The 42313-nt window shown below is 65.4% G+C and carries 35 protein-coding genes, 1 tRNA gene, 1 pseudogene and 1 riboswitch; of the genes and pseudogenes, 21 read left to right on the forward strand and 16 right to left on the reverse strand.

What is annotated here, in order from left to right:
- Nucleotides 1-1727, forward strand: a 1727-nt coding sequence (dnaG, locus tag IC50_RS31665; RefSeq protein WP_035714555.1) for a DNA primase, incomplete at its 5' end; no start/stop codon positions are given.
- Nucleotides 1728-2102: 375 nt separating this feature from the next.
- A complete protein-coding gene (gene rpoD, locus IC50_RS31670; RefSeq protein WP_035714558.1) occupies nucleotides 2103-4247 on the forward strand; it encodes an RNA polymerase sigma factor RpoD in 2145 nt (714 codons plus the stop codon).
- Nucleotides 4248-4324: 77 nt separating this feature from the next.
- Here rpoD and IC50_RS31675 read toward each other — a convergent pair whose 3' ends face one another.
- From IC50_RS31675 to IC50_RS31685, 3 genes are all read right to left on the reverse strand, one after another.
- Nucleotides 4325-4561, reverse strand: a complete 237-nt coding sequence (locus IC50_RS31675) for a hypothetical protein (protein WP_035714560.1) — start codon at nucleotides 4559-4561, stop codon at nucleotides 4325-4327.
- Nucleotides 4562-5077: 516 nt separating this feature from the next.
- Nucleotides 5078-5422 carry a hypothetical protein gene (locus IC50_RS31680; protein ID WP_035714562.1) on the reverse strand — a complete coding sequence of 115 codons (345 nt, stop codon included), beginning with the start codon at nucleotides 5420-5422 and terminating at the stop codon, nucleotides 5078-5080.
- 134 nt (nucleotides 5423-5556) lie between these two features.
- A complete protein-coding gene (locus tag IC50_RS31685; protein WP_035714567.1) occupies nucleotides 5557-6084 on the reverse strand; it encodes a hypothetical protein in 528 nt (175 codons plus the stop codon).
- Nucleotides 6085-6286: 202 nt separating this feature from the next.
- Between IC50_RS31685 and IC50_RS31690 the strand changes: the two genes are divergently transcribed.
- On the forward strand, nucleotides 6287-7093 hold the full coding sequence (locus IC50_RS31690; protein WP_035714570.1) for a lytic murein transglycosylase: 807 nt from the start codon (nucleotides 6287-6289) through the stop codon (nucleotides 7091-7093).
- A 248-nt stretch (nucleotides 7094-7341) separates the two neighbouring features.
- Here the strand turns inward: IC50_RS31690 and IC50_RS43395 are convergent.
- Nucleotides 7342-7502, reverse strand: a pseudogene (locus IC50_RS43395) (acetoin dehydrogenase); the annotation flags it as partial.
- A 118-nt stretch (nucleotides 7503-7620) separates the two neighbouring features.
- Between IC50_RS43395 and IC50_RS31695 the strand changes: the two are divergent.
- The 4 genes from IC50_RS31695 (at nucleotide 7621) to IC50_RS31710 (ending at nucleotide 11166) form a co-directional block, all read left to right on the forward strand.
- The gene (locus IC50_RS31695) at nucleotides 7621-7995 is read left to right on the forward strand and encodes a response regulator (RefSeq protein ID WP_035714575.1); all 375 of its coding nucleotides are present in this window, start codon (nucleotides 7621-7623) and stop codon (nucleotides 7993-7995) included.
- Between the two features lie 55 nt (nucleotides 7996-8050).
- Nucleotides 8051-8662 (forward strand): LysE family translocator, encoded by a 612-nt coding sequence (locus IC50_RS31700; RefSeq protein WP_035714579.1) that lies wholly within the window; start codon nucleotides 8051-8053, stop codon nucleotides 8660-8662.
- A 621-nt stretch (nucleotides 8663-9283) separates the two neighbouring features.
- Nucleotides 9284-10495, forward strand: coding sequence for a GGDEF domain-containing protein (locus IC50_RS31705; protein WP_035714583.1), 1212 nt, complete (start codon nucleotides 9284-9286; stop codon nucleotides 10493-10495).
- Between the two features lie 35 nt (nucleotides 10496-10530).
- Nucleotides 10531-11166, forward strand: a complete 636-nt coding sequence (locus tag IC50_RS31710; RefSeq protein ID WP_035714585.1) for a peptidoglycan recognition protein family protein — start codon at nucleotides 10531-10533, stop codon at nucleotides 11164-11166.
- A gap of 189 nt (nucleotides 11167-11355) precedes the next feature.
- Here the strand turns inward: IC50_RS31710 and rpoH are convergent, their stop codons facing one another.
- Nucleotides 11356-12255 carry an RNA polymerase sigma factor RpoH gene (rpoH, locus tag IC50_RS31715; RefSeq protein ID WP_035714587.1) on the reverse strand — a complete coding sequence of 300 codons (900 nt, stop codon included), beginning with the start codon at nucleotides 12253-12255 and terminating at the stop codon, nucleotides 11356-11358.
- A gap of 218 nt (nucleotides 12256-12473) precedes the next feature.
- The gene (locus tag IC50_RS31720; protein ID WP_063826483.1) at nucleotides 12474-13496 is read right to left on the reverse strand and encodes an RluA family pseudouridine synthase; all 1023 of its coding nucleotides are present in this window, start codon (nucleotides 13494-13496) and stop codon (nucleotides 12474-12476) included.
- Here IC50_RS31720 and IC50_RS31725 point away from each other — a divergent pair.
- The 3 genes from IC50_RS31725 to IC50_RS31735 all read left to right on the forward strand — a co-directional run bounded on the left by IC50_RS31725 (nucleotide 13495) and on the right by IC50_RS31735 (nucleotide 15907).
- Nucleotides 13495-13839, forward strand: a complete 345-nt coding sequence (locus tag IC50_RS31725) for a hypothetical protein (protein ID WP_035714594.1) — start codon at nucleotides 13495-13497, stop codon at nucleotides 13837-13839. The genes IC50_RS31720 and IC50_RS31725 overlap by 2 nt on opposite strands.
- Nucleotides 13840-13896: 57 nt before the next feature.
- A tRNA-Glu gene (locus IC50_RS31730) sits at nucleotides 13897-13971 on the forward strand.
- 118 nt (nucleotides 13972-14089) lie between these two features.
- Nucleotides 14090-15907, forward strand: coding sequence for a DEAD/DEAH box helicase (locus IC50_RS31735; protein ID WP_050991159.1), 1818 nt, complete (start codon nucleotides 14090-14092; stop codon nucleotides 15905-15907).
- Between the two features lie 24 nt (nucleotides 15908-15931).
- Here the strand turns inward: IC50_RS31735 and IC50_RS31740 are convergent, their stop codons facing one another.
- The 3 genes from IC50_RS31740 to IC50_RS31750 all read right to left on the reverse strand — a co-directional run bounded on the left by IC50_RS31740 (nucleotide 15932) and on the right by IC50_RS31750 (nucleotide 20873).
- Nucleotides 15932-16957 (reverse strand): alpha/beta fold hydrolase, encoded by a 1026-nt coding sequence (locus IC50_RS31740; protein WP_085974071.1) that lies wholly within the window; start codon nucleotides 16955-16957, stop codon nucleotides 15932-15934.
- A gap of 194 nt (nucleotides 16958-17151) precedes the next feature.
- A complete protein-coding gene (locus IC50_RS31745) occupies nucleotides 17152-18597 on the reverse strand; it encodes a PepSY domain-containing protein (protein ID WP_035714601.1) in 1446 nt (481 codons plus the stop codon).
- Between the two features lie 2 nt (nucleotides 18598-18599).
- On the reverse strand, nucleotides 18600-20873 hold the full coding sequence (locus tag IC50_RS31750; RefSeq protein ID WP_035714604.1) for a TonB-dependent receptor: 2274 nt from the start codon (nucleotides 20871-20873) through the stop codon (nucleotides 18600-18602).
- Nucleotides 20874-20980: 107 nt separating this feature from the next.
- Nucleotides 20981-21176, reverse strand: a riboswitch (cobalamin riboswitch).
- Nucleotides 21177-21449: 273 nt separating this feature from the next.
- Here IC50_RS31750 and IC50_RS31755 point away from each other — a divergent pair.
- Together IC50_RS31755 and IC50_RS31760 are read left to right on the forward strand one after the other, a co-directional pair.
- Nucleotides 21450-22940 carry an amidohydrolase family protein gene (locus IC50_RS31755; protein WP_035714608.1) on the forward strand — a complete coding sequence of 497 codons (1491 nt, stop codon included), beginning with the start codon at nucleotides 21450-21452 and terminating at the stop codon, nucleotides 22938-22940.
- Between the two features lie 3 nt (nucleotides 22941-22943).
- A complete protein-coding gene (locus IC50_RS31760) occupies nucleotides 22944-23873 on the forward strand; it encodes a CobW family GTP-binding protein (protein WP_035714610.1) in 930 nt (309 codons plus the stop codon).
- Between the two features lie 80 nt (nucleotides 23874-23953).
- Here the strand turns inward: IC50_RS31760 and IC50_RS31765 are convergent, their stop codons facing one another.
- A complete protein-coding gene (locus IC50_RS31765) occupies nucleotides 23954-24427 on the reverse strand; it encodes a hypothetical protein (protein ID WP_035714612.1) in 474 nt (157 codons plus the stop codon).
- Nucleotides 24428-24438: 11 nt separating this feature from the next.
- Complete coding sequence (locus IC50_RS31770) at nucleotides 24439-24939, reverse strand: hypothetical protein (RefSeq protein ID WP_035714615.1); 501 nt, start codon at nucleotides 24937-24939, stop codon at nucleotides 24439-24441.
- Nucleotides 24940-25145: 206 nt separating this feature from the next.
- Here IC50_RS31770 and IC50_RS31775 point away from each other — a divergent pair, with 206 nt between their 5' ends.
- The 4 genes from IC50_RS31775 to IC50_RS31790 all read left to right on the forward strand — a co-directional run bounded on the left by IC50_RS31775 (nucleotide 25146) and on the right by IC50_RS31790 (nucleotide 32528).
- The gene (locus IC50_RS31775; RefSeq protein ID WP_035714618.1) at nucleotides 25146-25337 is read left to right on the forward strand and encodes a hypothetical protein; all 192 of its coding nucleotides are present in this window, start codon (nucleotides 25146-25148) and stop codon (nucleotides 25335-25337) included.
- Nucleotides 25338-25420: 83 nt separating this feature from the next.
- The gene (locus IC50_RS31780; protein ID WP_035714620.1) at nucleotides 25421-27142 is read left to right on the forward strand and encodes an AMP-binding protein; all 1722 of its coding nucleotides are present in this window, start codon (nucleotides 25421-25423) and stop codon (nucleotides 27140-27142) included.
- A 12-nt stretch (nucleotides 27143-27154) separates the two neighbouring features.
- Nucleotides 27155-30460, forward strand: coding sequence for an acetyl-CoA carboxylase family protein (locus tag IC50_RS31785; RefSeq protein WP_035714622.1), 3306 nt, complete (start codon nucleotides 27155-27157; stop codon nucleotides 30458-30460).
- 208 nt (nucleotides 30461-30668) lie between these two features.
- Nucleotides 30669-32528: a sigma-54-dependent Fis family transcriptional regulator gene (locus tag IC50_RS31790; protein WP_035714625.1), complete on the forward strand. Its 1860-nt coding sequence runs from the start codon at nucleotides 30669-30671 to the stop codon at nucleotides 32526-32528.
- Nucleotides 32529-32592: 64 nt separating this feature from the next.
- Here IC50_RS31790 and IC50_RS31795 read toward each other — a convergent pair whose 3' ends face one another.
- The gene (locus IC50_RS31795; RefSeq protein WP_035714629.1) at nucleotides 32593-33162 is read right to left on the reverse strand and encodes a flavin reductase family protein; all 570 of its coding nucleotides are present in this window, start codon (nucleotides 33160-33162) and stop codon (nucleotides 32593-32595) included.
- 57 nt (nucleotides 33163-33219) lie between these two features.
- Nucleotides 33220-34317 (reverse strand): LLM class flavin-dependent oxidoreductase, encoded by a 1098-nt coding sequence (locus IC50_RS31800; protein ID WP_035714632.1) that lies wholly within the window; start codon nucleotides 34315-34317, stop codon nucleotides 33220-33222.
- Between the two features lie 217 nt (nucleotides 34318-34534).
- Here IC50_RS31800 and IC50_RS31805 point away from each other — a divergent pair, with 217 nt between their 5' ends.
- The 3 genes from IC50_RS31805 to poxB all read left to right on the forward strand — a co-directional run bounded on the left by IC50_RS31805 (nucleotide 34535) and on the right by poxB (nucleotide 37939).
- Nucleotides 34535-35449, forward strand: a complete 915-nt coding sequence (locus tag IC50_RS31805) for a 2-dehydro-3-deoxygalactonokinase (protein WP_035714635.1) — start codon at nucleotides 34535-34537, stop codon at nucleotides 35447-35449.
- Nucleotides 35450-35462: 13 nt separating this feature from the next.
- Nucleotides 35463-36095 carry a 2-dehydro-3-deoxy-6-phosphogalactonate aldolase gene (locus IC50_RS31810; RefSeq protein ID WP_035714639.1) on the forward strand — a complete coding sequence of 211 codons (633 nt, stop codon included), beginning with the start codon at nucleotides 35463-35465 and terminating at the stop codon, nucleotides 36093-36095.
- A 107-nt stretch (nucleotides 36096-36202) separates the two neighbouring features.
- Complete coding sequence (gene poxB, locus IC50_RS31815) at nucleotides 36203-37939, forward strand: ubiquinone-dependent pyruvate dehydrogenase (RefSeq protein WP_035714642.1); 1737 nt, start codon at nucleotides 36203-36205, stop codon at nucleotides 37937-37939.
- Nucleotides 37940-38001: 62 nt separating this feature from the next.
- Here poxB and IC50_RS31820 read toward each other — a convergent pair whose 3' ends face one another.
- Nucleotides 38002-38367 (reverse strand): hypothetical protein, encoded by a 366-nt coding sequence (locus IC50_RS31820; RefSeq protein WP_035714644.1) that lies wholly within the window; start codon nucleotides 38365-38367, stop codon nucleotides 38002-38004.
- 69 nt (nucleotides 38368-38436) lie between these two features.
- Nucleotides 38437-39345 carry a PaaI family thioesterase gene (locus tag IC50_RS31825; protein ID WP_035714647.1) on the reverse strand — a complete coding sequence of 303 codons (909 nt, stop codon included), beginning with the start codon at nucleotides 39343-39345 and terminating at the stop codon, nucleotides 38437-38439.
- A 135-nt stretch (nucleotides 39346-39480) separates the two neighbouring features.
- On the opposite strand from IC50_RS31825, the gene IC50_RS42115 reads away from it, so the two are divergent.
- Both IC50_RS42115 and IC50_RS31835 read left to right on the forward strand, forming a co-directional pair.
- Entirely contained in the window at nucleotides 39481-39801 is a 321-nt protein-coding gene (locus tag IC50_RS42115) for a hypothetical protein (protein ID WP_035714659.1), read from the forward strand.
- A 183-nt stretch (nucleotides 39802-39984) separates the two neighbouring features.
- A complete protein-coding gene (locus IC50_RS31835; RefSeq protein WP_035714651.1) occupies nucleotides 39985-41211 on the forward strand; it encodes an LON peptidase substrate-binding domain-containing protein in 1227 nt (408 codons plus the stop codon).
- A 19-nt stretch (nucleotides 41212-41230) separates the two neighbouring features.
- On the opposite strand, the gene IC50_RS31840 is transcribed toward IC50_RS31835, so the two are convergent.
- The coding region (locus IC50_RS31840; protein WP_035714654.1) for an amidase at nucleotides 41231-42313 on the reverse strand (1083 nt) is incomplete at its 5' end.

The raw sequence follows: 42313 nt of genomic DNA on the forward strand, positions 1-42313 counted from the left end.
ATGCGGCGCGGCAGGAGCAGCGGCGCCGCTCACTGCACGACGTCATGGATCTCGCCGCAAAGTATTTCGCGGAGACATTGGCCTCGCGCGTCGGCGCCAAGGCGCGCGGCTATCTCGCCGACCGCGCCATCTCGCCGGCAACGCAATTGCAGTTCCGCCTCGGCTATGCTCCGCCCGACCGCTTCACGCTGAAGGAGCATCTCGGCAAGCTCGGCGTCTCCGTCGACGACATGGTCGAGACCGGGCTGTTGATTGGCGGCGACGATATCCCCGTGCCGTATGACCGCTTCCGCGATCGCGTGATGTTTCCGATCACTGATTTGCGCGGCCGCGTCATCGCCTTCGGCGGGCGCGCGCTCGAGAAGGACGTTCCGGCAAAATACCTGAACTCGCCGGAGACGCCGCTCTTTCACAAGGGCGACAATCTCTACAACCACCAGACCGCGCGCAAGGCGACCCATGACGGCAGCACGCTGATCGTGGTCGAAGGCTATGTCGACGTCATCGCCATGGTCACCGCGGGCTTTGCAGGCAGCGTCGCGCCGCTTGGCACCGCACTCACCGAAAGCCAGCTCGCGCTGCTCTGGAAGATGGCGGACGAGCCGATCCTCTGCTTCGACGGCGACCGCGCCGGACAGAAGGCGGCTTATCGTGCGGCCGACCTCGCGCTGCCGTTTCTCGCGCCGGGCAAGAGCCTGCGCTTCGCGCTGCTGCCGGAAGGGCAGGACCCCGATGATCTCGTGCGCTCCGGCGGGCGCGGCGCGATCGAGGAGGTGATCGCGGCGGCGCGGCCGCTCGCCGACATGATCTGGTCGCGCGAGCTCGAAGGCGGCAATTTCGCCACCCCCGAGCGCCGCGCCGCGCTTGAAGCGCGCATCAAGGAGCTTACGAACGGCATCCGCGACGAGGTGGTGCGGCGCTATTATCGCGACGAATTCGTCGAACGGCTGCAGCGCACCTTCGCGCCCGAAGGTGGGCGCGGCTTTGGCGGCCGGGGCAGTTTCCGCCCCGGCGGCGGCCGGCCATTCCAGCCGAGGGCAGGTGCGAATCGATTCGGCGGCCAAGGGGGCGGCCAAGGGTTTGGCGGCCAAGGCTTTGGCGGCGGCCGCCGCGGCGCACCCGGTCCGACCCCGCTCCCCTCCGGTCCCTACCAGGCGGCGAGCCCCCAGCTGGCGGCAAGTCCGATCATGAAGGGCCAGCGCAGCGCCATCTCCCGCCGGGAGGCCTTGATCCTGCAATGCCTGATCAACCACCCCTGGCTGCTGCATGAGCATCTCGAGGAGGTCGCCGCCCTGGAGCTGGCCCATCCCGAGGCTCACAAGCTCAGGGCGGGCATCATTGCTGCCTTCGCCAACGACCACCACCATTCTCCGGACCCGGAGGAGCAGGCGGAGAAGATGCGCTCCGACCTCGAGAAGGGTGGATTTGCCCAGCTACTTCAAAGAGTTGAACGCTCTATCACCACCGCGGCGGTGTGGGGTGCCCGCGAAGGCGCCGCACGGGACGACGTTCTTGCCACCTGGCATCAGCTGGTTGCCTTGCATCGGCAATGGCATTCACTACTTAGAGAGCTGAAGGACGCCGAGCTGGCCTTGGGGGAGGACCCCAGCGAGGCCAATTTGGCGTGGCTGCGTGACGTCAAGGCTCGGATAGGCGAAGTCGACGGCACCGAAGCCCTGATCGAGGGTTTTGGCGAGCTGTCGGGTCGGTTCCAGAAGAGCATGTGATGAAAGAATCATGCGGACGGCCGGGGCCGGAACCGCTAAAAGACTCGCCAAATCCAAGGTTTGGCGGCAAAAACAGGGTTAATCGAGGCTTAACGGTCTTGTAGCACTTTGGCCCAGAGGCGGCCGCAGGCAGAACAGACGCGTCAGGAATAAATCCGCGCAATCGCTGTTGGCACTACACCTGCATCCGCTGCGACAAAGAGGCTGACGAAGCGTTAGGCAATTCCGGCGAGAGAAAGTTGGGGGTGGCGAGAGATATGTGCGCCGCCCTTTCCGTGTCGAGAGCTGCCGAAGCGAGAGCGTCGAGCAACAGGTTCATGTGAATTCAGGCAGGCGCGGCGAGCGTCTCGCATGAAGCGCGTTTAGGAGCAATGGATGGCCACCAAGGCAAAGACGCTGCAGGCGAAGGACAAGGAAAAAGACGACAAGGCAGCGGACGCGCCGGAGAAGGATTCCCAGGACGCGCCCTCGCCCTTGCTCGACCTGTCCGACGCCGCCGTGAAGAAGATGATCAAGCAGGCCAAGAAGCGCGGCTTCGTGACCTTCGATCAGCTCAACGAAGTCCTGCCGTCCGACCAGACCTCGCCCGAACAGATCGAGGACATCATGTCGATGCTCTCGGACATGGGCATCAACGTCACCGAAGCCGACGACACCGAAGGCGAGGAGGAGAAGGACGAGGGCGACGACGAGACCGATAACGAGCTCGTCGAGGTCACCCAGAAGGCCGTCACCGAGGTCAAGAAGAGCGAGCCGGGCGAGCGCACCGACGATCCCGTGCGCATGTATCTGCGCGAGATGGGCACGGTCGAGCTGCTGTCCCGCGAAGGTGAAATCGCGATCGCCAAGCGCATCGAGGCCGGCCGCGAGGCGATGATCGCGGGCCTCTGCGAAAGCCCGCTGACCTTCCAGGCCATCATCATCTGGCGCGACGAGCTCAACGAAGGCAAGATCTTCCTTCGCGACATCATCGATCTCGAAGCGACCTATGCCGGGCCCGACGCCAAGGGCGGCATGAACACCGCGATGATCGCAGGTCCCGGCGGCGAGACCGGTGAAGCTTCGGCCGAGGGCGGCGAGGCCGCCGCCTCCTCCGCCGCTGCGCCCGCGCATGTCGCCCCGCCCGCCGCGCCCCCGTCGCCAACCCCGTTCCGCGCCGCGCCTGCCGGCGGCGGTGCCGAGGCGGGCGAGGAGAAGGATCCGGGCGAGGCTGCAGCCGAAGCCGACATGGACGACGACGAGTTCGAGAACCAGATGTCGCTCGCGGCGATCGAGGCCGAGCTCAAGCCGAAGGTGGTCGAGATCTTCGACAAGATCGCCGACAGCTACAAGAAGCTGCGCAAGCTTCAGGAGCAGGACATCCAGAACCAGCTCCAGAACGAGTCGCTCTCGCCGCACCAGGAGCGCAAATACAAGAAGCTGAAGGACGAGATCATCGTCGAGGTGAAGTCGCTGCGCCTCAACCAGGCGCGCATCGACAGTCTCGTCGAGCAGCTCTACGACATCAACAAGCGCCTCGTCTCGCATGAAGGCCGCCTGATGCGCCTTGCCGACAGCCACGGCGTCGCGCGCGAGGACTTCCTGCGCAACTACACCGGCTCGGAGCTCGACCCGCGCTGGCTCAACCGCGTCTCGAAGCTGTCGGCCAAGGGCTGGAAGAACTTCGTTCACTACGAGAAGGACCGCATCAAGGACCTCCGCCACGAGGTGCATCAACTCGCCGCGCTGACCGGCCTCGAGATCGTCGAGTTCCGCAAGATCGTGCACTCCGTGCAGAAGGGCGAGCGCGAAGCACGCCAGGCCAAGAAGGAGATGGTGGAAGCCAATCTCCGTCTCGTGATCTCGATCGCCAAGAAGTACACCAACCGCGGCCTGCAGTTCCTCGACCTGATCCAGGAAGGCAACATCGGCCTGATGAAGGCGGTCGACAAGTTCGAGTACCGCCGCGGCTACAAGTTCTCGACCTACGCCACGTGGTGGATCCGGCAGGCGATCACCCGCAGCATCGCCGACCAGGCCCGCACCATCCGCATCCCCGTGCACATGATCGAGACGATCAACAAGATCGTGCGCACCTCCCGCCAGATGCTCAACGAGATCGGCCGCGAGCCGACCCCGGAAGAGCTCGCCGAAAAGCTCGGCATGCCCCTGGAGAAGGTCCGCAAGGTCCTCAAGATCGCCAAGGAGCCGCTGTCGCTGGAGACGCCGGTCGGTGACGAAGAGGATTCGCATCTCGGCGATTTCATCGAGGACAAGAACGCGATCCTCCCCATCGACGCCGCGATCCAGTCCAATTTGCGCGAGACCACCACGCGCGTGCTGGCGTCCTTGACGCCGCGCGAAGAACGCGTCCTGCGCATGCGCTTCGGCATCGGCATGAACACCGACCACACGCTGGAAGAAGTGGGGCAACAGTTCAGCGTGACGCGCGAGCGTATCCGTCAGATCGAAGCGAAGGCGCTAAGGAAGCTGAAGCATCCGTCAAGGTCGCGGAAGCTGCGGAGCTTCTTGGATAATTGATCGTAGTCAGCGATCCAGAACAAAACGGCGGGCCTTGGCTCGCCGTTTTTCTTCTCGTCATTGCGAAGCTGAAAAGCCTACTTTTTCTTCGCCCCCACCCGTTCGATCCGCTTGATTTCCAGCGCGGGCCGGCCGCTCTTCTCGGCGATCTCGCGGTCCTGCTCCATGATGAAGGCGCGGGCGGGTTCGTCGCCGTCGAGGCCGCCGAGGAGTTCGGCGGGCACGCGGCGGTTGGAGCGCTGCGAATCGTCTTCATAGACGACGTTGAAGAAGGCGAATTCGCCTTTGGGGTTGGTTCCGGGTTTTTTGGCCATGGCGGCTTGTCGTCGATCAGGACGCCGCAGTCAAATGACTTTGGCGGTCGTCGGCCCGGAGCCGCGGCCTCGCGGAACTCCCCGCGCCGTCGGATCGACGAAACCCTTTTGCAGGAGGGAAGCGCCCGGCGCTTCGCAAGATCAGATGCGGAATCCTCGATAAACGGCGGGCCGCGAAGCCCGCCGTTTATTCTTGGTCTTCAGCGTCGCCGGGGCTGGCAGGGCGACAACCTAAAATAGAATGCTAATGCCTTCGCCATACGATGGCAAGGTAAATCGTGAGCGCGTTGATGTCGCAGCGTGCGCATCAGACATGCGTCGATCACGCGCGCCGCCGTCACGCGTTTCGAACGTAGTTAGTTGGACAGTCGAAATACTTTGTTCATTTTGCTGGCTCTCGCAGTGCAACGAGAACGCTTCGCCTTGTAGGAAAGTGCGTTGGCCTGCACGCCTTCCCGCCTGCGAGCAGCTTACGTGATAACAGATGTTACAGGCGTGCGCCGTGCGACGTGCATGTCACCTTGTCCGCGTGCGCTGCACCACTTCCCGCACGGCGAGCCGCGATCCGTGGCCGCCGTCCTTGTCGCCGTCCTCCTTGCGTCCCTGCGCCATGATCGCGCTGCCCATCGCGGCCGAGCCGAAGGTGATGAGGAAGGAGGCGAGCAGCAGGAGAAGCGCAACGCCGGGCGCGCGATCGGCGAAGATCAGCTCGCGCAGATGTCCGGGGTTGAGCCAGAGCAGGCCGCCGACCAGCAGCGCGGCGGCGCAGGCGCCGATCGCGAGGTTGATGGCGAGCAGGCGGAACAGGGGGATGCGCAGGAGAGTGGGGCGAGGTGGTTGAGCGGGCTGATGGTCGGACATGGTTGATCGCTTCGTGCTGGCTCAACACATCGCGCGACGGCGCTGCGCAAGAGGAGGGTGGCGGACCACGCGTCTCATACGGCAGCGTCGCGGCCTTTGGGACTCAATCCTCGGAAGCCCACCGCATCCCGCCGTCAGGCCGCCGGCGCCACCGGGTGGCCCGCCTCGCTCGCCTGCGCCGCCTGCTGGCGCTCCATCATGGTCTGCCACAGCGTTGCGATGCTCTCTTGCGTCTGCGGGGCGATCAGGCAATGGCCCTCATTGTCGAAGCCGCAGAACCGCACCGACGCGTCCTTCTTCACCTCGGTCAGCGCTTGGTTGATCATCTCCAGGCACGTCATGACCTGGCCGACGTCCTGCAGGCGCGTGTGATGCAGGATGTCCATCAGGCGGAACGTCATCACCGCGGGGCGGCCGAAGCTGATGCCGGGGCGGCCGAGCTCGAACAGCACGTTCACCGCAGGAAGCACGCCGCGGATGTGCTCGAGCACGCCGGCCATGTCCTCCACGTTGCAGGCGACGAGATGGGCAGCCTGCGGCGGCGCGGCCACCGGCGTTGGTGGCGCAAGGCCGAGCGCGGCGATCACCTCCTGCTCGATCCATTGCCGCACCGGGGCGGGGGCATTGCGGATCTGCTCGGCGGTCAAGGTAATTCCGGTCATGTGAGGTCTCCTGTTTGCCTCAATCTAGAAAGCACGGCGTGGGACGGTTTGATGCGGATCAAGCCTTGCGCCTCAAGCCTTGCGCCTCAAGGTCTTGCGCTTCAAGGTCTTGCGCTTCAAGGTCTTGCGCTTTGACGCTCGCAGCGTTCCCGGGCATGATCACCAGCTGCTTCGCGCCAGGATTTTGGGGGATTGCTTCCACATGCCGAGACTGCTTCTCGCCGCCGCCTTCGTCATTTGTCTGGCCGGCGGGTCGGCGCAGGCCGCGCGCTGCGGCGGTGATTTCGATAGTTTTATCGCCGGCATGGCGCAGGAAGCGCAGGCCGCCGGCGTCTCGGCGAGCGTGACCAATGCCGCGCTCAGCGGCGTGACGCAGGATGGCGCCGTGCTCGCCTTCGACCGGCGCCAGCGCTACACCTTCAAGAAGAGCTTCGAGCAGTACGTCTCGACCCGCGTCGGCCCCGGCCGCATCAATGGCGGCCGCGCGATGCTGCAGCGTCACGCGACGTTGCTGTCGCGCATCGAGCAGCAATTCGGCGTGCCCCGCTATATCCTGGTCGCGATCTGGGGGCTGGAGAGCGATTTCGGCAAGGGCGACACCGGCAAGCTGCCGGTGATCCGCACGCTGGCGACGCTCGCGCATGATTGCCGCCGCACCGATCTGTTCCAGGGCGAACTGCTCGCCGCGCTCAAGATCGTGCAGCGCGGCGACCTGCCGCTGCGCGACCTCATCGGCGCCTATGCCGGCGAGATCGGCCAGACCCAGTTCCTGCCGTCGTCCTACGTTAAATACGGCGTCGATTTCGACGGCGACGGCCATGTCGACCTCCGCCACAGTGTTCCCGACGTGCTCGCCTCGACCGCGAACCTCCTGCACACCAACGGCTTCAAGATGGGCCAGCCCTATGGCGAAGGCACCGCCAATTTCGAGGCGATGCGGGAGTGGAACAGAGCGGTGGTCTACCGCAAGACCATCGGGTATTTCGCTGACCGGCTGGCGGGGCAGTGAGGAGCCACATACTCGCTGTCATCCTCGCTGTCATCGCCCGGCTTGCCGCCTTTGCTGAAGCTTCGGCGTGCCGAGCATCCGTGTGGGCCTCGGCGTAGCCTTGGCGGAGCCGGGACCGGGCGATCCAGTACGCCGAGACAGTCGTGGTTCAATCGAGAAGCCGCGGCGCGCTGGATTCCCCGCTTTCGCGGGAAATGACAGCGGAGTGTGAACGTGTGTTGTTGCGCCCCTGACTCCTTCCCCGTCCGCTTCGCCATCTTCTCCAGCCGCCGCTGCAACGGCGCCCACGACGTCCCAAAGGCCGAAGCGCGGGCAACAGGTCCATGAAACGGGCGTCGTTGCCGATCAGGATGCGCGGTTCGTTCTTCTCGATGCCCCTGATGATGCGCAGCGCGGCGTCCTTCGGCGAATTCCCCCCGTCGAGTCCCCAATCGTGGAACCATGAATTACTTTTTTGAAATCAGACCGAACCGTTGCCGGCCTCGGCTTTTAACACCTGTTGTAGAGGCATGCATTGGGAGCCGCCGATGGGACAGGCAGAACCATTTCGCGCGACAGTGCTCATCGTTGAAGACGACGTCATGCAGCGGGAGATGCTTTGCGTTCTGCTGGAACAGAGCGGCTACCGGGTGATCCAGTGCGAAAGCGCCGAGGCGGCCGAGCGCGTCCTCGACACGAGCGCCGGCACGCTCTGTCTGATGCTGACCGACGTCCAGCTCGCCGGCCGCATGAACGGCGTCGAGCTCGCGCACGTCGCCAAGCACCGCAATCCGAAGCTCGATGTCGTCGTCACCTCCGGCCGTCCCTTGAAGCAGCCCTTGCCCGATGGCGCCAAGTTCTGGGCTAAACCCTGGGCGCCGCTCGACGTGCTGCGCGAGGCCGAGATCGCCCAGCGGTCCTGATGGCTGCCCCGCGGGCTCGCTTTCTCGCCGCGAGCCGCGGTGGTAGGGTCCGACCATGACCCTGTCCTTCCTGCTCACCTCGCTCATCGTCGTCGCTTCTCCGGGCACCGGCGTGCTCTACACCCTGGCCGCGGCGCTGACCCGCGGCTCGCGGGCCAGCATGGCCGCCGCCTTCGGCTGCACGCTCGGCATCGTGCCGCACATGGTGGCGGCGATGCTCGGCCTTGCCGCCGTGCTCCACACCAGCGCGCTCGCCTTCGCCGCGCTGAAATGGTGCGGCGTCGGCTATCTGCTCTACATGTCCTGGCAGGCGCTGCGCGAGACGGGGGCGCTGGCGGTTGACGGCGAGATCAAGCAGCGTTCGAGCGGCCGCGTCATCGTCACCGGCTTTCTGATCAACATCCTCAATCCAAAACTGTCGATCTTCTTCCTCGCCTTCCTGCCGCAGTTCATCGCAACGGACGAGGCTCACGTGCTGGCGCGCATGCTGGAATTGAGCGGCGCCTTCATGGCGATGACCTTTGCGGTGTTCGTCCTCTACGGCCTCTGCGCCGCCTCGGTGCGCGAGCGCGTCATCTCCCGTCCGCGCGTCATGGCCTGGCTGCGGCGGAGTTTTGCGGCAGGGTTTGCCGCGCTCGGTGCCAAGCTGGCGTTCGCCGAGCGGTAGGTGCCTCTTCAGGGAGTGAGAGAGCGGAGTTCGAAAAGCCAACAAATAAAAAAGCGGGCCTGTTGCCCGCCACCTTCAACCCCGATCGAGGTTACCCGACGCCCGGGCGGAGCGATACTCCACCCGGGCAAAGAAACAGAAGCCTCGTTACTTCTTCTTCGCCTTCTTGGCCTTTTTCGCCTTCTTCTTCGTCGCCTTCTTCGCTTTCTTAGCCATAGTATCCTCTTAGGGGTTAATGGTGGAACGCGACACGAGGGATGCTCGGCGGAGGGCCAGCCTCGCAACATCCTCAATGACAAACTCAGCAGATTCGGAGCCGGCTGCCCCGCGCTGTCATATCTCCGTCATCGCGTTATCCACAGCTCAGATGCATTTTCGGGTGAATTTGGTGCGCGAATCCGCATCGCCGCGCCAGCGCAGCATCGCTGGCGGCAGGCTTAGCGATCCGGCAACAACCGCGCGCCGTTCATGAATCCAAAACCAAAGGCGCGTTTTCAAGGATCGCAGTGAGACTCCGTTAAGCGCAACAGCCGCATTGTCCCCCGCAAGAAAACGGGGATGGGTGATGGACCGACGGCTGCCAGGGACGGGGGGCGCGAGGCTGCGCGTGCTGCACGTGTCATGCTGAACATACCGACATTGTGGACCGTCTTCGTCGTCAACTTCCTGGCGCTCGGCGTGATCTGGGCCTACGTGACGCGGTCCTATCCGAAATTTGCCGCTGCGCGGTTCTGGATGGCGTCGTGCTTCGTCGGTGCGATCGGGGCGACGACGGCGCTGGTCCGCCTGTTCGTCGCGTCTCCCCTGCCGCTTCTGCTCGGCGCGGCCGGCATCATCGCGGCGAGCTGCCTCGCTGCCATGGGCATTCAGCGCTTCTATGACCGGCCGGTCTCGTGGCGCCTCATGACGGTCGCGGGAAGCCTGAGCTTTGCCGGCGTTGTGGTCTTCATGGTCGGCTTCGACCACATGCAGTTGCGCATGCTCAGCTACACGTTCGGCCAGGCCCTGCCGCTGGTGCTGGCGCTGCGTCTGCTGCTGTCGCCGCCCGAGGGCCGCGTCAGCCCGGGCGCGCGGCTGTCCGGCATCGTCATCCTCGCCATCATCGCGATCCTCCTTGTCCGCACCATCGGCAATCTGCTCGGCCACGATCTGTCGGCGAAGGCCGGCGGTCAGACCCATGGCGTCATGGTGCTGGGGCTGCTGTTCCTGTCGATGACGCTCAATTTCGGCTTCCTGCTGATGGCCATGGACCGGCTGCGCAACGAGGTCGCCGACCTCGCGCTGCTCGACGATCTCACCGGCGTCGCCAACCGGCGGCATCTGTTGCAGCGCCTGACCGAGGAATGCGCCCGCTCGGAGCGCAGCGGTGGGCCGTTCTCGCTGCTGGTGATCGATCTCGACGGCTTCAAGACCATCAACGACACCCACGGCCATGCCGCCGGCGATGCCTGCCTGAAGCACTTCACCCTGATGGCGCAGACGCGCCTCCGGCCCGGCGACATGCTCGCCCGCACCGGCGGCGACGAGTTCTGCGTCGTGCTGCCGTCCTCGTCCTTGCGCGAGGCCGCCGCGATCGCCCGCCGCGTGCTCGAGGTCTGCCGTCGGGATGCCGAGGCCTGTACCGGCAGTGAGATCCCGATCGCGATCTCGATCGGCGTCGCGGAGTGGGATCGCGGCATCGGCCAATTCCCGGACCGCCTGATGGCCAATGCCGACCACGCGCTCTATGCCGCCAAGAAGAACGGCAAGAACGACTTTGCCGTCTACGATCCGGCTCCGCCGCTCTCGCCCGAGCCGATCGGCGCGGACCAAAGCCGGCGCACATTCGCGTAGAGCCGTGCTACATCGGGGACCGTGATGGATCCCGCATGATGATTGCTCGCCTGCTCGCGGCCGTTCTGGCCGCTCTTTTTCTGATTGCCGCCGCTGCTGCTGCCGCTGCCCAGGACGCCGAGCTCGCAAAGCTCGCGCGCGCCTCCGGCACGCCCGACATCCCCGGCTTGAGGATCGTCTGGCTGGCCCCGTGGGGCGACGTCCGCAACGCAAGACCCTGGCGCAACATCGTCGTGCACCAGACCGAGGGACCTGCGGGCTCGGCGCGCGGCGGCGCGCAAGCGCAGGCGAAGAACCCGACCCGACGCGGCGTCACGGTCTGGGTCGAGACCGACGGCACGGTCTATTGGGCCGTCGCCGAGAATTTGGTGCCGACCCACGGCGACGGCGCCAACCGCAACGACAACAAATACATCGACAACAGGCCGACCTATCGCCAGGTGGTGCGTGACAACTCGATCGGCGTCGAGTTCGCCGGCAACTATCCCGACGTGACGACCGGCCCGACCGAAGCACAGGTCGCGGCGTGGCAGATCCTCGTGAAGGTGCTGCGCGCGCGCTACCACATCCCGCCTGACCGCGTCTATGCGCACAACTGGATCGACTACAAGGACGCCCGCTATTGCGAAGGCTGCACGCTTGCGACGCTGGCAAGGGAGTGGGGGGAGTAGGCCTCAGTTGTCATTGACGGGAGCAGCGGCACCGCTCCGGTCAAGCTTGGGGCACGACGCCGAAGCTTGGCGTTGCGCTTTGAGGTCCATCACTCGAGCTGGCCTCAAGCACGCAACAAAAAAGCCGGCGTTGCCGCCGGCTTTTCGTCTCGATCGATCCGCCAATTTCTCTCCGCGGCGAAGCCCCGCTTAGTGCGCGGCTTCCAGCGCGGCCTGTTCCTGCCTTGCGATCGTGCCCTTGACCGCGGACTGCACCTTCTCGAAGGCGCGGACCTCGATCTGGCGGACGCGCTCGCGCGACACGCCGAACTCGGCAGCGAGGTCTTCCAGCGTCATCGGCTCATCGGCGAGGCGGCGGGCCTCGAAGATGCGGCGTTCGCGCGGGTTGAGCACGCCCATCGCGCCGTTCAGCGCTTCACGGCGTTCGTCATATTCCTCGTGCTCGGCCAGCATGGCCTCCTGGTTGGGCGTATTGTCGACCAGCCAGTCCTGCCATTCGCCGGCTTCGCCGTCGTCGCGGATCGGCGCGTTGAGCGACGCATCGCCGCCGAGGCGGCGGTTCATGTCGATCACGTCCTGATCGGTGACGCCGAGGCGCTTGGCAATCAACTTCACCTGGTCGGGGCGCAGATCGCCCTCGTCCAGCGCGTTGATCTTGCTCTTCGCCTTGCGCAGGTTGAAGAACAGCTTCTTCTGGTTCGCGGTGGTGCCCATCTTCACGAGCGACCAGGAACGCAGGATGTACTCTTGAATCGACGCCTTGATCCACCACATGGCGTAGGTGGCGAGACGGAACCCCTTCTCGGGTTCGAAACGCTTCACCGCCTGCATCAGGCCGACATTGCCTTCCGAGACGACCTCGGAGATCGGCAGGCCGTAGCCGCGATAGCCCATGGCGATCTTGGCCACGAGGCGGAGGTGGCTGGTGACGAGTTGGTGCGCCGCGTCGCGATCGTCATGCTCGCGCCAACGCTTGGCGAGCATGTATTCCTGCTGGGGTTCCAGCATCGGGAATTTGCGGATCTCGGCGAGGTAGCGAGAAAGGCCGGATTCTCCATTGAGGACCGGCAAAGCAGCGGTACGGGCCATAGTGCGCCCTCCAAAAGGTTCAGGCCCCCGATAGCGGCGGGCCAGGCAGACGACCGCTGTGTTAAAGCCGGCCGTAGCTGCGATGTTCCGCGTTGGTCATTTCAACGCACGCGCAATATACCCCATCGGGGGTCGAAAAGGGAAGGATTGCTGACGTCACGTCCCCGTGTGGCAGCTATAACTTTTTGTAATGTAAAGCGTTTCTGAAGGGGCCTGCGTCATAGCGCCGCTTTGAGCGCTCGTTCCAGGAGGAGCAAATCCTCCGGCAGAGGCGCCTCCCAGTGCAGAAGTTCTCCTGTCCTCGGGTGCTCCAATACCAGCAGGTAGGCATGCAAGGCCTGCCGCCCCAGCGCCGCCAAAGCGGCCTGCGCCTCGGGGCCGAGCTGGTTCGCCTTGGTCTTGAAATGCGGGCCATAGACAGGGTCGCCCAGCAGCGGGTGGCCGATATGGGCGAGGTGGACGCGGATCTGATGGGTGCGGCCGGTCTCGAGCTCGCAGGCGAGCAGGGCGGCCACCGGATTGCCGTCGCGCCCGGCAAAGCTCTCCAGGATCTCCCAATGCGTCACCGCCGCGCGGCCGCCCTGGCGCACCGCCATCTTCTCCCGCGCATGCGGGTGGCGGTCGATCGGCGCATCGACGGTGCCGCGGTGCCGGCCGGGCAGGCCCCAGGCGAACGCCATGTAGCCGCGCCGCATCGCGCCGGTGCGGCCGTGGTCGGCGAATTGCGCCGTCAACGAGGCATGGGCGAGGTCGTTCTTGGCGACCACCATCAGCCCCGTCGTGTCCTTGTCGAGCCGGTGCACGATCCCGGGCCGGCGCACCCCGCCGATGCCCGACAGCGAGGCGCCGCAATGGGCGATCAGCGCGTTGACCAGCGTGCCGGTCTCGTGCCCGGCCGCGGGGTGCACGACCAGGCCCTTCGGCTTGTTGATGACGACGATGTCGTCGTCCTCGAACACGATATCGAGGGCGATATCCTCCCCCTTGGGCTCCGGCGGAGCCGCCTCCGGCACGTCGATTATGATCGTATCGCCGGATGCGACGTGATAAGCGGGGTCGCGGACCGCGGAGGCCTTCAGGTGCACCGCGCCCGCCAGGATCAGGGCTTTCAGCCTCGATCGCGACAGCTCCGGCAGGCGCGCCGCCAGCACGCGGTCGAGCCGGGTCGAGCCCTCGTCGCCGGCGACCACGACCTCCAACCTTTGCGCAGAGCCGACACTCTTAGGGCCAAGACTTTCCATGACGACGTCTGATACCGCTGTTCCCGAACCGACCCCCGAGCAGGCCGCGCTGTTCGCGCGGGTGCGGCGGATGATGCTGATCGCGGGGTTGACCACGGCGCTGGCGATCTGCGCCGTATTGATCGCGGTGGGCTACCGCCTTTTCAAGTCGGAGGGAAGGGCGCCCGAGGCGGTGGGCGACGTCACCGCCACCCTGCCGAAGGGTGCCAGGATCGTCTCGATCGGGGTTGCCGGCGACCGCCTCGTGGTCACGCTGGACGTCGGCGGGGTCACCGAGATCCGCACCTTCGACGCGCGCACGTTGAGGCCGGCCGGAAAGCTGAAATTTGCCAATGAGCCGTAAAAGGCCGGTCGGGGTCCTTGCGGCGGACAAATTTCGAGGCTATTGGCTTGCCCTTACGCTCCCTTCGTCTAGCGGTTAGGACGCGGCCCTCTCAAGGCTGAAACAGGGGTTCGATTCCCCTAGGGAGCGCCAGAAAAATCCTAAGCCATTGAAAACCTGCACACTCTAGGCAACCATGTGTGCCTGGAAAGACCCCCTGCTACGCAACTGGCCTCACAGGGTGGTCCGCAATGGCGCTCGCGGTCGCAACATGGCAATCCTGATCCCGAGTCTCGGCTTCGCGCGCTTCGACAGCCGTGGGGAGCTACGACTGGCGGAACGACTCAAGGACTTCCTCGAAGACAACGCTGTCGTCTGGCACAACCTCCCTGTTGGCCCCCTCAACCGGCATCCGGATTTCATTGTCGTTCATCCCGTGAACGGTCTGCTCGTGCTCGAGGTGAAGGACTGGCGCCTGGAGACGATTGTTTCGGCGGACAAGACGAAGGTCGAGTTGCTGACAAATCGTGGTGTCGTACGGCAGAGCAATCCCCTCGAGCAGGCGCGCAAGTATACGTTCGAGGTCGTGCGCACGCTGGAGCGCGACGGACAATTGTTGTTTCCGCCCGGTCATCGCTTCGCGGGCCGGGCCATTTTTCCGTTCGGCTTCGGGGCCGTATTCACGAACATCACGCGCAAGCAGTTCGATCAGACCAATCTCAAGGAGGTGCTGGCCGAGCATCTATGTCTGTTCAAGGACGAGATGACGGAGGGCGCGGATCCCGAAGAATTCCGGACCGGATTGTGGCGCATGGTTCATCCGCGTCTCGGAGAGCCGCTGTCCATGCCGCAGTTCGACCGCCTGCGGGCGCTGCTCTTCCCGGAGATCCGCATACGACAGATTGCCCTGCCTCTGGACGAGGCGCCCCGGGCCGATCCTTCGGACCGGACGCTTGCAGTCATGGATCTGCATCAGGAGCAGTTCGCGCGCAGTCTGGGAGAAGGGCATCGAATCATTCGCGGCGTCGCCGGATCGGGCAAGACGCTGATCCTGGCCTTTCGAGCCGAGTATCTGGCGCGTGCGGCGGCGAAGCCGGTGCTCATCCTGTGTTACGCCAATGGCATCGCGGGGCGACTTGAGGATGCCATGCAGAGCAGGGGCGTGGAGGACCGCGTTCAGGTTCTCACCTTCCATTCATGGTGTTACCGGATGCTGCGGACTTACGGGATTTCCGCTCCATCCGAACGAGACTATCCGGATTACGCAGAGCGACTGGCTGCGAGCGTTTCAGAGGTCGTGAAGGCGGTAGATCAAGGCCATATCCCGGCGGAGCAGTACGACGCTGTCCTGATCGACGAGGCTCACGACTTCGAGCCGCAATGGCTCGCGCTTGCGGCCAGGATGGTGAACCCGCGCACCAAGGCGCTGATGGTCGTCTACGACGACATCCAGGCCATCTACAAGGGACGTGAGCGCCCGGTGTGGAGTCAGCTCGGGATCGAGGCCAAGGGCAGAACGACCGTGTTGAAGGTCAACTACCGCAACACGGCGCAAATCGTTGCCTTCGCCAGACGCTTCGCTGCCGACGTCATTGGCGCGCCGGGCATCACGGCCGACGACGAGCACGCCATTCTGTTGCCCGAAGATGCGGGCCGGCAGGGACTGGAGCCGGCCGTGCGGCGGTGTGTGAGCATCGACGCGGAAGCTCACTGCGTCGCCGAGTGGTTTCTCGACCGGAAAAGAGCCGGCTACGAGTGGTCGCAGATGGCGTGTCTCTACCCGGAGCACTGGATCGGCGGACGGGTCGCGCAGATCCTCGCCCGGCACGACGCGCCGATCGACATGGCCAAGGACAATCGCAACAGAGTCTCGGTCAAGCGGGTGGCCGTGCGGTTCCTGAGCATGCACAGTGCGAAAGGCCTGGAGTTTCCCTGCGTCGCCATTGCCGGATTGGGCCTGCTCGGCCGCCACGGCGAGACCGTCGAGGAATGTGTCCGGCTGACCTATGTCGGGGTGACCCGGGCGACCCACGAGGCACTCCTGACGTATTCGAGCGAGTCGGCCTTGGTGCAGCGTCTGATCGCGTAGAATGGCCCCCGTGCGGGGATTCTCTCACGCCGTTGTGCCGTCGATCGAGCGGCGGATCACCTGCTGCACGTCCGCGTTCGACAGGAACAGGTCGTGGTTGATGATGCCCCAGCCTTCCGCTGACGCATCGACGACGCGCACACCGAGCCGCGCGATGGCGGCCTTCTCGGCGGCGCCGACCCGCGTCATTCCACCTGCGATCTGTCCCGACAGCGCCAGTGCGCGATCGTTCGTCGCCGCGATCACGGTGATCTTGCCGGCGAGCGGGCCGATGCGCTGGATCGCCGACGAGAACACGTCCATGTCGATGTCGGGCGCGGCAAACACCACCGCGCCGATCTTGCTGGTGACCGTGTCGCCGTATCGCGCATGGAGCTGGCGCAGGCCTTCGAGCGTCAGCATGGTTCCCATGCTGTGCGCAACGATGTGCACGCGGCCGCTGCCCGGAGCCGACACCAGCGCCGACAGCACGCGTTCGAAATCGTCGCGAGACCACATCGCGCTGTCGCGGTCATAGGCGTAGTCGAACAATCCTGCCCTGGAGGGCCAGGAAAACGCGATGGTCCGGCCGCGGAACTTGATTCCGTCGGAGAGATGGGCGGCATCCAGCACCGCCGTCTCGAATGTCTGCTTGAAGCCGTGCACATAGATCAGCACGTCCCCTCCGTCGGCCAGCGCGGCGAGATCGCCGGCGTCGGCCGACACCGGTTCGACGCGATCCAGACGCCAATCCCCGAGTCCAACTGAGGCGAGAGAAAGACGGCTCTCGTCCGGGGCCACCAGCCTGGCCCGCGCGATCGTCATGCTCGTTGCGCGCTCGGGCCCGAACCAGGGTTTCGTGCGACCGCCGTTCACGCGCTTGCGCGTGGTCGCGACCAGCAACGTGGGATCGACGGAGAGGGACGATGCGTCATAGCGTGCGCCGGTCGCGCCGAGGCCGGCGCATCCGCCGAGCGCAAGGGCACTCCCTGCCGACACAAGTCCGCCGAGGAGGGCGCGGCGCGAAACAGAATGACGGGAGTCGCGTTGCAGAAAACGTCGGACGATCACACGGAACCCTCGGGAACTTTGCCCACTATAACGCTGCCCCGCCCAGCTCCCTGAATGACAATGGGGGCGAGAAGACGGCGGAACAGCTTTGCGGTTCGTCGCATGATCGCTGCGCTCGCGCTCGCCGTCCGGAACCTGCGGCGACCGGCCAATCGGACCGCGTCGCTATCATACTCGTTCGAAGTGGGTTTGCTTCAGCGGCGCAGATAACGCCAGCCGACGACGACACCGCTCACCGAGACGATGGTGCCAAGGATCGACAGCAGCCATACAACGATGTCCCAGGCCGGGCGATGCATCAGCAGCAGGCGGAAATCGAAGCTGTGCAGCGCGTTGAACAGCCAGCGATATGTGCGACGGCTGCTGTCCGCGCGGCCAACGATGTCGCCGGTGACGGGGCTGATGTGAAACCATGTTCTAGCATCATCATCAAACACGGCGCGCAGCACCGGCAACTCGCGGTCGTGATGATGCGCATACCAGTGAGAGTCGTATTCTTCGAGGACCATCCGTTCCGCCAAGCGGGCTTGCGGCAGCAGTTTCGCTGCGGCAGTCCAAAGGCGATCCTGCGGGATCGCCGTCGTCTGGCCCGAGGTCACATCCAGCGGCCGCTGCGTGCCATCGCGCGCTGCGGCGACGATCATCGGGCTGCCATCGAGCCAGACAAAACGCGCTTCGACCGCGGCGGATTGCGGCGTTGGCAGCTTCGTCGCAATCGTCGGCGCATCGTGGCCGGCATAGCGCTGCAGCACCTCGCCCGTCGTGTTGCGACTTGCGAAATATTCGCCGGGGTTGAGCGAAAGCCAACCGGAGAACGTCCAGGTCAGCACGAAGATGCCCGCGACCAGGCCGGTGACGTGGTGCCACGCCATCCAGCCACGATAGGGCGTGATCCTGCCGCTCGCATAGCGCCGCTTCAGCCGCACGCGAAGGATGCCGATCCAGATGCCGGTGACGCCGATGATCAGGCAAATGCCGGATATCCAAAGCACGACCAGCCGCCACAACGGCCCGTCCTTGCGCAATACTGTCGGGTAGATCCAGTGCGGGATCGAGCCGAGCCAGTTCCAGACGCGTTCGGTGTGATTGGTGTCGAGCGCGATCTCGCCGGAGCGCGAGGAGACGTAGAGCTTGGTGCCGGCATTGTCGCCGAGCCCGATGAGGTAGAGCGGTCGCAGCGGATCGTACCGGGCCGTTACGCTCCATTGGTCGCGATCGATGATGTCTTCGAGTTGCGGTGATCTGCTCGCGGGATGATGTTGCGCGACCGCGAGCGCCTGCCGTTCGGAAACGTCCGTGATGACGCGGCCGTCGGCTGCGGAAATCGCCTGCCGCTTGCCGTCCCAGCCGGTGATCCGATACACCGGCTCGTCGGCCAGCATGGAAAGCCGGAGATCGCGCGGATAGCGCGTGGCGCCCGCCGCCTTCATCGCGTCGTCCGGCGACAGCGCCACCTTCTCCCATTGAATGTCGGGAAGCGCTGCCAGCCTTTCCTTGTCGGAAAGGCCGGGAAAGGCGACGTACATCATCACCACGCCGGACATGAACCACATGGCGAACAACAGGCAGGTGATGATGCCGACCCAGCGATGGCTGATATAGAGCCACCGCCGGAGTGTGCGTTTCAGGGCGCGTGCCACGCTCAGAACTTCACGTTGACTGCGACTTGCGCCGTGCGCGGCATGCCGAGCAGCCACTGGGTGGTACCGCCCGACGTGGTGTAGACCTCATCGAACAGATTGTAGACGCGGAACGACACGGTGGTATTGAGATCGGGCTTCCACTGCACACCGGCATTGACGACGGTGTAGGCTGGGCGCGTCACGGTGTTGGCATTGTCCGCGTAGGTCTTGCCGACGATCTGCACGCCCGCATTGGCCGACCAGTTCGGTGCAAAGGCCCAGGTCGCCCAGATGTTGGAGACGGTCTGCGGCACGTTGACCGGCACGTTGCCGGCATAGTTCACGGCTACGCCGCCGACCGACTGCACGAAATCGTCGTATCTCGCGCGGAGGAAGGCGGTATTGGCATCGATCCGCCAGCCATAATCGAGCAGGAATCCGACCGATGCTTCGACACCGCGCGATGATTGCTGGCCGACCTGGACGGTCAGCGAAGGAATGTTCGGATCGCGTGCCAGCAGGTTGTTCTTCATGATCTCGTAGCCGGCCAGGGTCCATTCACCGCGGCCGCCCCAGAACGATTGCTTGACGCCGATCTCGATTTGTCTGCCGGTGGCGAGGTCGAACTGCTTGTTTGCGGACGACAGCGAGATGATCCCCCCGACCGGATCGACCGCGGTGGCATACTGGCCATAGAAAGCGAGATCCTTGACGGGCGTATAGACCGCGCCGGCGCGCCAAGTCGTCGAGGAGAACGACTTTTCGAAGCTGTTGGCGGGCGTGACATAGTCGGTGCGCGTGACCGTCGGCTCATCCTGGCGGATGCCGGCAATCAGGGACAATTGCTCGGTGACCGACAGCCGGTTCTCGGCGAACAGCGCGTATTGGTTGGTCACGCTGCCGAAACCGGGGACCGTGGGGTTCGGACTACTGAATACGCCTGGAACGAAGCTGTACGGATTGACGGGCGACGAGCCGCCATAGGGCGAGTTGTTGGTGTGGGTAAAATTGATGCTGTTGACGTCAAAGCCTGCCAGGAACTCGTTGGCCATGCCGAAGACATGTCCGCGGAATTTCGCATCCATGCGATTGCCGACCTGCTGCTGGTCGTGAAAGATCTCGATGTAGCTGCTTCGATTGATCAGGCCGGTGGCGGGATTGTAGGCGTAGCTCTCGACGTCCTTCCAGTGCCTCCTGGAGTTCAGGTAGTAGAGCGTGTTCTGGATCGAGATTCCTTCGGCGACCTGCCATTCGGTCTTCACCTGGTTCCAGCTGTCCTGGTATCGGATGTGACTGTCGCCGACATTGTAGTTCTTGAAGCGTAGCGATTCGTCGAACCTGCCGTTGATCAGCGGCGTGCCGAAGTAGCGCGACGGGTTGCGGTCACCGTAATCCGTGGACAGCGTCCAGGTGACGTCTTCGTTCTGCCTGATCTGGACCACGGCATGAAGCGCGACATTCGAGGTGTTGTCGCGATCGACCCATCCGTCCGACATATTGCCGGTGGCGGTGATCCGGTAGGCGACGTCCTTGCTGACCGGACCGCCGCTATCCACGGCAATTCGCCGCGTCATGTTGCTGTCCAGCGAGACCTCCGCCTGGTTGCGCGGGACCCACGACGGCAGTTTCGAAACGATGTTGATGGCGCCGCCTACCGCGCCCGCGCCATACATCACCGACGCAGGGCCGCGCAGCACTTCGATGCGCTCGGTCGACCACGTGTCGAACGGAAAGGTCACCGTCCCGGCACCGATATAGAGCTGGGTGCCGTCGTACAGCGTCATGACGGATCCAAGGCCCGTGAAGCCGCGGGTGTTGAACGAGACGCCGCCATTGCCCGGTGCCGGGCTCGCCGTGAAGCCGGTGGCGTTTTGCGTCACCGCGTCGAGGATGTTCTGCTGGCCGCGTTCAGAAATGGTTTCAGCCGAGATCACCTCGACGCTGGCCGGCGTCTGCAGTCGCGTCAAGCCCAGTCGGCTACCGGCGGTGCTAGCGCCGGTGAGGTTGAGCGTCGGTGCGGCGAACACGGGACCCGTCGGGTTGGCAGTCGGAGCACGCGTGTCGGTAGCTACCCTTCGCTGCTGACGTGAGCGCGCGAGGAGCGCGGCATCGCTGCGTCGGGTGCTGCGGCCATTCTGTGGCCTCGCGCGCGGCTGCACCACCACAGGATCGAGCGTCTGGGCCGGCCTTTCGGACTGTGCCCAGCCATCGGTCGATAGCACGAGGCAGGAGAATGCAGCTGAACGGAGAAACGCGCGGCGACGCCGTGGCGTGAAGATGGTACGGGAGGTCATCAATAGGCTCGCGATAACGTGGCACGTCACCGCGAACGTAGTTTGGCTGCTGCCTCAAGAAGACGGCAACCCAACACCCACCAGGACACCCCGCCCAATGTGCTCGCGTGTGACCACGACTGACGGCAGGTCTCCTGGCTCGCGGGTCGTTGCCTTTCGCCGCCTTCCCAGGCCCGCAGGCCCAGTGGCGTTTGGCGAAGGCTCACCGCTTACAGTTGCGGGGGCAGCCACGGCGTTGGGGGATCTCCCGCACCGTATTCCCTATTGATCTCCCGAAGGAGAACCGTCGCAGGCACCCTAGTTTTATTTGCAAAGGGCTGTCAACTGGCCGTTCCGAACTCGGCGCATCGCGCCGTCATCGACAACCTGCAGCTCGCACGTCAGCTGTCGGGCAAAACGGCGAAGACGGACGGAGCTCAGGTCCGGCAAAGCAAATCATGCCGCGAGGCTGCAAGCGCATGTCTGCGATCCCCGCCAAATAGCCTTCCGCGGAAGCATGATGCGTCGGCTTCGGTGGAGGTGGTCGTTGCTCCCGGAATCTGCCTTGATGCGATCTCAACTTGGTGGAGTGACGGTATGAGCGGTCTGGTGATCTCTGGCGGCCGGGTGGTGGATCCCGCGAGCGGGATGGACGCCGTCGGCGACGTGGCGGTGGTGGACGGCAGGATCGCCGCCGTCGGCACGGGCCTCGGCGGCGCCGAGCGGGTGATCGACGCGACCGGCCTTGTGGTCGCGCCCGGCTTCATCGATCTGCATGCGCATGGCCAGTCGATCCCGGCCGACCGCATGCAGGCGTTCGACGGCGTCACGACGACGCTCGATCTCGAGGCCGGCGTGCTGCCGGTCGCGTCCTGGTACGAGCGCCAGGCGCGGAAAGGCCGCGTGCTGAACTACGGCGCCGCGACCAACTGGGCCTTTGCCCGCATCGGCGCGATGACGGGCTCCAATGCGGAGAGCTCGCTGGAGGCGTTCGGCAATGCCATGCGCGACCGCCGCTGGATCGACAACGTCGCGACCGAAGCGGAGGTATCAGGCATTCTCGATCGCCTCACGCGCGGCCTGAACGAGGGCGGCATCGGCATCGGCATCCTGAACGCCTATGCGCCGGGCGCCGGCGTGCAGGAACTGACCGCGGTGTGCCAGTTGGCTGCGGCCAAGGACGTGCCGACCTTCACCCACGTCGCCTTCATGTCGCGCATCGACCCCGAGAGCGCGGCGGAAGCCTATATCCGGCTGATCGGCTATGCCGGCGCCACCGGCGCGCACATGCACATCTGCCATTTCAATTCGTCGAGCAAGACCGACGTCGAGCGCTGCCGCGTGCTGATCGCGAAGGCGCAGGCGCAGGGCCTTCCCATCACCGTCGAGGCCTATCCTTACGGCACCGGCTCGACCGTGCTGGCGGCCGCCTTCTTCAGCGATCCCGAGTTCGTCGAGCGCAACGGCACCGGTTATGATTCCGTGCAGCGCGTGACCGACGGTTATCGCTTCCACGATCGCGAGGAGCTCTTGAAGGCGCAGGCCGAGGAGCCGTCCTCCCTGGTGCTCTGGCACATCCTCGATACCGAGAACAACGCGCACCACCGCGACCTGCTCGACATGTCGGTGCTATATCCCGGCGGCGCGATCGCGTCCGATGCGATGCCGTGGACGCTGTCCGACGGCAGCACCTATATCGGCGATGCCTGGCCGCTGCCGGATGATGCGACCTCGCATCCGCGCTCGGCCGGCTGCTTCACGAAATTCATCCGCGAATGGGTGCGCGAGCGCAAGGCCGTGTCGCTGCTGGAAGGCGTGCGCAAATGCGCGCTGATCCCGGCGGAGATCCTCTCCCAGAGCACGCCCGCGATGCGGGCCAAGGGCCGGCTTGCGAAAGACGCCGATGCCGACATCGTCGTGTTCGACTACGAGAAGCTCTCGGACCGCGCGACATTCACCGCGATGAACCGTCCCTCCGAAGGCGTGCGGCATCTCGTCGTCAGCGGTCAGCCGCTGATCTCCGACGGCGTGCTGGACGTGGCCGCGAGGCCCGGCAAGCCGGTGCGCCGCCCCGTCGTCGAGGGCTGACCCATGCCGGTCCCCATTCTCCTGGTGACGGGCTTTCTGGGGGCGGGCAAGACCACGGTCGTGAACCATCTGCTGGCGCACGCCGAGGGCCGGCAGATCGCCGCCGTCGTCAACGATTTCGGCGCGATCAACATCGATGCGGAGCTGATCGCAGGTGCGAGCGACGGCGTGGTCAGCCTCGCCAATGGCTGTATCTGCTGCTCGCTCGAAGGCGATCTGCTCCGCACGCTCTCGACGCTGCTGCGGCGCGATCCCAGGCCGGACTATATCGTCATCGAGACCAGCGGCATCGCAGATCCCGCCGACATCGTGCGCAATCTGATGGATCCGGTGATCCTGCGCGAGGCGCCGCTGGAGACCGTGCTTTGCGTGATGGACGCGACGGCGCCGCCCGCCGCCCTCGACGACGCGCTCCAGCGTTCGCAGTTGCGCGTCGCCGATATCGTGGCGCTCAGCAAGCTGGATCTGGCGGACGCGGGCGCGGGCGCGCGGATGCGCGCGGCCATCCGCGCGCTGCGCATTCCCGCCGTCGTGGTCGATGCGCGGCATGGCGGGATTCCTGCGCCGCTGCTGTTTCCCTCGGACGGCGATCGCCCGCCAGCGTCGCGCGAAGTGGGCCCGCGGCGGCCGGCAGAGGAGCGCTTCGAGACGCTGAGCTGGACCTCGGATAAGCCGGTCTCGCTGCCGCGCCTGCAGCAGGCCATCAACCGGCTGGCGCCGAAGCTGGCGCGCGCCAAAGGCCTCTTCGAGAGCATCGAGCAGCCCGGACGCCCGATGGTGCTTCAGTTCGCCGGTGGCCGCGCCACGCTCGCTCCGGGCGATGCGCCGGCAGCGGGCGTGCCGCGGACGCGGATCGTCTTCATCGCCGAGCTCGGGGTGCTGTCGAAGGCCGAGCTCGACGGCATCATGGAGGCGTGCGTTGCGGCGCTGTGATGCCCGCGTAGCCGGCTTCTCGGCCGCCTCGCCGTGATAGCGCAGGGCCGCTCCCGATGCGACTGGAACCCGTCAAAGCATCAGCAGAAGGCCAGCGCGTTGACCGCCCGCGTGGTCGCCATCTCGTTCTCGTTGCCGACGAACTGGCAGACGATGGACTCGAGCTCACCCGGCTGCTTGCGGCGCGCAACCGCCAGCAGGCGCATCAACTCGGTTTCGTCCTTCGACAGGCGCCGGCAGGACGGCGGCATGAAGCACAGCTCGCATGGCCGGCCGCCGCGCAGGATCCTGACGAGGGCCGCGGCCCGCGCCACCAGCAGCGGACTATCGGCGATGCCGGGCGCCTCGTCGGCAAAGCGATAGGCCGCTTCCCAGCAATCGGAGGCGCCGGTCGCGTAGGCAGCTCCGATGAAGCGGAACAGCAACAGCGCGACGCGGCAGAAATCATCGTAGCTCTCGACGCTTCGTGGCGCCGCAAGCGCAGCCTGGAGCGGACAGAGCTGCGACTGGCCCGCGTCCGGGACCGCCACGGAATCGCATGCATCCTGCATCATGAATGTTCTCGTCAGTGCAGCGTGGGGCTTCCGACCAGCCAGCTCTTCATCGCCATCGTCCGATGATGGTCGTAAGACCGCACGTGCCGGTCGGGCAGGACGAGACCGGCCATGCGGAAGATCGTTGCAAGCCCCTGGACCGGCGCGAGCGCCCAATCGGCGCCGACCGGCGGCAGCCAGCGTTCGAACTGCTCGCGGGCGACGTCGATGCGGTCCTGCTGTGCTGCGGCGATGGCACGCAGAATTCCGCGCTCGCTGTCCGACATGCGCGGGCAAGTCGGGCAGTGCACCTCGATGGCGGTGTGGGCCGTGCAGGCGAAGATCTCGATGATCGACTCCAGCGAGGGCACGGCGTCGCCTACGCGGAAATGGTCGTACACCTCCTTGATATCGGCCGCGGTGGGAACGGCGCCTCCGCTGCGTGCCTTCGCCCTGAATCCCCAGATGAAGAGCCGCTCCGCTGCGCTCAGCGCAGGAAGGTCGAGGCGCCCGGTATATGTCGATTGATGCATTGAGCCTGTGGCCTTTGCTGCACTCGCGCCAGAGCTGGCGCGGATGATCTGCGCCGATCGTTCCGCCAGAGACCTCTCCAAGTCAACGCTCGGAGAGGCGATGTCGAGGTGTTCCAGATTGGAAGAATTCGTATCTCGGACTCACATCACGGCAGCTCTCGCGCGGAATTGCGGGGATTTTCGATAACCCGAATGATAAGGAGTCCATGCGCGCGCGGATGGTCGCCGGTCACCAGGCCAAGACGCTGCGGATGGTCGATGTCGGCTACGCCAGGGTGCTCGCCATGTTCGACGACAATGCGTCGGCCCGAGCGACGAGCTATTTCCGCGCTGCGGCATCGGCCGTGCTGCGGAAAACTGTTTTCCTTGACATGAACTCTGCCGTGCTCGACGTGTAACGAAGTCGCGTGACGACACGTTGCGTTCCTCGCGATAAGAGTTGCGTTCCTCGCGATAAGAAAAGCAGCACGGGAAAGACGCCATGAGTGCAGGCCTCGACGAAAAGGACTACCTCGCCGCCTTGCGCGGGTTGTGGAACGAGGCCTGGCCGAAGGGCATGCCGCGCTCGCCGAACTATCTGCACGGCGAAGTGCCCCTGACGGAATATCTGCGCGCCTGGGCGAAGCGGAATCCGGAGCATCCTGCGGTGATCTTCTACGGTCACGTCATGACCTACGCGGACCTCGACCGGCAGAGCGACCGCTTTGCGGCGTTGTTGCAGGCCAAAGGCGTGCGCAAGGGCGACCGCGTCGCCGTGTTTCTGCCGAACTGCCCGCAATTCCACATCGTGTTTTTCGGCATCCTGAAGCTCGGCGCGATCCACGTTCCCGTCAGCCCGCTGTCGCGCGCGTTCGAGCTGTCCTACGAGCTTAACGACACCCAGGCCGAAGTGATCGTCGCGCTGGACCAGCTCATGCCGGTCGTCGAGCAGGTGAAGGGCGAGGTGCGGCTGCGCGAGATCATCGTCACCAGCTTTGCCGACGTCGTGCCGGCAACGCCGGCGTTTCCGGCGCCGGACTCGATCCGCGGTCCGCGCGTCACAATACCGGGCACGACCGATCTGCTGCCGGCGCTCACCGCGCTAACTGCGCCGACGCCGCTGCCGCCCCCCGGGCTCGATGATGTCGCTGCTCTCAACTACACTGGCGGCACGACCGGCATGCCGAAGGGCTGCGTCCACACCCATCGCGACATGGTCTACACGGCCGCCGCCAATTACGGCATCTCGGTCCTGTCCGACGAGAGCAGCGTGTTCCTGTCGTTCTTTCCGGAGTTCTGGATCGCGGGCGAGAATTTCGGGCTGATCTTCCCGCTGTTCTCCGGCGCGACGCTGGTGCTGCTCGCACGCTGGGACGCCGTCGGCGCGATGGCCGCGATCGACAAGTACAAGGTCACGATCATCGCGATGCCGGTCGACGGCGCCGTCGAGCTGATGGATCATCCGCGCTGGAGTGAGTTCGACCTGTCGTCCTTGAAGCAGGTGCGGGTGGTCTCGTTCGTCAAGAAGCTCAATGCCGACTATCGTAAGCGCTGGAAGGATCTCACCGGCACGATCCTGATGGAGGCGGCCTGGGGCATGACGGAGACCCATACCTCCAACACCTTCACGGCCGGCTTCCAGGACAATGATTTCGACCTCAACAACCAGCCGATCTTCGTCGGGCTGCCGGTCCCCGGTGCCGAGTTCAAGATCACCGATTTCGAGACCGGTGCGCTGTTGCCTCTGGGGGCGGAAGGTGAGATCCGCGTACGCACGCCGTCGCTGCTCAAGAGCTACTGGAACAAGCCGGAGGCGACCGCGGAGTCTCTGATCGACGGCTGGTTGCGCACCGGCGACATCGGTACCATCGACAAGGCTGGTTTCCTGCACTTCCTCGGCCGCCGCAAGGAGATGCTGAAGGTCAAGGGCATGAGCGTGTTTCCGCCGGAGATCGAGGCACTGCTCGGGCAGCATCCGAAGGTGCTGGGCTCGGGCGTGGTCGGCCGCGACGATCCCGACAAGGGGCAGGTGCCGGTTGCCTTTGTCCAGCTCAAGCCTGAGGCGGTCGGCACCCTCTCTGCGGAAGACCTGCGCAGCTGGTGCGCCGAGCGCATGGCCGTCTACAAGGTCCCGGAGATCCGCATCATCGAAGCCCTGCCGCTGACGGCTACGGGTAAAGTGAAGAAGCAGGACCTTAATCCAAGCCTGCCTGCTGCTGTCTGAGTGAGAGAGATCATGTCGTTCAAGAAGCTCCTGATCGCCAATCGCGGCGAGATCGCCATTCGCATCGCGCGCGCGGCAGCCGATGCCGGCATCGCGACGGTCGCGATTCATCCTGCGGACGATGCGCTGTCGCTGCATGTGCGCGTTGCGGACGAGGCGATCGAGATCCCCGGCCGGGGCGCGCGGGCCTATCTCGACATCGACGCCGTGGTGAAGGCGGCCAAGGCGGTGGGCTGTGACGCCGTGCATCCCGGCTATGGCTTTCTCAGCGAGAACGCGGCCTTCGCAAAGGCCTGCTCCGACGCAGGGATCACCTTCGTCGGCCCCAAGGCGACCGCGCTCGAACTGTTCGGCGACAAGGTCGCGGCGCGGCAACTGGCCAAGCGCTGCGGCGTGCCGATCATCGCCGGCACCAGCGGGCCGTCGAGTCTCGAGGAGATCACGGCCTTTTTCGCATCGCTCGGCAGCAACGCGGCGATCGTGATCAAGGCGATGGCCGGCGGCGGCGGTCGCGGCATGCGCGTGGTGGAGAACGCGCCCGATCTCGCGGAAGCCTATGCGCGCTGCCAGTCGGAGGCCAAGGCTGCCTTCGGCTTCAACGGCGTCTATGCCGAGCGGCTGATCCGGCAGGCGCGCCACATCGAGGTGCAGATCATCGGCGACCGCCATGGCGCAATCTCTCATCTCTGGGAGCGTGAATGCACCATCCAGCGCCGCCATCAGAAGCTGATCGAGGTGGCGCCGAGCCCGTCGCTGAGCGATACCTTGCGCGGCCGCATCATCGAGGCGGCCAAGCAGCTTGCGACGGCTGCGGCTTACGACAATCTCGGCACGTTCGAGTTCCTGGTCGACGGCACCGCCGAGGACAGCTTCGCCTTCATCGAGGCCAACCCGCGGCTCCAGGTCGAGCACACCGTGACGGAAGAGGTGCTCGGGCTCGATCTCGTCCGCGCCCAGCTCGCAGTCGCTGCGGGCGCTTCGCTAGCCTCGCTCGGCCTTGCGCAAGGATCGATCCCGAAGCCGCGCGGCCATGCCGTGCAGCTGCGCGTCAACATGGAAACTTTGGACGAGACGGGCGCGACCCATCCGACCGGCGGCGTGCTTGCCGTGTTCGAACCGCCGTCGGGCCCCGGCGTGCGTGTCGATAGCTTTGGCTATGCCGGCTACAAGACCAGTGCCGCCTTCGACTCGCTGCTCGCCAAGGTCATCGTCCACACATCGGGCGAAGCCTGGCATGACGTGGTCGCAAAGGCCTCGCGCGCCTTGCGCGAGTTCCGGATCGACGGCGTCGTCACCAACATCGCCTTCCTCCAGGCGGTGCTGGCGCACCCCGATTTCAGGACCAACCGCATCGCGACCGACTTCATTGATCGCAATATCGCAAAGCTCGTCGATGCCGCCGATGGCGCGGCCAAGCCGCTCTACTTTGCCGCTCCGGAGCGAGGCGGAGCGCACGGCACCGAGACGCACGTTGCGCAAGCGGTGCCCGAAGGCGCGGCGATGGTTGCAGCGCCCCTGCAAGGAACCATCGTCACCATCCAGGTGAGGGAAGGCGAGATCGTCCGCCCCGGCCAGCAGCTCGCGGTGATCGAGTCCATGAAGATGGAGCACCTCGTCATGGCCGAGCAGGGCGGCCGGGTGATGAAGCTCCTTGCCGGCGACGGGGTCACGCTGCTGCATGGCGAGCCGATCCTGTATCTCGAGCCGCTCGACGTCGCGGCAGACAGCACGGCCGTGGAAGCCGATGTCGATCTCGACCACATCCGCCCCGATCTTGCCGAGCTGATCGCGCGTCAGGCCAACACGCTCGACGAGAACCGTCCGGCCTCGGTCGAGCGCCGCCGCAACACCAACCAGCGCACCGCGCGCGAGAACGTCGCCCAGCTCGTCGACGACGGCTCGTTCATGGAGTACGGCAGCCTTGCAATCGCGGCGCAGCGCCGCCGGCGCAAGCTCGACGATCTCATCAAGAATACGCCGGCCGACGGCCTCGTCATGGGCGTCGCCACCGTGAATGCCGAGAAGTTCGGCCCGGAGGGCGCGCGCTGCATCGTCGTGGCCTACGACTACACCGTGCTCGCGGGCACGCAGGGCCACATGAACCACAAGAAGATCGACCGCATGCTGACGCTGGCGGAGGATTGGCGCGTGCCGATGGTGTTTTACGCCGAGGGCGGCGGCGGGCGGCCCGGCGACACCGACCGGCTCGGCATGACCGGCCTCGACGGTCCGTCCTTCGTGCAGTTCGCAAGGCTCTCCGGCCTCGTGCCCGTCGTCGGTGTCGTGTCGGGCTATTGCTTCGCCGGCAACGCGGCGATGCTCGGCTGCTGCGACGTGATCATCGCCACCAAGAACGCCTCGATCGGCATGGGCGGCCCGGCAATGATCGAGGGCGGCGGGCTCGGCGTCTATCATCCGGCCGAGGTCGGCCCGGTCTCGTTCCAGGCGCCGAACGGTGTCGTCGACATCCTGGTCGAGGACGAGGAGGAAGCGACGCGCGTCGCGCAAAAATACCTGTCCTATTTCCAGGGGGCGGTGACGAATTGGGAAGCCGCCGACCAGCGCCTGCTCCGCCGCGCCATCCCCGAGAACCGGCTGCGCGTCTACGACATCCGCAGCGTCATTGATCTGGTCGCCGACAACGACAGCGTGCTGGAGCTGCGCCGCGATTACGGCGTCGGCATGATCACCGCGCTGATCCGCATCGAGGGCAAGCCGTTCGGCCTGATCGCCAACAATCCCCGTCATCTCGGCGGCGCGATCGATGCGGATGCCGGAGACAAGGCCGCGCGCTTCCTCCAGCTCTGCGATGCCTTCGATCTGCCGATCGTCTCGCTGTGCGACACGCCCGGCTTCATGGTCGGTCCGGAAGCGGAGAAGACCGCGATCGTGCGCCACGTCTCGCGCATGTTCGTCACGGGCGCGAGCCTCACCGTGCCGCTGTTCGGCATCGTGCTGCGCAAGGGCTATGGGTTAGGGGCGCAGTCGATGATCGGCGGCGGCTTCCACGCCTCGTTCTTCACCGCGGCCTGGCCGACCGGCGAGTTCGGCGGCATGGGGCTCGAGGGCTATGTCCGCCTCGGCTTCCGCAAGGAGATGGAGGCGATCGCCGATCCCGAGGAGCGCGAGACCTACTACCGCAACAAGGTCGCCGAGCTCTACGCCAACGGCAAGGCCGTCTCGATCGCCTCGGTGTTCGAGATCGACAACGTCATCGACCCCGCCGAGACCCGGCGCTGGATCATGGCGGGCCTGCGTTCGGTGCCGAAACCGCCGGCGCGGACGGCGAAGAAGCGGCCGTGCATCGACACGTGGTGAGGGCGGTGCAGCAAAACTAACTCCCTCCGTCATTCCGGGGCGATGCGAAGCATCGAACCCGGAATCTCGAGATCCCGGGTTCGGCTCTTCGAGCCGCCCCGGGAAGACGATCGAGAGAGGTGCGCCACTCGGCGTTCCCGGTTCCCGATTGACATCCCCGCCTGTGGTGCCAGACTTTGCACAATAGTACAGGGTGGAGACGTCCGCGATGGCCAGCCTTTCGGCCTCGAACCATGTCGCCCGTGTCTTGTCCGTCGCCAACCACGTGGCCGACGTCGATGCCTCTTCGCGGATCGCCAATTCCTGGCGGCGTTGCCTCGTCGATCACAAGCTCGATCCCGCCCGCCAGGGCCCGCCGCAGACGCTGACCGAAGCCGAGATCCGGTACGCCGCCGAGCCGATGGAGGAGACGATCAGGCTCGCAATGCCCGAGCTCGACGATCTCGCCCGTGTGCTGCGCGAGGCCGGCTACTGCGTCAATCTCGCGGATGCGAACGCGACCATGCTGTTCAGCCGTCTGCCCGGCGAAGCCGATGCAAGGATGTTTCTGGACTGGAAGATCTACACCGGCTCGAACTTCGCCGAGACCTTTGAGGGCACCAACGGGCTCGGCACCGCGCTGGCCGAGGAAAAGCCGATCCTGGTGCATCGCGACGAACATTTTCGCGCGCAATGGCACATGTTCTCCTGCGCCGTGGCGCCGCTGTTCGACCAGGCCGGACGGCTCGCCGGTGCCGTCAACATCACCTCCTGCCGCGCGGATCTGGAGCGCGCCGCGCATCAGCTCGCGCTCGCGGTGACGATGGAGGCGACGCGGCGGATGGAGGGAGCGATCTTTCGTGGCCATTTCCGCGACGCCTGGATCGCCACCGTGCCCGGTGACGGCGGCGATGGCCTCATCGCCTATGACGACGACCGGCGCATCGTCGGCGCCTGCCGTTCCGCGCGTGCACTGCTCGGTCTCACCGATGGCATGATCGCCTCCGGCATTGACCTGTCGCGCTACATCGAGTTCGACCATCAGCCCGGGCGTGGCGCGGACGATGCTGTTCGGCTGCGCTGCGCCGACGGCAGCGCCCTGGGCCATGGCCATGTCGCGCCGCCGCCACGCACGAGGGCGCGCCCGCTTGCACCGCGCCGCGATGCGCCTGTCGATCACTATGGTGCGCTGCATCGGCTCGCCGGCCGCGATCCCGGCCTGATCAAAAGCGTGAACCGGCTCAGGCGCATCGGAGATCGCAATCTGCCGGTGCTGCTGCATGGCGAGACCGGCGTCGGCAAGGATGTGTTCGCGCGCGCCATTCACGCCGCCAGCGATCGGGCGCGTCGCAACTATGTGGCGCTCAATTGCGCGGCGATGCCGGAGAGCCTGATCGACGCCGAACTGTTCGGCTACGAGGCCGGCGCCTTCACCGGCGCGCGGCGCGAGGGCTCGAAGGGCCTGATCGTGCAGGCCCACGGCGGCACGCTGTTCCTCGACGAGATCGGCGACATGCCGATCGGCTTGCAGACGCGCCTGTTGCGCGTCCTGGAAAACCGCGAGGTCTGGCCGCTCGGCGCGCTCAAGCCTGTCGCCGTCGACATCCGCCTGATCAGCGCCACGCATCGCGATCTCGGCCGTATGGCGGAGCAGGGCGCCTTCCGCGCCGATCTCTATTTCCGCCTGCGCGGCATCGAGGTGCACCTGCCGGCGTTGCGCGAGCGCGCCGACCGCGGCGACATCATCCGCCAGATCGCGCGCGAGGAAGCGCCGGGCTGCAGGCTTTCGGACGAAGCATGGTCGCAGCTTGCGGCCTATCCCTTCCCCGGCAACATGCGCCAGCTCCGTCACGTGCTGCGGCTCGCGGGTTGCACGGCGGAGAACGGTGTCATCACCGATGCCGATCTTGATCTGCCACCGTTCGGCGGACGGGTTGAGCAGGACCTTGAAGCAGCCGAGCGCGCCACGATCATCGAGGCCTTGCGCAAGCATGGCGGTCGCGTGACGGAAGCAGCGCGCACTCTGAAGCTGAGCCGCGCGACGCTGTATCGCAAGATCAAGCTGTTGAGGATCGAGACGACGCAGTAGCGAGATTGCTTGCGGCAGCGCTCCACCTTCTCCCTTCAGGGGGGAAGGGCCACGCTTGCTGCCTCTACGAAAAATCCGTCCAGCTCAGATGCCGTGCATCGAGGTCGCCGAGCGCGATCGCCTCGCGCATCTCCCGGGGCGCGTGAAAATTGCTGCGCAGATAGACCAGCGGTGTCGCGGTCGCCGAATGCGAGGCACTGCGCACCTCGCCGACGAAAATCGAATGCGTTCTGGTCTCGAATTCCTGCGCCAGCACGCAGTCGAACGCGGCGACCGCGTCCGTCAGCACCGGGGCGCCGGTCGCCGCCCGCGTCCACTGCCCGAACGCAAAGCGGTCGTCGCCGTTGACGCCCTTCTGCCCGCTGAAGGTGAGGGCGAGCAGCGCGTGATCCTCGTGCAGGAAATTGATCGCGAACGCGCCCTCCTCGCGGATGCGCGCATGCGCGCTGGCGTTGCGGTTGACGCAGACGATCAGCGAGGGCGGCGAGTCCGACAGCGAGCAGGCCGAGGTCACGGTCAGCCCCGTGCGCTTGCCGTGCTCGGCGCCTACCGTCACCAGCGCCACGGCACCGGCACATTGGCGCATCGCCTGCTTGAAATCCTTTGCGTCGAGAGGTTTGGCGTCCACCGTCACGCGGAAATCTCCGAAATGAATGCAGGTGCGGCACGATCGCGCCGCACCCGCATCTGGTCAAGCCGCCTTCTTCGCGGAGCCGAGATGCTTCAGGCGCGGCATCACCTCGTTCTTCAGCAGCGAGAGCGAGTGGTGCCAGGCCTCGGCCTTGTGCTTGTAGTCGAAGCCGAACACCAGCAGCACGCCGAAGCCGCCGACCTCGTCGTAGATCTTCTCGATCTTCTCGGCGACCGTCGCGGGCGAGCCGACGATCCAGTTCCGCTTGGCGCAATATTCCACCGTGACGTCGCTGTCGGGCACGTCGGGCGCGTGCTTCAGATAATCCTTGAAGCCGAAATGGCCGAGCAGGGGCAGGAAATACTCGCTCATCATCCGGCCCATCATGTCGCCGGTCGAGAGCTTCCAGGCCTCCTCGTCGGTGTCGGCGACGAACACCTCGCGCACCAGCCGCCAGTCCTGCCGGTTCGGTTTGCGTCCCGTCTTGGCGGCGCCGATCTCGACGGAGTCCCAATGGCTCGAGACATAGGCCGGGTTGAGATTGAGGCTCATCGGGATGAAGCCGCGCTCGCCGGCGAGCTTCAGCGTGTCCGAGTTCTTCGACAGCCCCGCAACGCCGATCGGCGGATGCGGTGCCTGCAACGGCTTGATGTGGGGCTTGAGGAAGTCGAACATCGTGTCCGGCTTGGTCACGGTCCAGTACTTGCCCTTGTGGGTGAAGGGTGCCGGCTCTGTCCACAGCTTCAGGATGATCTCGAGCGCCTCGCGTGTCATGTCGCGGTTCTGTCCGCTCATGCCGTCGACGTTGAACATCGCCCAGTCGCTCGGCAGCCCCGATGCCGCGACGCCGAAATTGAGCCGACCCTCGGAGAGATGGTCGAGCATGGCAACGCGGTTGGCGAGCTCGGCCGGGTGGTGATAGGGCAGCAGGAAGCCGCCCGGCCCGATGCGAAGCTTCTTGGTCTGCATCAAGGCCTGCGCGATCAGGAGGTCCGGCGTGGGATTGGGTTCCCAGGGCGCGGTGTGGTGCTCGCCGACCCAGGCTTCCTGGTAGCCGAGCTCGTCGAGCCAGCGCATGACCTGCAGGTCCCAGTCGTTTCCTTCCTTCAGGCCGCACTCCGGCGGGTGCGAAGGCATCGTGAAATAGCCGATCTCCATGGGTTTCCTCATCTGATGTTGACGCGTCTTGTCGCGCGTTGGCGGAGTTGAGTGCTGAAGCTTCAGCAAGCGGTGTGCCAGCGCGGCGGAGCTTCGAATTGAAGAGAAAGGGCTGGTTTGCCCGCGCAATAGCCGGTATCCCGACCGGAGCCTGCAGGACATCGTCTCATTTGTCGCGAGACGGCGTCTTGGCCGTGAGACGAGGACGAGACCTGACATGACCGAACCCGCTTACGTCGCGGTGGATTGGGGCACCAGCAGTTTCCGCCTGTGGCTGGTCGATCGTGCCGGCCAGGTGCTGGCCGAACGCCGCAGCGATGAAGGCATGCTGGCCGCGGCGAAGGCCGGCTTCCCGGCAGTGCTGCGATCGCATCTTGCGGCGGTCGAAGCGCCGGATCATCTGCCGGTGCTCGTCTGCGGCATGGCCGGTGCCCGCACCGGCTGGGTCGAGGCCGGCTATGTCGACTCGCCGGCTCCTCTCTCTGCCGTTCTGAAGCAGGCCGTGCGCGTGCCGGGCGAGGCGCGCGACATCCGCATCCTGCCGGGCATTGCGCAGCGCGATGCAAAAGCGCCGGACGTCATGCGCGGCGAGGAGACGCAATTGCTCGGTGCGCTCGGTCTCGATGCTGCGGGGGAGATGCTGGTCTGCATGCCCGGCACGCATTCGAAATGGGTTCGCGTGAAGGACGGCACGGTCGCGCATTTCTCCACCTTCATGACCGGCGAGCTGTTCAGCGTAGTCTCGCGCGAAACGATCCTGTCGCTCGCAGTCGCCGGCGCGGACGACGCCGAGGACGTCGCGAGCTTCAAGGCGGCCGTGAAGGCCGCGTTCGAGACGCCAGCCTTCGCCGCCAACCTTCTGTTCACCGCGCGGTCGCGGCAGCTTCTGTTCGGCGGCACGCCGGCCGCGGCGCGCGAGACGCTGTCGGGTACGTTGATCGGTGTCGAGCTGGCGGCAGGGCTCTCCGGCACCGTGCCGCAAGCCGGTGTCCAGCTGATTGCCTCGGGGCGGCTCGCGAAGTTGTACCGGCTGGCTTTCGAGGCGCTGTCGGTGACCGCAACGCCGGTCGATGCGGATGAAGCGGTCCGCCGCGGTCTGTCGATGGCGGCTGCCGCGATCTGGACGAAGTAGAGGAATTCTTGAAATGAGCGCTCCCTTTCCACCGATGAAGCGGCCGCTGGTCGCGATCCTGCGCGGCGTCGAGCCCGAGGAGACCGAGGCCATCGTCGGCGTCCTGATCGAGGCCGGCATGACCGCGATCGAGATCCCCCTGAATTCGCGCGATCCATTCCGCTCCATCGCAATGGCCGTGAAGCAGGCGCCGGCTGGCGTGTTGATCGGCGCCGGCACGGTGCTGACCACAGGAGATGTCGATCGTCTCAACGACGTCGGCGGCAAGCTGATGATCTCACCGAATGTCGACACCGAGGTGCTGGCGCGCGCCCATCAGCACGGCATGGTGACGATGCCCGGCGTGTTCTCGCCGACCGAGGCGCTGCTCGCGGCGCGATCCGGCGCGTCGAGCCTGAAGTTCTTTCCGGCGAGCGTGCTCGGCGCCTCCGGCATTGCCGCGATCCGGGCCGTGCTGCCATCAGGCGTGATGATCGCCGCCGTCGGCGGCGTCTCCGACCATAACTTTGCGGAGTACATCAAGGGCGGCGTGACGGCGTTCGGGCTCGGCTCCAGCCTCTACAAGCCCGGCATGACGGCAGCGGATGTCGCAGCTCGTGCAAAGGTGACCGTCGCGGCCTATGATCGGGCGATTGTGAAAAATTGAACCGGAACGGACAAGCCGTGATCGTGTCATAGCTTATTGTCTCTCGCGGCGTCGCTTCCGATGTTCGTGCATCGTGCACATGCGACTGGCTGAAGCAGGAGACCGACATGGCGATCAACAACGTAGCCGATCTGTTCGTGGCAACGCTCGAGCAGGCCGGCGTCAGGCGCATCTACGGCATTGTCGGCGACAGTCTGAACGCGCTGACCGAGGCGCTGCGCCGTCGTGGCACCATCGAGTGGATCCATGTCCGGCACGAGGAGGTCGCGGCGTTTGCAGCGGCCGGCGAAGCCGAGATGACAGGGAACCTCGCAGTCTGCGCCGGCTCCTGCGGCCCGGGCAATCTGCATCTGATCAACGGGCTGTTCGATGCGCATCGCAGCCGCGTTCCGGTGCTGGCGATTGCGGCGCAGATCCCGACAGCCGAGATCGGCGGCGGTTATTTCCAGGAGACCCATCCGCAGAACCTGTTTCGCGAATGCAGCCACTACTGCGAGCTGGTCTCGGACTCGAGCCAGCTGCCTTACGTGCTGGAGAATGCGATTCGCGCGGCGGTGGGGTTGCGCGGCGTTGCCGTCGTCGCCATGCCCGGCGACGTCGCCTTCCGTAGTCCCCCGAAGCGCGCGCTGTCGACGCCGCGCGGCCTCAGCGTGTCGGCACCGAAGGTCGTGCCGCGGGCGGATGAGCTGAAGGCGCTTGCGGATCTCCTGAACGGCGGCGAGCGCGTCACGCTGTTCTGCGGCCGCGGCTGCGCCGGCGCCCATGCGCCCCTGATGCAGCTTGCCGAAGCGCTGAAGAGCCCGATCGTGCATGCGCTCGGCGGCAAGGAGCATGTCGAGTACGACAACCCCTACGACGTCGGCATGACCGGCTTCATCGGCTTTTCCTCGGGCTATGCCGCCATGCACGCCTGCGATACGCTGGTGATGCTCGGCACCGATTTTCCCTACAAGCAGTTCTTCCCGACGGACTGCCAGGTGGCGCAGATCGACATCCGCCCGGAGAATCTGGGACGGCGGTGCCGGATCGATCTCGGCCTCGTCGGCGACGTCAAGCCTACAATCGAGGCGCTGCTGCCGCTGCTCGCGACAAAGACGCAGCGCAAGCATCTCGATGATGCTGTCGCGCACTACAGGAAGGCACGCGAGGGCCTGGATTCGCTCGCCAGGGGCACGCCGGGAAGCAAGCCGATCCATCCTCAATACCTCGCCAAGGTCATCAGTGATCACGCATCGGACGATGCCGTGTTCACCGCCGACGTCGGCACGCCGACGGTGTGGGCCGCGCGCTATCTCGAGATGAACGGTCGCCGCCGGCTGATCGGCTCCTTCGTGCACGGCTCGATGGCCAATGCGATGCCGCAGGCGATCGGCGCGCAGGCCGCGCAGCCCGGCCGCCAGGTCATCTCGCTCTCCGGCGACGGCGGCTTCACCATGCTGATGGGCGACCTCATCACGCTGACGCAGATGAAGCTGCCGGTGAAGGTGGTCGTCTTCAACAACGGCGTGCTCGGCTTCGTGGCACTGGAGATGAAGGCGGCGGGCTTCGTCGATACCAATGTCGACCTGGAGAACCCCGATTTCGCGGCGATGGCGCGCGCGATGGGGATCTTCGCGAAACGCGTCGAGGATCCCGGCGAACTGCCCGGCGCGATGAAGGAGATACTTGCACATGACGGGCCGGCGCTGCTCGACGTCGTCACCGCCAAGCAGGAGCTGTCGATGCCGCCGACCATCACCGCCGAGCAGGTCAAGGGTTTCAGCCTCTGGGTCCTGCGCGCGGTGATGAACGGCCGCGGCGACGAGGTGCTGGACCTTGCGAAGACGAATCTCTTGCCGCGCTGATTTCGGCCGAGGCGGTTCGGTTCACCTCTCCCACCGGGCGAGGTGAACCACCTGCGCAGCCCTCAGCCCCGCTTCACCGATGGCACGGGCATCTGCTCATGGCGGCGCTGGAAGCGTTGCCAGTGCAGCGCGATGCCGACCAGCAGCGCCGGCACAAAGCCGAGCGCGATCAGGAAATGCGGCAGCGCCTTCGCTGAGACGAAGGCAATCGCAATGTCCGAGATCAGCCACAGCGCTGCGAATATGACTGCAAAGTCCGTGCGCGGGCAGCGCAGGTAATAGAGCACGGCGGTGATAACGATGGCAGGACCGATGGCGATCGCGAATATGATCGCCGTTAGCTCCTTCGGCGTCAGCGCGTCGAGCACCATCGATGCCAGCAGCCAGAGCGCAGCGAACATGGCGACGATATCGAGCGGATGCCGCAATCTAATACCTCTCGCGGGGACGTGTGCTATCGTTGTGGCCGGAACTTCGGCCGTCAAGTTAAAATGCGCTTATTCCTCGTCACTTCCCGGCGTCGGACGCAGCATGAAGTGGCCGAAGGCGGTGGCGATCGGCTTGGTCGCGTCGTCCTGCCAGGCCCGCGCCTCGAAGGCGACGATGCGCCGACCCTGCTTCACGATCGAGACGTTGGCAAAGGTGTCGAGGGCGCGGCCGGAACGCAGATAGTTGACCGTGAGGCCGATCGGCTTGGGCGGCGCCGCGGTGCCGAGCTCGCGCGCCACCCCGACGATCGCAGTGGTCTCGAGGAAAGCGCCGGTCATGCCGCCATGGATCGCAGGCAGGATCGGATTGCCGATGATCTGCGGCGAGAACGGCATCGTCAGCGTGCCGTCGTCGTTGACGCGGATGCCGAGCGCGCGCGCGAACGGGCTGTTCGCAAACGGACCATCCGGATCCTCCGGCGCCTCCAGCATCGGAATGCTGCGCGCATCCATCCTGCGGTCGGCCAGCATGTTGGTGCGGTTGGCGCCGATCATGAAGCAGGCGGTCGCGGTCGCGACCGGATCGTCCTCCGATTCCTGATAGGCGGTGGAGCGCACGAAGGCGATCGAGCGCGTGGTACGGTAACAGACCGAATGCGCCTTGATGTCGAGGCCGGGCGTCGCCGGCCTCTGGTAGTCGATACGCAGATCGAGGGTTGCGATCGCGCGCGTGCCGTCGAGCGCAAGTTGCACCGCTATGCCGCAGCTCTCGTCCAGCATCGCGGTGACGACGCCGCCATGCAGCACGCCGGTCTCGGTGTCGCCGACGAAGACGGGCCGGTAGGGCAGGCTCGACCAGGCCTCGGCGGGAGCGAAGCGATCGAGCTGCAGCCCGCTGATATGGCCATAGTCGGAACGGCGGCCCTTGATCGCGTCGGCGAGTTCCTCGAACGGGAGCGTGGTCGTTGTGGTGGTCATGGGCACGTTCTAGACCAGTGTCGGGCCTCGCGCAAAATCCCGAATGAGCCCGCACGGGGCGGTTTGGCCTCGACAGGGCGCGCCGAAGCGCCGATGGTGGGCGCTTCGTTCGTCGATGAACTGCAAGGAGCGCCCATGGCCGACCCCGAAACGCCCGCCACCAATCAGGGGCCCGTCACCATTTCGAGCTCCAGCTCGGAGCGGGCGCCGATCATCTATTTCGACGGCGCGTCCTGCTTCGGTCATCACAACGGCGCGATCCAGATCGAGCTTGCCGCGAACCTGTTGATGCCGGTCGGTGCCGCCGTCAGGGTCGACGTGGTCCAGACCGCGCATCTGCGTTGCAGCGTGGCCGCGGCGCTGGCGCTGCGCGAAGCCCTCGACAAGGCGCTGGCGATGTACAAGCAGGGCCAGCAGCAGCCGGCGGCGGAGGACATCCCCGCGGTGAAGAACTGAGATCGCAATTGACAGCGATTTATCTTTGCGCCACCTTCCGTGCAGGTTGATACGGCCTGCCGGTTGCTCCCTCCGTGGAATGGTGAACGTATCGAGCCTTCTCGGCCTCCCCTTTGCCCGAGCGTCCGGGTCAGCAACGCAACCGCCTGATACATCTGGATCGCTCATGCAGAGGACGAACCGATGCGCGATTTTCGCGATGCCAAGGCTATGGCGCAGACCCTGCGCGAATCCCTGACCACCAAGGCCGTCACCATCAGTCACAGCGAAAGCCTCGAACTGGTGTCGAGGATGCTGGGCGTTGCCGACTGGAATACATTATCGGCAATGCTTCAGACCGGGCGTCGCGACACGCCCGTGCCGATAGTGAGGCTCAAAGGCTCGACCGCGGTCTATCCGGCGGTCCCGTTGCGCGATTTCGTGCCGTTTCCAAACGCAACCTTTCCGCTGTTCGTCGGGCGCGAGAACACGGTGCTGGCGCTCAACCATGCGTTCGAGGGCGCACGCGAGATGGTCTGTGCGATTCAGCGCGACGCGACCGTCGATGAGCCGCAATTTGCCGACGTCTGCGAGATCGGTCTGCTCGCTCAATTGGTCGAGCTCGAACGGCTCTCCGACGGCTCGATCAGGGTGCTGACGCGCGGAATTCGCCGCGTCGGGCTTCGCAGCTTCGCGGCGACGAACAACGGTTACCGGTCCGAGGCCTTCGAATTGCCCGTGAGCCCGCCTGCGGATGCGCCTGACCTCGTCCGCCGAACCATCCAGCGTTTCGAGGATTATGCGGCGGCTCACGGTCTTCTGATGCCGGATGTCTGGCTGTTCTTCGATCAGACGCGCGACGTCGGGCATATCGCCGATACAATGGCGATGCGGATGAAGCTGTCGGTCAAGGACAAGTACGACCTGCTGGCAATCCTCGATCCCGTGAAGCGGCTGGAGAAGATTGACGCGTTGCTCGACGTGTCGTCTCGCTCGTTCGCTCCGGCCTATGTCGCTACGCGCCGCCGGGCGCTTGATCTTGCCGACCGGCGCCGCCATCAGTTTGCAACGCTGGAACATCTTCTGCTGGCGTTGACCGAAGACGGTGATGCCGCGCCTGTCCTGCAGGCCTGCAACGCCGATCTCGGCACGCTCAGGCAGAGCCTGACCGACTATCTCGACAAGGAACTCGCTCACATTGTGGTCGAGACCGGTACCGCAGCGCCGTCTGCTGCATTCCAGCGCGTCGATCGTCGGGCCGCGCTGCTTGCCCAGGAGGTCGGCAATCCCGCGGTGACCGGCGCCAATGCACTCGTCGCCCTGTTTCCGGAAACACGAAGTCCCGCGGTGCGCTTCCTCGCCGAGCAGGACGTATCGCGTTGGCGCGTGGACAAGGCCATCGCGAAAGCGAGTGCCAGGGACAAGGGTTAGAGGAGGACGCGGCGGCAGCTCACGCCTTGGTCACATGCACCTTCGCGGTCTTTCCGCCGTTCCACTTGCCGTCGAGCGCGCGCTCGATCTGGGCGGCGAGCTGCAGCAGCAGCCCGTCATTGGCCTGCTTGGCGATGGCCTGGATGCCGAGCGGCAGGCCGTGGTCCTGGGTCGCCATCGGCATCGAGATCGCCGGCATGCCGCAGAGATTGGCGAGCGGCGTGAAGGCGAAGTTGCGCCAGAGATTGCCGAACCAGTCGAGCACATCGGGATTGTCGGAGATGGTGAGGTACTCCCTGGTGCCGACTTTCGGCGTCGGCAGCGCCGTGATCGGCGTCAGGATCACGTCCCACTGCTCGAAGAAGGCGCCGAAGCCGCGCGAGGTCGTGTTGAACACTCCCTGCATCTTCGCCCGCTCGGCGAAGCTCGTGTGCCGGCCAGCTTCCCAGATGCGAATGTTCACGGGTTCGATCAGATCTTCCGGCGGTTTTTCCAGCCCGCGCGCAGCGAGCATGTTGGAGATCACCACCGCGAAGTTCGAGATGTAGCAGGTGGTCTGCGCCGCGAACGCGGCACGGAAATCGATCTCGGGCAGCGCGTAGTCGACGTGATGGCCGAGGTCTTCGAGGAAGCGGCCGGCCTTCTCCAGCTCGGCGGCGATCGCTGGCGTCGCGGTGTAGTCGCCCCATGTGTGCGACAGCGCGATGCGAAGCTTTGACGGATCGCGCTTGATCATCTCGCAATAAGGCTGCGCCGTGGTCCAGAACGGCATGAATTCGCCAGGTGCCGGTCCGCGGGCATGGTCGACGAAGGCGGCGGTGTCGCGCACCGAGCGCGACTGGCAGCCCTGGATCGAGACGAGGCCGGTGAGGTCGGACATGTGGGGAGCGAGCGAGAACACGCCGCGCGAGACCTTCAGGCCGATATTGCCATTGACGCCAGCGGGAATCCGGATCGAGCCGCCGCCGTCGGTCGCATGCGCGATCGGCACCACGCCGGCGGCGACCATCGCAGCGCTACCTGCCGACGAGCCACAGGTGGTGTAGTCGGTATTCCAGGGATTGCGCGTGACGTAGACGGCGGGATTGTCGGCCGAAGAGCA

The organism is Bradyrhizobium genomosp. I (2014) (genome assembly GCF_000261685.1).
Taxonomy (GTDB): Bacteria; Pseudomonadota; Alphaproteobacteria; order Rhizobiales; family Xanthobacteraceae; genus Bradyrhizobium.

Bases quoted from the DNA above. Each gene is read 5' to 3' on its own strand.
- IC50_RS31735 (WP_050991159.1), top strand. From the start codon at position 14,090: ATGGCAATCCTGATCCCGAGTCTCGGCTTCGCGCGCTTCGACAGCCGT.
- IC50_RS31780 (WP_035714620.1), top strand. From the start codon at position 25,421: ATGAGTGCAGGCCTCGACGAAAAGGACTACCTCGCCGCCTTGCGCGGG.
- IC50_RS31725 (WP_035714594.1), top strand. From the start codon at position 13,495: ATGACGACGTCTGATACCGCTGTTCCCGAACCGACCCCCGAGCAGGCC.
- rpoD (WP_035714558.1), top strand. From the start codon at position 2,103: ATGGCCACCAAGGCAAAGACGCTGCAGGCGAAGGACAAGGAAAAAGAC.
- IC50_RS31685 (WP_035714567.1), bottom strand. From the start codon at position 6,084: ATGACCGGAATTACCTTGACCGCCGAGCAGATCCGCAATGCCCCCGCC.
- IC50_RS31695 (WP_035714575.1), top strand. From the start codon at position 7,621: ATGGGACAGGCAGAACCATTTCGCGCGACAGTGCTCATCGTTGAAGAC.
- IC50_RS31835 (WP_035714651.1), top strand. From the start codon at position 39,985: ATGCGCGATTTTCGCGATGCCAAGGCTATGGCGCAGACCCTGCGCGAA.
- IC50_RS31755 (WP_035714608.1), top strand. From the start codon at position 21,450: ATGAGCGGTCTGGTGATCTCTGGCGGCCGGGTGGTGGATCCCGCGAGC.
- IC50_RS31765 (WP_035714612.1), bottom strand. From the start codon at position 24,427: ATGATGCAGGATGCATGCGATTCCGTGGCGGTCCCGGACGCGGGCCAG.
- IC50_RS31785 (WP_035714622.1), top strand. From the start codon at position 27,155: ATGTCGTTCAAGAAGCTCCTGATCGCCAATCGCGGCGAGATCGCCATT.
- poxB (WP_035714642.1), top strand. From the start codon at position 36,203: ATGGCGATCAACAACGTAGCCGATCTGTTCGTGGCAACGCTCGAGCAG.
- IC50_RS31775 (WP_035714618.1), top strand. From the start codon at position 25,146: ATGCGCGCGCGGATGGTCGCCGGTCACCAGGCCAAGACGCTGCGGATG.
- rpoH (WP_035714587.1), bottom strand. From the start codon at position 12,255: ATGGCCCGTACCGCTGCTTTGCCGGTCCTCAATGGAGAATCCGGCCTT.
- IC50_RS31760 (WP_035714610.1), top strand. From the start codon at position 22,944: ATGCCGGTCCCCATTCTCCTGGTGACGGGCTTTCTGGGGGCGGGCAAG.
- IC50_RS31700 (WP_035714579.1), top strand. From the start codon at position 8,051: ATGACCCTGTCCTTCCTGCTCACCTCGCTCATCGTCGTCGCTTCTCCG.
- IC50_RS31750 (WP_035714604.1), bottom strand. From the start codon at position 20,873: ATGACCTCCCGTACCATCTTCACGCCACGGCGTCGCCGCGCGTTTCTC.
- IC50_RS42115 (WP_035714659.1), top strand. From the start codon at position 39,481: ATGGCCGACCCCGAAACGCCCGCCACCAATCAGGGGCCCGTCACCATT.
- IC50_RS31800 (WP_035714632.1), bottom strand. From the start codon at position 34,317: ATGGAGATCGGCTATTTCACGATGCCTTCGCACCCGCCGGAGTGCGGC.
- IC50_RS31675 (WP_035714560.1), bottom strand. From the start codon at position 4,561: ATGGCCAAAAAACCCGGAACCAACCCCAAAGGCGAATTCGCCTTCTTC.
- IC50_RS31790 (WP_035714625.1), top strand. From the start codon at position 30,669: ATGGCCAGCCTTTCGGCCTCGAACCATGTCGCCCGTGTCTTGTCCGTC.
- IC50_RS31710 (WP_035714585.1), top strand. From the start codon at position 10,531: ATGATGATTGCTCGCCTGCTCGCGGCCGTTCTGGCCGCTCTTTTTCTG.
- IC50_RS31770 (WP_035714615.1), bottom strand. From the start codon at position 24,939: ATGCATCAATCGACATATACCGGGCGCCTCGACCTTCCTGCGCTGAGC.
- IC50_RS31825 (WP_035714647.1), bottom strand. From the start codon at position 39,345: ATGACCACCACAACGACCACGCTCCCGTTCGAGGAACTCGCCGACGCG.
- IC50_RS31805 (WP_035714635.1), top strand. From the start codon at position 34,535: ATGACCGAACCCGCTTACGTCGCGGTGGATTGGGGCACCAGCAGTTTC.
- IC50_RS31690 (WP_035714570.1), top strand. From the start codon at position 6,287: ATGCCGAGACTGCTTCTCGCCGCCGCCTTCGTCATTTGTCTGGCCGGC.
- IC50_RS31680 (WP_035714562.1), bottom strand. From the start codon at position 5,422: ATGTCCGACCATCAGCCCGCTCAACCACCTCGCCCCACTCTCCTGCGC.
- IC50_RS31705 (WP_035714583.1), top strand. From the start codon at position 9,284: ATGCTGAACATACCGACATTGTGGACCGTCTTCGTCGTCAACTTCCTG.
- IC50_RS31720 (WP_063826483.1), bottom strand. From the start codon at position 13,496: ATGGAAAGTCTTGGCCCTAAGAGTGTCGGCTCTGCGCAAAGGTTGGAG.
- IC50_RS31810 (WP_035714639.1), top strand. From the start codon at position 35,463: ATGAGCGCTCCCTTTCCACCGATGAAGCGGCCGCTGGTCGCGATCCTG.